The organism is Paenibacillus sp. J31TS4 (assembly GCF_018403265.1).
Lineage (GTDB): Bacteria > Bacillota > Bacilli > Paenibacillales > NBRC-103111 > J31TS4.
On the sequence record NZ_BOSI01000001.1, the window covers coordinates 1,261,610 to 1,319,280 of the forward strand.

Genomic DNA, 57,671 nt, shown 5'->3' on the forward strand with positions numbered 1-57,671 from the left:
GTTTTGCCCTCGAATTTTTCCTTCAGGTTGAAGTCGGAGAGCAAACGCAGCTTATCCCTTGCCGCTTGCGACATTAACGAATCCAAACCGGCTGCCTCCAGCATTTGGATAGAGCCTTCGAGCTCGGTCGCTCTTCTTACGGCGTGGACCGAGGTTCCCGTCACCAGACGGTTCATGCTTTGCTCGAAGCTTTTGCCGTCCATCGTTTCGCTGATCGAGCCAACTACCAAGTCCTCGACCTGGAAACGGTGGGCTGCCTCCAGCATTTCGATCAGAAGAGCCGCGGTGCCTTTCATGTAAATGCTGCGGATTAACTTTACCGCGGAGGCGTCCCCCGGATTTTCACTCACTTTGCTGATTTCCATTCCGTAAGACGACATGTGCCGGATCAGGGCGTCTGTTCCGTCACCGCTTGCAAGGATGGGAACTTTATGCCTGTAGACCGGCAAAGGCCCCATCATGGCCGCATCGACAAAGGAAACTTCCTTCTTTTTGACATTGCCGCTTATTTTGCGTTTTATTTCAGGGTTGGAAGCGGATACATCAACATAAATGCAGCCCTTTTTTAAATGAGGTGTTAATGTACCGCTCACTTCATATGCTTTGTCTGCGGGTACGGCGACGATGAGAATGTCCGCCTGGTCCAGGACCCCCTCCGATTCGGTTTTCAGTTCCACTTTAGCCTTAGACGCTCTCTCTTTTACGAGCGAGCCGAATACAGGATGATTCCACATGGAGTCATAGGCAAGAATGGTTCCAAAACCTTGCTCTTTTAGGCCTGACGACATCTCAAAAGCAGCTTCTCCAAAGCCGATAAATCCCAGTTGCATGTTCACTTATCCTTTCTATCGCTCTCTTCTAGGCTGCTGCACATGGACTACAAGCCGAAAGGCTCCATCTTGTCTTTGAGCCACGCGGGCTCGACATTCCCGCTTCGTATCGCTTGCTTGCGTTTCTCCTCATAGTCCGCTTTTTTCTCGGCCAAGCCCAGCACGTTTTTAATCATGTCTCTCGGTACGACAACAACGCCATCGTCATCGCCGACGATTAAATCGCCCGGCTGTACGGCAACTCCCCCGCACGAGACCGGTGTATTCAGCGTGCCCGGACCGTCCTTATGCGGCCCGTTAGGAACAAAACCTTTGCAAAAAATCGGGAGATTCAATTCGCAAAGCGCCTCACGATCGCGCGCCGCCCCGTCTATAACAATACCTTCCAGCCCTAACGTCTTCGCTGCTTCAGCCATTAGCTCCCCAAGGTAAGCGTTTGCAACATGTCCCTTGCCGTCAGCAACCAATACGAATCCTTTTCCCCCGATGCTAATCGCCTTATGTAGAAAAAGGTTGTCGCCGGGTCTTAAGCTGACGGTCATCGCGGTGCCGAACACTTTCATTCCGGAAGCGGCGGGTTTGATCGCATAATCCATGGCGCCGGCGCAGCCCATTACATCACTGAGCAGGGTCGTATTTAGCAGCTTGGCCCGCTTGATGATGTCATCAGACAATAAAGGTGGCTTAGTCCCGGAGTACAAACTAGTCATTTATGAATCCCCATCTTCCTGTCATAAGTTTCGTGAGTAGTAAATATAACGACATCGATATCGTTATGTAATATTTATTACTCTTTACTTCGTTATAGTAACATCGATTTTTTTTCATGTAAACCCTTTTATTTAGATGTGCCGAACGAAACGAAAAAAACGTCAGGAAACAGGTCCGCTAGGAAGGAACGGCCTTAATTCGCTGACGCGCGATAGTATATAAGGGAGGAATGAACGCCGGACAAATCCATTCAAGTTAAATGATAATTCGTTTCCTTAAGAATCGAATCCAGCTTATCCAGACGCTGTTTTGTTTTCTCCGGGACGTTAATGGCGACTGCGCTTATGATGTAATCGGCGACAAACATCGGGGCGATCACTGAATTATGAAATGCGACGCTGCCCACATTGCAGGGCAGGATAATATCCGAATATTCGGCTAAGGGGGATGAGTAGCTGTCGGTAATCGTTATCACCTGCGCGTTGTTTTCTCTGGCATTTTTTACATATTCGAACACTTTTCTGGCGTATCTGGGAAATGATGTGGCGATCACCAGATCCGAAGAGGTGTAATTGTGGACTCTTTCCGTCCATTCAAAATGATCCGCATGAACCAGATCGCAGTTGCCAAGCAGCCGGTTCAGCCCGTAGGTTAAGCATTGCGCGACCGGAAGACCACTTCTAACGCCGGTGCAATGGATGTGGCCTGCCGAAACGATCATGCTTAACGCTTTGCTTAACGTTTCCCCGGAAACCATTTCCACGGTCGATTGAATGTTGTTAATATGGTTTTCGGCGCAGCGGATCCATAGATCGCTTCTATTTACGTCTTTTAGATTAGCCGCCAGCCGGGTATTCGGATCCGCCCGATTCCGCAAAATTTCCTGAAGCCCTTTTTGAAATTCGGTATAACCCGAATAACCGAGACTGAACGTTAATCTCATAATGGTCGTCGTGCTCGTTCCAACGATACCGGCAAGCTGATCGACCGTCAGGAAAGCGACGTCCACCGGATTTTTAATAATGTAGTCGGCCACTTTGCGCTGCGTTGTCGTCAGCTCGGAAATTTTATTTTTTAACTGAAGGATAGGATTGTCCATAGATTTGCTCCATTTTGTTGTAATTTTTATTACTTTCCAATGAATGCATTGTAACATTTTTATTTTCCCAATAAAAGGGGCTCCCCCACCTGCTCATGCCTATTATGGAAAAACCGGTGATGAGGACATGTAGCATCGAAATATACTAGGCACAAACGTGATTAGGCAGGTGCTTACAAATGACAATCTCCAAGGATACTTTTGTGCCTGGTTTTGTTCCGGAACATAACCATGGGTCTGTTGATTACACTTCCGTCGTCCAAGGTCACGTTCATCAATGTTTGGATGTGACCTCCCCGCCCATTCGGACGGCGGACGGCGGACATATTCATTACACCGAGGGTTATGTCCTGTTTGAAAATGGACACAAGCATTATTACAAAGCATACTCCGGACCTGCCATTCCAGTAGGAAATGGTATGCATGTCCATTACTATGATTTTTATACGTCAACGGATGACGGGCATAATCATCATGTTCAAGGAGTGGATATGCCAGCGCCGGGAACCAAGTAGAGTTTCCAAATAATAATGGCCGAGCAAAAAATGGGTAGGCAATGGTTATCATTGCCTACCCCAATGTATTTTGTGATATTCCATAATTATTGGGATAATGAGGTTGAAAAGCCGCATTGTTCCGTTTGTATTAAATTTATAAGCACTAAGCACTTGGGTTTCAGATTCCCTGTAGAGCCATACGGGAAGCGACAAGTTAATACAGCGTTTAGGGAACTTTGTGCCTTTAAGCAGGTTCGGATCGCTCTCCTGTCCTTAAAAAAGCTTAAAATCCGCTTGTTGAAATGCCAAATTAAGAATAAGTGTGAGATTTCAGATATAAGAAAACGAATCCCACAAAGCTGGGGCGCTCCGTTTTTATTGTTCTAGAAATTATTTAAATCATAAGCCGGTAAAAGCTTAAATTACCGTTTGATGTACGCGTAAAAAGACCACCTACAAACGTAGGTGATCTCTCAGTAATCTGAGTCGATTAGTTCAGTTACCACTAAAACAAATCCATCTGCTCGATCTTCTCTACCATACCCAATCGATCCAGCACCATTGGTTCTTTGTCTTCGAAGTAGGCATGTCTAATTTCTTGATCATGCTTAAGTATCGCCGTCCCTCCGCTCTTCGCATTTCGCAAACGACAACTGTATATGATAGGGAAGTAGTCTCTCAGGAACTTGCCCTCTGTATGGGCTGTCAAGGCAATAATCTGGTAACCAAGCTGATTTGCGATAAAAAAGACTGGCTCTAACACATGGTCACTTGAGGCTTTCCCGAATGGATTATCAAGAATGGCTGATCGATTGTTCGCTTTGGACTTGGCAACATGCTGACGTTTCTCCGAAAGATAACTTTGAATGCCCAGGAACAACGCCATATTCTTGCTCCATTTCTCTCCCCCTGACCATAGGTTGGAAGAAGACCAATCTTCTAAGGCATGACTGACCCTATTATCATTAGAGACCTTTCGAACCTGGACCTTAATGGGAAGATCGCTGATTTTCATGAGCAATTGCTTAGGGTGCAGCCATCGCTCGATATCCCGTCTCACCTTTGCCGTGTCTTCTGTACCATCATCCGTCGTATATTCATTCCCGGCCAACCTCTCACTCATCCACTCTACATGCCTAAATAATCTCTCCTTCGCCTGCTCTTCTTCCCAGACAGGCGCAGAGATAACGATGATAGACTTATACGTATCATCAACACGAACTCGGGTCATCTTCTCTATATTGCTAAGTTCATCACACAGGGTCTTCATATAGACGGTTAATTGCCGTATGAAATGCTTCAAGTCCTTGCTGAATTCCTGCATACCTTGTTCAGCAATCATGGTAGCTCGAGAGATGCCCTCCTTCAACGCGTGTTCCCACTCTCTCATCTCTGGGTAGGTTTTACGCTGATGGATTCCATTTAATGCTGCTTGCCTCAGCTTCTCATTCTTAACCTTCGCTTCTACGAACCTTTCGAAGTTGCGTCTCGCGTGCTGAACGCTGTTCAACTCTATCTCGGCTCTCTTATGAACACGCTCCAACGTTTGAAGAGACTGGGTGAGAAGTCGGTCTTTATCGATCATTTCTAATATCTCTTGACCACTTAGATCTCGTTGCGCAATACGATCAGACAGGAAGTCATATTTTATATTATGTTTATCTAAAGTATTCAGCCACTTCCCCAGCATCGACAACTCAGTGCTGAGTCGCTGCTCCTGCTGCTGGAAAGCTTCCCGTTCTAATCCAAGACGCTCTTCCTTATCTTGCAGATGCTGACGAACAAGATCCAGCGGCATTTCGAAAGGGTGAATCGGAACCCCATATGCTGTGTAAGCATCGATAGCTGTGCTTAACTTCGTCTCCGCCGTATTTTGGTGTAATTGGGCTTCATTTAGTGAAATCTGCTTAACATTCTCGATTCCCTGTAATTCGTTCAACTTGGCCATAGCTTGCTGGATTCGCACAGGACCATCTGGTGGGAACTTACCCTCCGGGTGCGGCAATGGATATTCCCTCAGCTTTATTTGTAGCTGATCAGCTTCCCCTTGATACTGTCGGATCAGCCGTTCGACTGCCTGTCTATCCTTCTCCACCTTCAACAATTGATCTTTGATGAACATTCTTTGTTGAATAAGTGTTTCTTCTGAATCTACAGCTTGGATATATCCATTGAAGGCTTTCAGTTCTCGATAAAGTTCCTCCCCCCTCAGCTCACTGAGCAGCTCGGACATTGCTACTCGTTCTCCCTCTAATTCCTCCAGTATTCGAGCTAAGGATTGTTTTTCATTCTTCAGCCGATCTTCATCCCGCTGCAGAGCATGCAGTTCTTTCCGGCATCCATCCAGTTGGGGAACAATTGTCTTCCATTCCACATCACAGACTTCCCACTCAGCAGCTCGATTGATTTTATCTTTCAACTTTTGTGTCTCTGCTCGCAAGGTGTTCTTCGTATCCGCTAAGGTTTGGATGCGCTTCTCAGTCTCTTTTAAGCTACCAGATAAGCTTTCATGATCATCTCTATAACGAAGAAGCGCTTCTTCACTTTTCTTGTGTTCATTTACATTGCGGGTAAATTCCTCAGATGGATAACGTTCAAGATATTGAGCCAGATGGTTTATCAGCTGGACTACACGATTACGCTCACTTTCGCGCTGCCGAACTGCTTCTACCGCGCTTTGCGCCTCCAGTCCAATTTGGTGCTTCCATTTTGCGAATCCTTCAACTTCTAGCACTTCTGACCAATAACTGGGGATCACTGTGCTGAGTACATAAGGTTCTTCGACGAACATCCTCGCTTCATGTGTCGAAAGAACGATCAATGGGAAGGTACTGTCACTTGAAGATTCTTGTATTTTTTGTTCGACCCAAATTTTATCCTCGGGTTGCACCACAAGGGTCATGGGCCAGAATGGGAAGCGCGCAAAGAGCTCATCCTTAGCAATAATCCCTTCTTCGACTAACCTTCTAGCGAAATCGCTTCCGCTTTCCACTGGCCGGTCACTCGCTTGAATCCACTGGCAAATCCACGGGTCAGCCACGAATGTTTCTAATCCCCCATAGGTGTCCTGCAACCGACTGGAAATTCGTTCCTTCAGCTTCGCTGCTTCCAAGGTTTTTATCTTTTTATCATCCTCTAATTCGAGAACGGATTCGATCTTGCCCTGCTCCAAGTATACATTGGAGCAATTCCTTAACGCATACAAGCTTCGCAGCTCATCAAGCAACCTTTGCTGCTCTTCCATCGCAAGTTTCACAAAATCTGCAGATCGTTGCTGTGAGAGCTCCGTTGTTCGGATGTCTTCCCGCAGCACCTCCAAGAGCTGGAGGATCTCGTCTTTTTCCTTCGTTTTTTGCTGCTCCAGTGCTTCTTGCTCTGCTATACACTGCTCTGTCCCAAGCAGCCGTTGTTTCCATTTTACAACTTCACTATCAACCTGCTGTTCACTGGGTAAGTCCAGTATGTCTAGAGCGATGCGTTCCTTCTGCTTGGTCAGGGATTGAGAGAGGGTCGTCAGTCTAACTATCTGCTTATCTATACTGGCTAGCTCAGCACGTTTATTATCCAATGCTGTCTGCAGCTTACAGTTTTGATCGTTTGTGTTATCGATTTGCCGTTTGACTGCTTCGTACTCCCGAGTAAGGTAACGCTCCTTTCCCTCATATAGATGCTTAAGCTGCCCCATGACTTGTTGGAGCTTCTCTTTCCAGCCTTCCGCGTCATCCTCTTCATCCATGCTTTGAAGCTTATCTTGTTCGGCTTGTAGTTGCGCAGTCTTGCGGTCGTAATCCTGCCTGTCCCTCATGTATCTTAGTTCCAACAGAGTCTGCTCCTGCTCAACCCTCTCACTATGAACTGTATCATATGCTGTCCTCGCGTTCCGAAGCTGGAGAGTTCGAAGCTTATTTTGCTCCGTGTATTCAGCAATGTTGAGTGAGTCCTTCTCCTGCTTTAGCACCAACTCAGAATCCGCAATTTGATTGAGTCTCAATTGCGCATCATTCCAAGCTTGTTCAACCTCTGATCTTTGTGTGGATAATGCTTGGTAATGAGCTTTAACCGTTTGCTTATGCAATGCCAGTTCTCGCTCGACTTGATCCATCCGTTCCATTTGTGACATCATACCTGCAAGCTCAGACTCAATGGCTTTGTTTTCCTCGATTTGCACCTTCAGCTGTTTGTTTTTGCGAAATTGATCTCGATTTTTCTCGAAGGATTCGGCGAATCCTCCCGCCTCGCCGCCAATGGCCTTTTGAACTGTTGGAATAAGCAAGCGATTTACAAGATCGGACGTAGTTTTACAATGCTCGAAGAATGACTCTACATCTCCCTCTCCGCTGTTAATTACAGCCAAAGAATCCCATTCATCGGCCACAATCTTCAGCCTCTGCTCAAGGAAATCACGATAATCTGTAATTGTTGGGAACGTACGAGCCATCAAATTCTTGCGGCTCATTGCTACATAATAATCGTTCATTTCTGAAGCTGATGCTGGACGCGCTTTCTGGTTCGCGTCTAATACGGAAAATGGAATCTTCTCGAGGGAACCCGCATCGTTGGGAGGATACATATATACATATTTATGGGAATCCAGCTTATCGTTTCGAAGGAACAAGGTAACTGCGGTCACAGCATATTGTCTAGGTTTATCTTGGATAATCCACTCAATCGCGATATGGGCATGCGCACTTCCCAAGGATAGTGTTTGCAGTAATTTCCGATCTGCCAGGTTCGTATGCGGAATGACGGCTTGAAGCGCAGTTTGGATAAACACGGTTTTGCCCCCGCCGTTTTCTAACAGGATTGCTGCGTTGTGACCGTCGAAGTAGAACACCTCATCATTATATCGCTTTGCGCCATTCTCATAGACCACATTGGCAAATCTGATTTTAGATATGGCTGGCATTCTGCTCCTCCTCCCGTCGTTCATACTGATACATGAATTGCAGTATGCCGCGGTTATACTCGGATTCCATGAAATAACGTTGGACGATCATCTGTGTCTTCTCCGTTAATTCGTATTCATCTTCTCCGATCTCATGGATAATCCCCTGTTTCTTCATGAAATCGCAAGTTTTATACAAAAAGTTGAAGCGGCTAATGGTACGGCCCGATTGCCTGACAGCTGCTTCCCTAACATCGTTCATCGCATCCCACTTATCTATGATAACAGTCCAATTTACATCGAAGTCTCTCCCATATCGTTGAAGTGCCTCTTCCCCGTGTTCGCTGAGCGTTTCAACCCGTTCACCTACCTTCACCATCCATTCACTGATTGTCAGGAAATCCCGTTGAATCTGAGAAGACTGAAAGCTGCAATAGAACTCACCAATAAACACCAATATGCATAAGTACATCATGTAAACATCAGCATTATTGAACTGGGAACCGAGTTCACGTCTAACTTCTTCTGTGCGAATATGAAAAGGCGAAAATCCTGTCTTAGGAACCAGGTACAGCACTTCACCCGCCTGTACGATTACACAGTCTACCCTCCACGCGAACTTCTCCGTTAAGCTACGTACATCATCATTCATCAAATAAGCTTCAATATCTTTGCCCGCCTGCTTCCCTTCGCTCATCAAACCTGCAAAAAGCTCAAATGCTTGCATGACCGCCTGTTCGCTATAACTCATGCTCCTTCTCCCTTCGGATGATAAGCATATTCTGAATCGTGAATCGCGCCGAAGCCTGTATCGTATCCTCACATTCGGTTACGATCATCAAGTCCCCTTGCACCTGCGACAATGCCCCGTCCAACAGATCTCCCTCACGATCGGCTTCCCAAGCCGCCGGGGAACGTTGGTGCAGCACTAGCCAAAAATCGTAATACGACCTGTGATTTACAATGAATGCGGGCAGCTTCTTCTGAAGCTCTTTCAATTGAATCTCGCGTTCATTGCCCATCGCCTCAAGCACATGTCTCATAATCAGCGAGAAATTACGCTGTTGTGTCAATCGATTCTGCTCCTCTTGCTCATCGTCCTCTTCAGGATAAGCATGACTGGTCGATTCCTGATTCACACTCACACTTCGCTGTCTGTCGAACAACGATAACAGCGACCAGCTTTGATGGCATGCCAATGAAGTGAAGGCACTCGCAAGTCCCTGCGCAGCTACGGGTGGCAAGGGAGACGATACAAGCCGAGAGACAATCTCCTGATCGAAATGGAAGGTCTGCAAGCCAACGCTATATAGTGCCTGTTTCGCAGCATCGATCGCTTTATTTTTTAGAATAATGGATTCGTTCAACAACTGTTGGTGCATATGATGCGCCTCTCCAAGTTCCTTAGAGATCTGAAGGAGCTGTTCGTATGCTCTCAAGTCCTTCTGTGTTTGAAGGTCTCCACTTTGCTTCCTCGTTGTATCCACAACGAAACTATAGAGCTCCCTAAACTCTTCATCCTCACGTTCTAAGCGTTCATGAGTAGCCTTTACTACTTGCAAATACTTCTGGTACGTCTCATCTGAGATAATATTGCGAACAACCTCCAAACCCAAACGCCACATCTGCTCTCGGATCGTCTCCACCGCGATGCGCATTTCGTGAATTTCCGTCAACGCATTGGCAAATTCCCCCTTCTCCAGTTGCTTGCGGATCAACAGTTGGTTTATTGAAATACGAAACTCACTGAAATACTCTTTTGTAGCGAAGACTAGTTCAATTCCTGCTTCATCTAGCGTGTAATACTGCCTTTTTGCGGTCTTGTCAAATCCAGCCGTCTTCAATATGGAATAATGATACACTTCCGTTGCATTCGATTCCCAATCATGATAGACCTCTTCACGCCGTTTACCAGTAGGATCACGATAGGCTTGAATGATCGTTTCTGCAATATCAACAAAGCGATCCCGGCTCAGCTGTAATTGGTTGCCACAGACTTCAAACAAGAAGTCGGCAAGCTCGGGCACGCCTTTCTTCTTCTGACGCTGCAGCATGCACTCGAAGAAGAACAAAAGGGTTAATAAGCCCATGGAAAACCAATCAACATCATCGTCTTCTCCGTTACGCTTACGATATTTTAATCGAAACAGAGGATCCATGATCGCTAGTCTCTTAATTCGCTCCCCATATCCTTTGACCGCATCCTCTACAAGTCGTCCCATGTTTGCCTCCATAGGTGACGAAGTTCCTCCCCTTGCAACGCTTCCTGCGGATAATATCCACCTTCCTCAAGCATACAGCGGATCTTGACCTGCTCTTTTTCAGAAAAGTAATTCATAAATGCGTCTTCTGCTAGCTTGTTCTGCTTCTGATACTGCTTGCCGTAAGTGTAATCCTGATGGAGCAAAGCTTGGTAAAAGGCGACAGCTGGCACTGTTTGTCGTCTCTGATACAGCGTGTACCAGATGGATAACCCTTCACGATCCAGATCACCGAAATAGTACAATTTATGGTCATGATTCGGAAGGTTCAGTTGCTGCTCAAGCTGCAAAATGCTTGCCAGGAATCCCTTCCCCGAGCCATAGATTAATGTAGTAAACGGGGAATCTGCAAGGCAACCAGACAGAGCTGCATAGGCAGACTTATTCTCAACGATCAGGTGAAGATGATGGCTTGAAGCAGCTATTCGTCCCGGATTCACGGCAAGCTTCAACGGTTCCGCTGCTGGCACAACTTGCAGCAATTCATATACTCGGATTCGTTCCAGGAATGCCCGTCCCCCACCCTCATCAATCCATTTTTCATCTTGCACCAATTCGTAGGATCTTTCTGGTGAAAATGCTTCACTTTCTGGAATCCCCTTGTGCTTCAAGTACTCGTGTAATCGATGAATGTATTCCTGGTCTTGCTTCCACACTTCCTCGGACATCGCGAAGTAGCCGGACAGCTGTATCATAGGATGAACATGAACCTGCTTCTGACGAATCTGTTCGTAATAATCCTTCGTTAACCCATGCTTTACCACCCGAAAAGCATATGGCAAATCAAAGGGATTTTTACCATGAGATAGAATCGGCTCGAGGAGCCCCTCTTCTAAGAGCCGATGAATACCCTCTAGAAATTCATCAACCCCCATAGAACCATCTACCATTGCTTCAAGCTCACGCAGCTTCACCGTTTTTTTCTTATATTTAGACAAGTATTTTTTTAATGAGCCGACTAACTCACTCTCTTTATCCATACACCCTCCACCTAACCTACATTACAAAGTGCTGCTGTTTGATTAATTACACCGGCACTATTAATTTATCTATCATTTGAAGCACATCTTCTTTTGTCGGTTCAAACACAGCAACTAGACGGCGAATAACAATCATTGGCGATTTACATCTCTGTATTTACTTCAAACAACTACATCATACAGACTTGTTAATCTAATCTAATTGTTATCGTTTGAGTATATACTTTAAATCCACCTTATTATACAGGTTTCCCTAAGACACTTATTTGTCAGGAAATACATGTTCTCCTACAAAATTTTCCCTCGATACATATTCGTTTGGTTACATTTAATCACCTGCTTCTTCCATATGAAAAAAGCATCATAGAATTGGTGTTAGGAATTTCACTACAAAAAGAGAGACGTCTCATTAATTTGAAACACCTCTTAATTTCATACTTAAATATTCATATTTTATATTGTAGTTGTCCATTGTTACTCCAAATCTTCTTTCAATTTTTTAATAAATTGCTCAGATGTAGAGGAGGTGGCCAATTTTATCCCATAATTTATTTCAGGAAATAACATATGGCCGATTACATAAACCATACCCAACTTTTTTAACTTTTCATTCAGATAATCACCTCGTAAAGAACGCACACAAATACTTGAAATAAAACCTGCAAGTAAATCAGACACTTGTATGGCTGGCTCCTCTAGCGATTTAGCAAATCTTAAAGTTTTTATTCGGTCAAAATGTGTGTACGAGTATGTGCCATCTTGATACTGAAAAATTGCCTTACCCGCATTACGGTGAATATTAAATGTTTCAAGATAAGCTTTCTCTAATTGAGCGATTTCATCATGAAATATTCTAATTTTGTGGATGTTTTGCTGTCTTGCAAAATGCTCCAATAAATTACATAATGCCTCAAAGACCGGATAATTAACCGTTTTTGAGGCTTTCTTTGGGAGGGAAGTCAACCCATATTCTTCTTCCCAAAGTATAGTATCAAGGTGGGGAATCGCACCCCTAACAACATTTGCCAATTCACTTTCTTCTTTTAATTCTAACTCTCTCACAAAAGTTTCGTGTAACCCGTGTAACAAATCCAAGGACGGTCTTTTATATAGTTCTGCATAAGCATCTATAGTACTGTAGCACTTATCATATATTTTTTGAGCAATTTCCTTTTTAACTTTATTTAACCAAGTAAAGTCATCACTTAATTGCTCATTATGTGCCGGGTCAAAAAAAGCCTCGACTAACTTTGCTGCAACTAGATACCGTTTTTCGGCTAAGTAAAAGAATGGAGTAGCATATTGACCTACATGTGTAAAGATTTCTACTAAGAATATTGCCCCCTTGTCAGTTTCAATAATATCTTTAGCCTTTAATTCTTTATTGTAAGGGTAGTATTTCTCCTTGTATTTGTTTACAATTCCATCAACTTTAAAACGCTCTTCTTTTTTAATTAGCCATCCTGCCAATACATAAACCGGCTGATCCTTGTTCCAAAAATCCCCTCCACTATTCCCTGACTCGTCACAATAAAAATCAAATGCGTGCCCCATACTTGCCCACCATTCCATTGTTTAAGTTTGGATAACGAGAAAAATATTGGGAGTTAACGTTTCCTTCTTCTCTTGCTTTTAAACACATTTCTTCCAATTTTGAGTATTAACTTTTTTGCATTTTCATCATCTTGAGAAATTTTATCATCAAATTTTGTAGTGTAATCAAAGATCTTCACATTAAAATTGCCATACTTTATGCCTTTACTGATTTGTTTCCTTCTCTTTTTTTCAAACTCAACTTGTACTGGTTTTTTTAGAAACTTTATAAACTTTTCGGTTGTAATTTCCCCATTGAACTCTGGAAAGACGTTAAATTCAATATGTAATCGTTTAGATATAGCAGTTAAACCCGGTTTTGTTCTTGTAATGAACATACTAAAAGCTGAATAGTCAATAATGAATGTATCATTAACTTTCCTACTTACACCCACAGGGGTTGTAACTATTAATAATTTATAAATCTTCCTAGGAGACCATGAATCTAAAACCCCAAGTTGGGATCTTACTAAATTTAAGTTTTCGCTATAGAATTTTGAAATGGATTGAAGTTGAAGAGTAGCTTCCTCCTTCTTTCCCAAGAGTTCATAAAACCCTCTATGAGTTGTTGGCTGCGAAAAGGCTTTTAACTCGCATAAAAAGAGTTCATTACCTAAGATAAATGCCAAATCACACTGAAAGTCACGTTCTGACCCTTTGTTTATTGATCCGCTTGCAAACAAACTCCCCACGACAATATTTCGCTCCTTTAAATCACTAATTATTCTATCTTCAAACCTTGGACCTTTGAAATCCATATTAGAGTCTTTTTTCAAAAAGTTACACATCAAAACCCTTACTTACATCCATGTTAGCCATGATGGATGGAACAATTAACAATTGATCATCAGTAACATTAAGAAGTGGGGTGTCAAACAGATCAGTATCACCTGGTGAAAACACAAGTCTTTCTATTATCTTAGAAACACTATTTTTATTTATTCCATAATTAATAAATTGTCTTTTTAAATCTTCCTTGCAAACAACCAAACATAAGTTTTGTAATGTGATTAAATCTTCTAGTATTCTATTCTTTAAATGCTCGTTGCTCATAATTTTAAGAACAGTAAATGCCCTAATCCATTCATTAAATGCTACCCCCAAAACCTTATGACCCGTATTGTCCAAAAAGAAATATTCTCTACATGAATGAAAAGTAATTATCTCATCTTTATTAATAAATTTCTCTGGTGCCAGTCTGTTACTTCCGCATGATTCAACTTTATCATTCTCATGATGATGAGCAATCTCAATATTTAACTTTTCACGCCTTGATTCGAATCTAGAACGCGATATTTCATTTTCCATATAATCGGCTTTATTTTTTGGTCTTAGATCTAGAGTTCCACCGGTGCTTTTTATAACGTATGGATGATACCTCCAAAAATCTACAATATCTTTCAAAATGAAGATCTTATCATAAGAGGTAAAGTGTTTTAACGATTCTTTGATATCAGCTTCATTCAAAGAGTAATTAGAATGTAATTGCACTAAACCTCTTAATAAAGCCCATAAGGCTCTCATCACTTTTAGGTACCGGGACAACCAGAAACTTATCAAGCACGCTTTCACCATCCTAACCTTGCTGTTAAGAAGTAATGTAAAGAAATAATACCAAAACAACTTTTTAGATAGATATACCAAACAAACAAAAAAATGGTCAGGCATTAATTATGCCTGACCAACTTGTATGGATATTCTTACTTATGAATAAATATTCAAATCTAAATGATTTTGCAACAAACTGTCTAATGAATTTGGAGTCGATTCTAAAGAATTTCACATTTTTTTGAATTCTATCCAGTCCTTCTTATCTTACGAGCACTTGCTATAGCCGCAGTTCGTGCAGTTTTTGCAGCCTTCCATGTTCACGAGGCTGATCGAGCCGCAGGACGGGCAGATGTCCTTGCTGCTGACGCCGTCAATCTCATGGTGCGAAGCCGCCGGGTATTCCGTCGTAGCGGCGATCGGGGCCTCCGGCTCTTCTACGGGAGCCGAAGCCGCCGCTGCGTGGGCGTCCGCCGCCTGGAGGTGGATCTCCAGCGCTTTGGCGACCGCATCCGCGATCGATTCGACGCGGTTGACGCCGAAGCCGATGGCGCCGGAGCCGCCGATGCCCTTCAGATGCTTGATGAGCAGCTCCACTTTGTTGCCGTGGTCGCCGTAGCGGAGGAACAGCGAGCAGACGCGGCCGAGCGCTTCGGACATCGCGAAGACATCGGAGCCGGCTTTGCCTACGTTCAGGAAGATCTCGCCCGGTGTGCCGTTCAGGTCGTTGATCGTGATGTACGCCATACCGAACGGCGTATTCACTTTATAGGTAGCGCCGCGCAGTACCTGCGGGCGGCTCTTGTATTGCTTGTCGACGACGTTAGTCTTCGGAGCCGCGGTCGCAAGAGCGTTCAGCGAGGCGGATTCCGATGCGCTGCCGGCGGCTACCGCTTCCTCGGCGGATGCGGGCTTCTCGGCTTCTGCCGCTGGAGCAGCGTCGTCTTTCTTCTTCTCCGTGCTCAGTACCTGGACGTCACGGCTGCCGTCGCGGTAGATCGTAACGCCTTTGCAGCCAAGGTCGAACGCCAGCTCGTACAGCTCCTTGGTCTCTTCCACGGTGAAGTCGGACGGGCAGTTCGCCGTCTTGGAGATCGAGCTGTCTACCCAGCGCTGGATCGCGGCCTGCACGCGGATGTGATCCTTCGCAGACAGATCCATCGATGTTACGAAGTGTTCCGGCAGCTCTTGGCCCGGGTTAGCGTCCTTCCACTCCTGGGCGATCGGCACGTATTGCTTGTCGAAGCCAAGACGGCTCTGCCGGAAGAATTCGAAGGCAAAGTAAGGCTCGATCCCAGTCGATGTACCGACCATCGTCCCCGTGCTGCCGGTCGGCGCCTGGGTGATGACGGTGACGTTGCGCATGCCGTTCTTCTGGATCGCCGCGCCCACTTCCGGATACTCGCTCACCATGTTCTTCATGAAGCCGCTCTGCAGGAATTTGTCCGCCTCGAAGTGCGGGAACGCACCCTTCTCTGCTGCGATCTCGGAGGAGGCCAGGTACGATTCTTTAGCGATGAAGCCGTACAGCTTATCCAGGAATTCGAGCGATTCCGGGCTGCCGTAACGGATACGCAGCTTGATCATCAGCTCGGCCAGACCCATGGAACCGAGACCGACACGGCGCTCGCCCTGCTGGTTCTTCTCGTTTTCCGGGAAGTGGTAAGGCGTCTTGTCGATGACGTTGTCCAGGAAACGGGTCGAGTAGCGGACCACGGTACCGAGCTCGTCCCAAGCGACGTCGTCGTTCTCCTCGTCGTAGAACTTGGACAGGTTGAGCGCGGACAGGTTGCAGACGCCCCATGCCGGGAGGCCCTGCTCGCCGCAAGGATTCGTACAGATGATCGGGTTGAAGTACCAGCTGTTGGACATCTGGTTGTAGTATTCCATGAAGACGACACCCGGCTCCGCGGATTTCCAGGCGGATTCGATGATCGTATGCCAGACGTCACGGGCACGAACGGTCCGATACGTCTTCACCGGACGGCCGTCGGCCTTCCACTTGGCGAGATCGCCGTCCCATACGTCGTTGTAATCGTCCATCGTCGTATCCGGGAAGACGAGTTCCCATTCCAGATCTTCCTTGACCGCCTTCATGAAGTCGTTGCTGACGCAGACGGACAGGTTGGCGTTGGTAATCTGGCCCATCGTCGACTTGACGGTGATGAAGTCGAGCAGGTCCGGATGCCAGTCGTTGATCATGAGCATGAGCGCACCGCGGCGGCTGCCGCCCTGCTCGATCAGGCCGGTCGTGTAGCTGAACAGGCCGCCCCACGATACGGCACCGCTCGAAGAGCCGTTGACGCCCTTGACGACCGCGCGCCGCGGACGGAGCGAGGACAGGTTGATGCCGACGCCGCCTCCGCGGGACATGATCTCGGTCATTTCGGACAGCGTCTCCATGATGCCTCCGCGGCTGTCATGCGGCGACGGAACGACGTAGCAGTTGAAAAGCGTCAGCTCATCGCTCGCGTCGGCGCCTGCCGCGATCCGGCCGCCCGGGACGAGCTTCCAGTCGTCGAGAATGTAGCGGAACTTCTCTTTCCACTCTGCTTGCTTGTCCGCGCTCTTCTCAACGGACGCCATTGCGCCGGCGAGACGGTCCCACAGCTGATCAGGCGTCTTCTCCTTCGTCAGCGTCAGCTTCTCGATCGTCGACTCGTGAATCTCGCCGCTGCGCAGCTTGATCGTCACGTTCCGTCCGTCGCGCGCGATAACCTCGCCGACTTCCTTCGCCGGGAATTTGGGGTCGTCCTTGGTCAGGACGAGAACCGTGTCGCCTACCTGGGTGTTGCTTGTATCGGCATCTTTCATTGCATATCGATCAAGAAAAATCTTCTCGCTTAAACCTTCCAAACGCTTGCCTTGTACTGTTTCCATTGGGCACAACCTCCTATGAAAGATGAATCCATATAACCAACCGCAATCGCTGCCACCTGAAATTGTATGTACAATTTTACAAGATGTTGTGTGCGAAATCCATTATACAGCACTAGATCTAGTATATCTAATAAACAGACTGCCATTCTGCCGCGCTCGCGCCGACACGTTCCCCGTTTTTCTTCCGTTTTCTCTAGCAATCTCTCTTTTTGTTTTTTGGGAAGCTTTTCCATGAAGAGTCATGCCCGAACGCGCCGAAAAAAAGGGCCGGCGCCCTGTCTTGACAGCGGGCAAACGCCCATGTCATTTTAAACATAAACCCGCCTGCAAGAAACAGGGCAAACATTCCCATACTAGTTGGAACGAGGAAACACCGCGCGGGCGGCCCGCCTACACAGGACCGACACGCGGCCCCACCAAAAGGAGGCATGCTCCGTGATTTTATTCAACGGTCGGATCGTGGAGGACGATCAAGTCGCCATCTCCCCTACGGATCGAGGCTACAATTTCGGCGACGGGATCTACGAAGTATTCCGGATCTACGGCGGCCAGCTGTTCGAGCGCGAGGCGCACATGGCTCGTTTGTCCCGTAGCGCGGCCGCCATCCGGCTGCGGCTCCCCTGGACGATCGACGAGCTGGACCGCCAGCTGCGCCAGCTGATGGAGGCGCAGCCTGTCGATAACGGTACGCTGTACATCCAGATCACCCGCTGCGCCGCCCCGCGCAATCATGCGTTCCCGGCTCAGGGAGAGGCGGTTGTTGTCGCGTTCATCCGTGAGCTGCCGCGCCCCGTGGCCGCCCTAGAGAACGGCATACAGGCTGTCACGATGGAGGACATCCGCTGGCTGCGCTGCGACATCAAATCGCTGAACCTGCTGCCGAACGTGCTGGCGAAGCAGGAAGCGCTCGACCGCGGCGCGGGAGAGGCGATCTTTCACCGCGGCGCGACGGTCACCGAGTGCAGCTCTTCGAACTTCATGGCCGTCAAGGACGGCATCGTCTACACGCATCCCGCGACGAACCTGATTCTGCACGGCGTGACGCGCGGGGTACTGCTCCAGCTCGCGGCGCAGCAGGGCATCGCCGTCGTTGAGCGGCCGTTCGACCTCGCGTTCCTGGCGCAGGCCGACGAGGCGTTCCTGTCCGGCACGACGTCGGAGATTACGCCGATTGTCGGCATCGACGGCCGCCCGGTCGGGGACGGAGCGCCCGGCCCGGTCACGCGGCGGCTGCAGCAGGCGTTCGAGCGCCGCGTGCAGGCGTGCGCGGACGGCAAGCCGGAGTAGCGTCCCTTGCGCGTGCGAAGCGGTCTGGTGGTCCGGCGGCATCTCCGGCCGGACCCACAAGGCCGCTTCCCCGCCGCTCGCCGGACGCATAAGGCCGTGTCCCCTTAGCACCCAGCCGCCCGCTTTGCCGGGCCTGTCTTCTCCGCCGCACCGTCCGAAGCTAATCGGCATCCGATACCATCAGGCCAAGCTAACGGCCTTCCGCCAATCCGGAAGGCCGTTTTTTAATTCCAAGAGGCTTAGTCGCCTGCTGCTGCGGGACGAGCTCTACGCCCCTGAACAGTTCCCCCGCCTTTCGGCAGTCCGGGACGGCCGCTTGTCCGATGCATTAGGCTCCCGCCGCTAGCGTTCGTCATCGGCGAAGCCCTTAACGGACTCCGAGAGGCTGCCGGCGCCTTACCGGCGGGCGTTCCACGCGTCCGTGGCGTACTTCTCCTCCGCCAAGGTCGCGGCGAGCTCCCGCTCGTAAGGAGTCAGCTCCTCCTCGACGAGACGGATGCCCATCCCCTCCTCGATGCCGCGGGCGAACGCCTCCTCCACCTGCGCCAGCCCGACCGATGGCCGGCCGGTCGCCTGCAGCAGCTCGTTGATCGCCACAGCCTTGCGGCTGAAGCTCTCCTCGAGCCGGGCACGCAGCGCGTCCGTTCGGAACGTCAGCAGCGAGAACAGCCGCGGGATGTCGAGGTCGAGCAGGATCGAGCCGTGCTGGAGCACGACGCCCCGCTGGCGCATCTGTGCGCTGCCGGCAACCTTGCGCCCCTCGACGACTAGCTCGTACCACGACGGTGAGTCGAAGCAGGCAGCCGAGCCCATCGCGTCGTACTTCGCCTTCTCTTCCTCGCTCGCCAGGTTGACCATATGTGCGTCGAGGCCGAGGTTCAGGAAGCCGTTGAGCAGTCCCTGGCTGAGTACCCGGTACGCCTCCGTGACGCGCTTGGGCAGGCCCGGATACTCCTCGTTCACGATCATGCTATACGTGAGCTCGCTGTCGTGAAGCACGGCGCGTCCGCCGGTCGGCCGCCGGACGAAGCCGAGCCCCTGACGGCCGATCTCCTCCGTCTTGACGTCGCTGCCCTTTTGAAAGTAGCCGATGCTGACCGCCGCCGGCTCCCAGCCGTAGAAACGGAGCGTCGGACCAACTCTTCCTTCGCTGTGGGCGATCAAAATCGCCTCGTCTATCGCCATATTGTCCGCGGGCGAGCCGGAGCCCGACCGGATGAATCGCCATGTTGTTGTTTCCATCAAAACCCAAATCCTTTCCTATGTCCCTCTCGCGGAAAGCCGATTCTTCCATCATAGCGAATTCCTTGCCGATTTTCCACAGGAAATCCTGCCTGTTGTAGCCGTGGACCCCTTCCTCCTTTCCTGGCTCTAAGCACGCGGGCTAGTCAGGCTGCCTCCTTTCGATCTGCGCGGTTTCGGTGGACTCCGCCTCACCCCTTCCGCGACTGCCCGCCCCACCTCTCCCGGTATGTCCCGCCGCTCCCGGCCCGTTCGTTATGAAAACCCAGCTTTTGGTTCATACTAAGCAAAAGATTGTGCCCGGCGAACGAGAATGAGAGGGCACCAGGGAGGACTCTTATGCGCAAACCCGATCAGACGGACCCGGTAAGACCTCTCCATGACCGGCTGCAGCTGCATTTTGACCGCTCGTGGCAGGAAGAGTGGGAGGCGCGTCTCGACAAGAACGGACCATGGGACGACTGGACGCTCTACCAGCTCGCTTATGAGGCCGAGCGGGCGAGCCTCGTCTCGAGCTTTGACGAGCTCCAGTGCCTGGCCCACCTCGGGCAGCTGAAGCCGATGGGCCACCAGATCGACACGGCCCGCAAGGTGCTGCACGAGATGAGAGGCCGCGCCATCCTGGCCGACGAGGTCGGCCTCGGCAAGACGATCGAAGCAGGCCTCATTCTGAAGGAATACATGGTGCGCGGCCTCGTCCGCAAAGCGCTCATCCTCGTGCCCGCCTCCCTCGTGCTCCAGTGGGTCCGCGAGCTGAACCAGAAGTTCGGCATCCCGGCGGCGGCACAGAAAAAAGAGTATATGTGGCGGCAGTGCGACGTCATCGTCGCTTCCATCGATACCGCCAAGCGCGATCCTCACCGCGACATCGTCATGGGCATGGAGTACGACATGCTTATCGTGGACGAGGCGCACAAGCTCAAGAACAAGAAGACGACCAATTACAAATTTATCAACGAGCTGCGCAAAAAATACTGCCTCCTCCTGACGGCAACGCCCATCCAGAACGATCTCGGCGAGCTGTATAACCTCATTACCTTGCTCAAGCCCGGTCAGCTCGGCGGTCAAGGCAGCTTTCAGAGCAATTTTGTCGTGGACAAACGCATCCCCAAAAACGAGGACCAGCTCCAGCAGGAGCTATCCAAGGTGATGATCCGTAACCGGCGCGGCGACGGCGGCATCTCGTTCACGAAGCGGCACGTCAACAATTTTCTCCTCACGCTCTCGCCCGAGGAGCAGAAGCTCTATGACGGCGTGACCAATTTTGTCAAAGGGCGGTACGAGGAGTCCCAGGGGCAGCTCAGCTCCATCCTGTCGCTCGTGACGCTGCAGCGCGAGGTGTGCAGCAGCCGTGACGCCGTGTTCGTATCGCTCGTCAATCTGTTCAAGAAGACGGCGGAGGATTCGCCATTGCGTCCGCGTATCTGGGAGCTCGTCGAGATGATCCGGGGCATTGAGGCGAATACCAAGGGCGAGAAGGTCATCGAGCTGATCGGAGACATCAAGGAAAAGGTCATCATCTTCACCGAATACCGGGCGTCCCAGGAATACCTCCTCAACTTTTTGAAGTCGCACGGACTGACGGCGGTTCCTTACCGGGGCGGCATGAATCGGGGCAAAAAGGACTGGATGATGGACCTGTTCCGCAACCGGGCCCAGGTGCTGGTTGCCACCGAGGCGGGCGGCGAGGGAATCAACCTCCAGTTCTGCAACCATATCGTCAATTTCGACCTGCCCTGGAACCCGATGCGGGTGGAGCAGCGGATCGGCCGCGTCCATCGGCTCGGCCAGGAGAAGGACGTCCACATTTACAATCTGTCGACCAAAGGGACGATCGAGGAGCATATCCTCTCCCTGCTGCACGAGAAAATCAACATGTTCGAGCTCGTCATCGGCGAGCTGGACGTTATTTTGGAGCGGATGGGCAAGAAAGCGACCTTGGAGAGCGATCTGCTCAAGGTGCTGCTCGAGTCGGGCAACGACGACGAGATCCGCCTCAAGCTGGACGACATCGGGCGCAGCTTTCGCGGAGCGATGGAGGAGGCGGACGAGCAGGCCGCACCGCTCAAGAAGGTCATGGACCGGATGGCCGACAAGACCCAGAAGAAAGCAGGGAGCCGATCGTGAATACGAAGCAGATTCAGAGGTTCGTGCTCAAGTATCTCGAGGCGACCGGCAGCCAGATCATCGAGAAAGGACATGCCCACGTCACCGTCAAGCTGTCGCCCGAGGCGGACCGGGAGCTCACCAACCGCTCGTATTACTGGAACTTTGTGGAGCGCACCGGCGTGGAGCCCGAGACGATGACCTTTACCTTCATCTTCGACCCGGAGGCGCATCAGGCGGCGCAGACCGGGATCGGGGGCGGGCAGCCGGCCGGCCTGCCTCCTTCCGGGGCACCGACACTTGGCGGTGGGGCCGCGCCCCCGACGCCGGGAGCGGCAGGCGCCGGTCCGACAGGCCCGCGGGGCGCCCATACGGGAGTCGGTCCGACGGGCGGTTCGGCTGGTGCCGCTGGACCCGGAGCGGCAGGCGGTTCGGCGCCCGGTTCCACTGGCGCTGCTGCGCTCGGACCCGCGTCCGCTCCCGCCGGGGCGCCGGCGGCTGGGACGGCAGGCACCGGCCAGCCGTCGGAGAGCATCCTCGGCCGCTATTTCGGCTTCGTGCCGACGTCGCCGGTCAGCCGCGTCCCGCAGGACGTGCTCACCTACGGCAGCCGCCGGCTCGAACAGATATTTGCCGTCGTGCGCGGCAAGGGCCGGTTCATTCGCCTTTTCGAGGACCTGAAGGCGGCGCGCAGCGTCCCGCTTTCCCAAGGCTATTCCTCCTGGTTCGGCGTCAACTTCAAGGTCCAGCTCGCCTGTGACATGAAACGGGATGAGCTGCACTCACTCGGGTTCGATCTAGCGACCGGCGAGATCGTCGAGCAGTTCCACGACTCCTTGACCGGCCGGAGGCTGACGCCCAAGCTTCCGGTCAACGTTCACGTGCTGCCGACCCGATTCACCCCCGCCAAGGCGATGATCCTGCTGGAGAATTATCTGGAGAAGGTGCTGCGGCGTTACGACCATACGTGGGCGGAGCAGGCCGCGGAGCGGCTGGAGGACGAGCTGAGGCGCATCGATGAGTATTATCTCGATCTGCTCAAGGCGGCGGACGAGTCCCTCCGACCGGACATCGAGCAGCAGTACCGCAACCGCCAGCAGGAGATCGACTGGCAGTACCGGCCTCGGGTGACCGCATCCGTCATAAACTGCGGGATCTTTCATCTCCAGGGAAGACCGGGCCCAGCAATTGACGAAAATCGCTAAAAGCCTTCAGAAATAGAAGCGCCCGCGCCTAGACGGACGAACACGTTTAAACAAACTTCTCCCGGTGGCTCTAGTAAACTGGTAACAGCTCTAGCAATCTCCCGAAAAAGGCAGGTGTCGCATGCGTACCAAACTGCTGTCAACCGCCCTTGTCTTCGCTCTTGCCGGCTCTTACCTCGTCCTGGCGGAGCACGCCGACTCGCGGAATCCCTCGGTGCTGGCCGCCGGCATGACGAGCCAGCTGGCAGCCGAAGCCCAGGCCCAATGGGCCGAACAAAGAGCGGAGCCGTCCCAATATATCAAGGAAGAATTCATCAAGGCCGGCGGCCAAGTCCAGCCCGGCCTGCACGATTCGATCGCCCGCTGGGTAAGCGAGCTGGCCGCCCAGCCAGGCTTCGAAGCCTGGCGGGACGCGGACTGGGAACTGCTGCCCCTCGGTCCCGGTCTGCACGGATGGTCCGCCATTGTGAAGAGCGGCGGCCGGGAAGTCGGCTACCTGATCGTCAGCGCGAACCAGGACGCTTCCGGCGGCTTCCGGCTGCTGGAATACGGAACCGGAACCAAACCGCTCTACAGTCTGGCGACGCTGTACCAGGCACTGGTGCAGCACGAACTTATCGATCCCCTCCTTCCCTACGACATGTTCCAGGCCGATCTGGCCATCCGCCGCGAGCCGATCTATTATCATGCGCTGCTTGCGGTCTGGAAGGTGACGGCCGGCGATCACGTCTATTATCTCGACGCCAAGTCCGGCGATCTGCTCCCGGATCTGACCGAGGCACTCCGGTCGCTGAACGTCCCGTTTAATGCCGCTGAGCTTCCCGCCCTGAGCGAGTTTGGAGAAGTGGCGGAGACGAGGCTATTAGACGTATTCGATCCACTCGGCGGAGCGGGATGGGTGAAGGGCCCCTCCCTGCCCGACAAAGGCGCTACGGGCTTCATGCGGTCGCTGGAGGGTTCCCGTAGGCTGACCTACACCGCGAGGCTGCTTGAGGACAAGCTGCTCTACCCATTCGCCGTGACTGGCTATCAGCTGTGGAAAAACGGCGAGACGTTCTTCTCGCTCGATCACGACGGAAGCCGCTTCATCCCGTATGAGCTGCTTCAGCAGAACGGCGGGTTCAGCTCCTCCGAAGGAGGCAGATGAGGGACGCCCTTGTCACTCGTAAAGCATCTCCGATCCGACAAAAGGCCCCTTCCCGAACGTACGGGATGGGGCCTTCCTCTTGCCCTTAGCCGTCTGGCGTCCTGCCTTTCCCTTACCGTCTAACCGGCGACCGCTAGCTCCGGCCGCGGGACCGGCGCTTCCTTTGGCTGATCCACATGGACAGCGCATAAGGGAGCAGACCGAACCAGCGGAGCGGCCAAGGCTCCTTGTACCGCGACCGGCGCTCCTGCCGGAGCTGGCGCCGAACCTCCCGCGGGGTGTCGATGTACACCACGACCCGCTCGGTTAAATATTGCACGAATTCATCGGTTTTCTTGCCCATGCTTTCCTCCGCTTCCTGCCGGTCGTATTGCCGTTCTTCCTTCCAGTATCGCCAGCAGCGGAAGCGCTTAACCGCCCGGAAACCGCAAAAAAACCGTCCGGCTGGTTTCTCCGCCGAACGGGCTAGTCTTTCCTCTTTTGTTCTTCTCGTTTCTCTCACTGCGGGCTATTGGCCCGACCGGTAACCAGCGGCTTTCGTCAGACTTCCGTCAGGCTTCTCCTCCGGCGGAGTTTGCCCTGCGAGCTGCGCGCCGTGGGATCCGCGGACGGTTCGACCTTTCGAAATCCCTTCGTCTTAAATTTGCTTCGGGGATTCCAGGCCGATCAGGCGGAGTCCGTTCTGCAGCGTCAGCTGAACGGTCTTTACAAGGGCGAGACGGGCTTTGCGGGTCTCCGCGTCGTCGACGAGAATCGGACATTCATGGTAGAACCGGTTGAAGCTTTGCGCGAGATCGACGAGGTAACGGCTGATGAGCGACGGCTCCAGCTTGTTCATCGCCTGCACGACCTTCTCGGGGAACAGGGCCGCTTCCTTGGCCGCCTGGTAAGCCGAATCGTTCAGCAGCAGCGATGCATCGAACGATTCTCCGCCTGCCGGCAGCTCGGTGCTCTCACTGCCGTTTGCCTTGCGCAGCAGACTGCAGCAGCGGGCGTGCGTATATTGGACGTAAGGACCGGTCTCGCCGTCGAAGTTAAGCGCCTCTTCCCAAGAGAACACGATGTCCTTGATCCGGTTCGTGCTCAAATCGTTGAAAATGATGGCGCCTACGCCGACCTGGCGGGCGACCTCGTCCTTGTTTGGCATGTCGGGATTCTTGGCGTCGATAATTTCGCGGATCTTGCTGATCGACTGAGTCAGCAGATCCTCCAGCATGACGACGTTGCCTTTGCGCGTGGAGAGCTTGGCACCCTCGAGGCTGACCTTGCCGAACGGCACGTGCACGAGCTTGTCCGCCCAGTCGTAGCCCATCAGCTCGATGACCTTGAACCACTGCTGGAAGTGCAGGCTCTGGCCCGCGTCGACGACATAGATGCACTTGTCGAAGTCGTAGGTCTTCTTGCGGTAGAGAGCCGCCGTAATATCGCGGGTGTGGTACAGGGAGCTGCCGTCCTTTTTGAGAATCAGGGCAGGAGCCATGTTGTACTCGTCGAGCCGTACGAGCATCGCGCCTTCGTCCTCTTCGAGCAGGTTCTTCTCCTTCAGCTCTTCGATGACCGGGCCCATCTTGTCGTTATAGAAGCTCTCTCCTGCATAGGAATCGAATTCTACGCCGAGAAGCTTGTAAATTCGGCTGAATTCCTTGAGGCTGATGTCGACGAACCACTTCCACAGCTTGCCAGCTTCCGAATCGCCCTGCTCCAGCTTGACGAACCAGGCGCGCGCCTCGTCCTCGAGCTCGGGCGCATGGTCGGCTTCGTCGTGGAACTTGACGTACAGGCGCAGCAGCTCGCTGATGCCTTCCGCTTCGACCTGCTCCTTGCTTCCCCACTTCTGGTAGGCCACGATCAGCTTGCCGAACTGGGTGCCCCAATCGCCGAGATGATTGACCCGAACGGTATCGTAGCCGAGGAAGTCGAACAGCTTGTACAGCGCGTTGCCGATGATCGTCGTGCGCAGATGGCCAACGTGGAAAGGCTTGGCGATGTTCGGAGACGAGAAGTCGAGCACGATCGTCTTGCCCTCGCCCATCGTCGAGGAGCCGTAAGCTTCGCGGCGCGTCAGCACATCCTGGAGAAGCGTGGAGACGAACTGAGCCTTATCCAGATAGATATTCAGATAGCCGGAGACCGCCTCTACTCGCTCCACATAGGCAATCCCGTCCAGCTTTGCCTTCAGCTCCTCGGCAATCGCCTGGGGTGCCTTGCGCAGCACTTTGCTCAGCTTGAAGCACGGCATGGAGAGATCCCCCATGTCGGGATTCGGCGGGTATTCGAGCAGCTCCATTATTTGCGATTCGTCCATGCCCTCCAGCTGCGAAGCCAGACTGCCCGCTAATTGCTTCTTGTATTCGATCATGTCCAGTAACTCCCTTTCCTGCTCGTCTGACGAGAATCCTCGTCGTATGCAACAAAGCACCCCGGACGGGGTGCTCTAGTGTTATGTAACGGAACGGTCGAGAGGACCCGAGCCTCCACGGTGGTATACCCACTAGAATGAGAAGAAGTGAGGTGCCGGGAGGTACCCTCTATACCCGATAACGCCTATTATATCGGGCTTTTCGCCAAAAAGCAAACGCTTCGGAACGGTTTATTGCTCCTCGTTTTCCTCCCTGCTTTTGAGCAAGGAGCGGGGCTGTTCCTACTTTTTTCGCGAAGACTCCCCTCGTTTTTCGAGGAGACACCCGCAAGTTTGTACGGGAAGGAAAATGCACCTCTTCGTGCATCCCCATCGTGGGGAGCTGCTGAAGAGGTGCATTCTATGTAAACCGTATGGTGCTTGTACAAGGTTGGTGCGGTCGAGAGGACTCGAACCTCCACGGCTGTTACACCACTAGAACCTGAATCTAGCGCGTCTGCCAATTCCGCCACGACCGCATATCTTGTGTCCCGTTCATCCGACTCGCTTGCTTTATCAGTGCGGCGACAAGATGTAATATACCATGCAGGAAAACCGGATGTCAAACATTTTTTCGATTTTCTTTTTCGCATCTTTTATGCGAACATATGTTGCTTTATGCGAACATTTCCAATATAATGAAAACAAGAAACGATTCGAACGGAGGTTCGCTCCCATGACAACGAAACCGTTGACCCGCAAACCGCCGCAAACAACCGAGCAAGAAACCGAATTGGTAAAGGAAGCCGTCCTGCTGCCCGTCCTCCTGGCCATGGTCCAGCGGGATGTTAATCGTCTGCAGGAACAATCGCTTAAGCTCTCCCTGCCAAACGTGGTCGTTCTCCAGCGGATGCTGGAGGCCGTTCATGAGGATCTCCTCCTCGTCAAGCGGAAGCTCAAGATGTCCGGCATCCGGATCTTCAGCGAAGTGAAGGACGCGAACGGGATCCGCTGCGGCTACCTGTGCCGGGAGAACCGTGGCACCTTCACCATGTCCCGCAGTATGGTTAAAGCCGAGGTCAGCATTCTAGCCGGCAAGTATGTAGGAACACGGACGGTCTCTTGACCTCTTACTCATAGAACAGGAATATTTTCCTCCCACTTGTGGAATACAATCTAGTATTCGACCAAGCGGGAGGGGATCTCTCTGCACATCAGCCAGCCTCAGACGCTCCGTCACGATGTCGACTTCGACAACGCCATTCTATTCCAGCGCCGGGTTTCCGTCTGGAAGAGCGGCGAGTGTATCGAACGATGCGGAACGATCCGCTCGTTCTCCCCGGGCACCGTCATCGTAGACAAAGCCAAAGAGAACAGCACCTGCGCATCCTTATATTTGCGCAAGGTCTGCGAATTTCGAATCGAATAAGCCTGTGCCCGTCAAAAAGCCGGTCCCGCGAGGGGCCGGCTTTTTGACGGCAAGAGGCCTATTGCGTGTAACGGCTCAACGCCTGAGGGCAGGCTGTCAGTCCGTTAGGCGGAACCGGCTCTTAATTCGCCGGGTGCTCGCGTCGGTAGTCTAGATAACGCTTGACCGCCGTGCGCAGCGCCTCCGCTACGCTCCTCCCGACGAGGTAGCCGAGCCGCGTGGCGGTTCCTGCGTATTCGTACGTCCGGCCGTCCCGGTCCGTCGCCGCCAGGAGCACCGCGTCGGTCGTCGTCCCTGTCGCGATCGGCGGCTCCGCGTTCGTCTCGTCGCCCCCCGGCTTGTCCTCCGGTCCGCCTGCGGCCGCCCGAATGCCCATTTCCTGCAGGACGGCGGCCTTGGCTTCCGTAGCGGTGAGAACGGCGCCTACCATGGCGGCGTCCGACAGCCGGCCGTCGATCAGGAGGATGATGTTGATCGTCCCGGGATAGATACGCTCGAGCGGCTGCTGGGCACCTGCCCGTGCAGCGTTCCCCAGCCCGGCGGTCACCCACGCGCAGACGGCCAATTCGTCGTCGGGATCGTATGTCTCGCCGGTGCGTCCGCCTTCCGCGGCTCCATTGCCGGCGCCAGACTGACCGGACTCCGCTTCCCGACAATCGCGCCAGCGCAAGGATGCGAAGCCGGCTCCCTCTACTAGCGCAGCCGTCAGCATGGCGCAGCACCCGTCCGCCTCCACTCCCTCCTGTCGCAAGAACCGCTCCATCTCCTGCACGGGATCTTCGCACGAATACCGCTTGTTCACCTGCCGGTTAATGAGCGTCTTGGCGGCCCCGTAGCCCCCGTTCCAAATGGACGAGTGGAGCGTCCGAAGCGGGGAACCCGCGTCGATCTGCAGATAGGGCTCACCGTCCCGCCCCCGGCGAAAGAAGGCCGACACGCCCGCAGGAAGCCGTCCTTCCCAGGAGGAGCGCTCCCCCGTCCATACGCCCGGGGCCGTCGAGACGATGCCGGATCCGCCGCTACTCAACCCAGGGCCCGGCCTTTCTCTCTTCGCTGAGCGGCTGATAGAGATAATTCCTGTCCAGCTTGAGCACCCGCCGGTTTTGCTTCTTGATCATGACGGTCGTGTCGTTCCACGCCATCACATAACCTTTGACGTCGTTGGCTTCCTCCGAGTCGCGGATGACCCGGAGCTTCGTTCCTTCCAGTCTATATTTATCCAGCTGTTCGTCGCTGATCATCTGGTTGCCTCCTTCATCGAAAGTGGTACTAGTACGCCTTGCTATCAGAATAGCATGGGAGGGCGACTCCCGGAACCCCCCCGCACTTCATACACTTCAAACGTTCCCAGCGTTCCTGACGCATCCGGCGCCCTCCGTTGCTCCCGCATAAGATCGCCTTTCCGGGGAATGGTAATCGGTAGATGCCACTGGCTACTATCTGCGCAGGAGAGGAAGGATGCGTAATGGATAAGAAACCTTACTATATCTCCGTCAACACGAATGAAATCATGGACGACCCGACGGCGTTCACCTACCAGTTCGAAATTCTGGCGTCGCAGGACGACATCGACAAGCTGCAGGAGCTGTTTGAGGATACGGCCGAGGCCGAGCAGGCCTCCGCTTGGGGCGCCCTGACATTGACCTCCAACCTGGAGGAAGAATACGAGCGGGATTACGATTACAACCTGCAGCAGGTCTATGCTATGCTGCACGAGCTCGGCACGCCGGAGACGCGCCGCCACATCGAGAGCATGAACATCCTGCCTCCGGACAGCGTAACGGAGGCGGAACCGCATCAGGACGCGCCCCTCTCTTCCGAGCAAGCGAGGCCTCATCGGGATGCCGCCCTCCTTCCGGAGTATGCGCAGCCGCATCGGGACGCTATCGTCTCTTCCGAGCATGCAGAGCCACATCGCGACGCACCTGTCTCCTCCGAGCACGCAAAGCCCCATCCGGATGCATTCACCATTCCGAAGCAGGCGGAGCCGCATCGCGACGCCGCCGCCTCTTCCGAGTAGGCGAAGTCTCATCAAGGTACCGCCGTCTCTTCCGGAGCATGCGGAACCGCATTCGGACGAGACCGCTATCTGACTGCCCTGGCATGCGCATACCGAGCCATCAAAAAAAAGACCTAGTTCCCGCCGGCATCCGGAGGAGCTAGGTCTATTCTGCATATAAAAGGGACGCTGGCCGTTTGCTCTGGCGCAGCTTAACCGACGTGCTCGCGGGAATCGTTTTTCTCGAACCAGTAATCCAGAACGGTAGCGGACATGACGCGCTTGCGAATATAGTCCCGCTGATTGTCCGTAAACTGGGACTGCCAGTCGATAGCGAGCTCTTCGCACAGCCGGACGATCGTGAGCAGCTCGGACCAGGCTACATAACGTTTGTACCAAAAGAATTGAGGATGTTCGATCATATAGGGATACAAATCGTCGAATTCGGTATGCTTACAATCCAGCGCCCGCTCAAAATGAATCTTGGCTTCCTCGAGCTTCTTGGCGTAAAACTCCGCCGGAATCATGTTTTCGTTCCCCATTGGCCATGCCTCCTCTCTCTCATCCTTACCCCACATTATATAAAAAAAATCATCCGATGGGAAGAAGCGGGAGCCGGGAAATGCTTCCCTCTCCCGCCCTCTTCCCGGACGGACGATTAGTCGAAATGGATTTGGTTGTCGGAGAGGCCGGTAATGCGGACGAGCGATTCGAGCCGGATGCCCTGCTCACGGATGGTATCGGCGCCCCGCTGGAATTTCTTCTCGACGACGACGCCCATCCCGACAAGCTCGCTGCCCGCCCGCTGGATGATGCGGATAAGCCCGCGCGCGGCATCCCCGTTCGCAATGATGTCGTCTATGAACAAGAGCCTGTCCTCCGGCGAAAGGAACGACTTGGCCACCATAATGTCCGTCACGATCCCTTTAGTAAACGACGGCACGCGTTCCGTGTAGCTGTCCTGGTCTGAGGTCAACGTTTTCTTCCGTTTGCCGAACACCATCGGCACCTTGAGCTCCAGCGCGGTCGCAAAGGCGACGGGGATGCCCGAGGTCTCCACCGTAATCACCTTCGTAATCCGCTCTCCCTCGAAGCGCCTCGCGAATTCCCTGCCCATCTTCATAATGAGAAGCGGGTCCACCTGGTGGTTCAGAATCGCGTCCAGTTTGAGCACCTGGTCGGATAGGATTACGCCCTGCTCGAGGATCCTCTGCTTTAATTCTTCCATTTGTCATCAACCTCCGCGTTCGCGTGGCGGAGCCGCCTGCCCCTCAGGCCGGCCTTGCAGCAGCCGAGCCGTGCGGTTCCTCGGCATTCCGCCATTCTTGTCTACAACGTAACACAGCCGCCGAGCCCGCTTCAAGCACGAGGAAGCGGCATGTCAGCTATTCCGGTTGAAGCCGCAGCTCTTCCCTCTCCAGCGACGGGACACAGCCATTTTTTTAACCGGAATGAAACTTTTTGCTTTCCTGATCTGTCTATATTAGTATATAGGAGTTTCCGAGACAATCCAGCCGAAGGGAGAGAAGCCAATGACCGCCGCCAGACGCATCATGTCCCTAACCTTGACCTTAGCCGTGGTCGTGCTTGTCTCCGTCTACGGCTATCACTATTGGAAGTCCGGCAAGCTGGAAGCCGGCAGCGCCCAACCGCCCGTGCAGACGGCCCCGCCGCAGCAGACGCCGACCCCGGACGAGACGGGCCCGGCCAGGCCCGACAAGACGCATGTAGCGGTAGAGGCCTACAGCAGCCAGCGGCCCGTTCTTATGGGCCTGTCTATCTCGGATGACCAGTCCAAGGTTATCGGCCTGTTCGGCAAGCCGGACGAGCGCTACGTCATGACGGATCCGTCCGACCCGATCGAGGTGCTCGTCTACGACAGCTTCTCTGTCGGGATCGACAACACAAACAAAGTCCGGTTCGTCAGTATCGATTCGCCTGATATCGATCCCGGCCTGAACGGCCTCCGCCTCGATTCCACATCGAAGGACGCCATCAAGATGCTCGGCCAGCCGGATACGAACACGAGCTATGTGCTCGCCTACTATAACAAGAACACGGTGCTGAAGCTCGACGTCGATCCGAAGACGTCGGTTGTGCAGTCGATCAAATTGTTCGCCGACGCCAAGTAGCGCGGCTGCCCCAAGCGCTGCGCTTCTCAGCCGGCCGCCGCGGCTGGCATGCGAGAACCCTCCGGAACATACCTTGTACTATGCAAGGTGGACAGGGGGTTTTTTTGTTATGCGTACCGTATGGCAGGTGCTCCAGGTGGCGTTTACGTATATCGGCACGGTGGTTGGGGCCGGTTTTGCCACCGGTCAGGAAATTTTGCAGTTTTTCACCCGCTACGGGTGGCTGGCCGCTCTCACGATCGGTGTCTCCTGCGCTCTCTTCACATGGCTCGGCATCAAGCTCATGCTGATGGCCCACGACGGCAAGGCCCGCTCTTACGAAGACCTGAACCGGATGCTGTTCGGCCGGCGGTTCGGCAGCGGACTGAGCCTCTTCACAATGGTCGTTCTGTTCGGCGTGACGACGATCATGCTGGCGGGCGGCGGGTCTCTGTTCGAAGAACAGCTGCATCTATCCTACCAGACGGGACTGCTCATCACGCTGGCCGCCGCCTACCTCGTGCTGACGCGCGGCATGAAGGCGATCCTAGCGGTCAATACGCTGGTCGTGCCGTTCATGATCCTGCTGTCCGTCACCATCGTCCTGATCAGCCGCGACCTGCCCGGGGCGTCCAACTGGCTCCGGCTGACGAGCGACTACCCCACGCTGCGGATCTGGTTGTCCCCGCTGCTCTACACCGCCTTCAACCTCGCCATGGCCCAGGCGGTGCTCGTGCCGCTCGGGGCTTCGATCCGGGACAGGCGGGTGCTCTATTGGGGCGGGCTTGTCGGAGGGGTGGGCATCGGCCTCATGCTGCTCGCCGCGCATTTTGCGCTGTCCGCCCAGATGCCCGGCATCCGTCAGTTTGAGATTCCGATGGGCCATATTATCCGGACGTTTGGAGGCTCTCTTCATCTCCTGTACACGCTGGTCATCTACGGGGAAATCTTCACGACGTTCATCGCCGACGCTTACGGGCTGGCTCTGCAGCTCGAGCAGCGGCTCAAGCTGAACCGGCGCCTCCTCATCGCCTTGATCCTGATCCTCAGCTACTTCGTCAGCCAGATCGGCTTCAGCCATCTGCTCGCTACGCTGTATCCGCTGTTCGGGCTGGTCAGCCTGCTCTGGTTCGGCATGATCATCGCCCGGAGGAGAGGCACGGCCCAGCCGCCGAGCGAGCATTGACGGCTCGGGCCGTTCGGAAGGCATACGGCGTGCAGCTGACTATCTATCGTCTGAATAGAGATTTGCGGTTCGGGCTGTTCGGAAGGCACATTTTCGTGAAGCTGACCATCGTCCGAATAGAATAGGAGGTAATGCGGACCAAGTCTGCGGCACACTTCCCCACTCGGCATCCCTCCCATCTCACATAGCGCCCAGAGGCCTGGTTGACGCAGCCTGGCCGGACTCGCAGGGCCGGGGGTTATTCGTTATAATAGGAGCTATCAAATGGTTAGCAAAAGATGCCAAGGGAGGGACCGCTCGTGCCTCAGGTTGCTTTGATTACAGGTGGTGCACAAGGAATCGGCAAAGGAATCGCCATGAACTTCGCTTCCCAGGGGTACGCTGTCTCTCTGGCCGATCCGGACAAGGAAGCCGGCTTCGAGACGATCAAGCAGTTGCGCCGGATGGGCGCCCAGGCGATGTTCATGTGCGTGGACGTCGCGGACGCCTCCGCAGTCGCCCGGTGGGTGAAGCTGACCGAGGAGGATTTGGGCCGCGTCGACGTCCTCATCAACAACGCCGGCATCGCACACAACGCTCCCTTCCTCGAACTGGCGGCCGAGGACTTCGACCGGGTGCTCGCCGTCAATCTGCGCGGTACGTTCCTCTGCTCGCAGGAAGCCGCCCGCGCCATGAGCCGCAGAGGCGGTGGAGCCATCGTCAATATCGCCTCGACGCGCGGCCTCATGTCCGAGGCGCATACCGAAGCGTATTCGGCCTCCAAGGGAGGCATTCTCGCTCTGACGCACGCCATGGCGGTCAGCCTGGGCCCTCTCGGCATCCGCGTGAATGCGGTCAGTCCCGGCTGGATCGAAGTGCGCGACTGGCAGAAGGCCGCGAACGCCGAGGTACCCAGCCATTCGGAGCGGGACAAGCTCCAGCACCCGGTCGGCCGGGTAGGCAAGCCGCAGGACATCGCAGACGCCTGCCTCTACCTCGCCGGGCCCAAGTCAGGCTTCATCACCGGCCAGAACCTCGTCGTCGACGGAGGGATGACCGTCAAGATGATCTACGAAGACTGAACGGAACGAACCGCCGCTCCCCTCTCGGGGAAGCGGCGGTTCGTATGATGGGTGCGAATTCTTTCCCGTCCGGCATCTATTTGTTCAGCATGTGAAACACCTGTTCGACGTCCTTGTCCCCGCGGCCGGAGATGTTAATGAGCAGAATCCGGTCATGCTCCATCGTAGGAGCCAGCTTGAGGGCGTAGGCGACGGCGTGGGCACTCTCAAGCGCCGGGATGATCCCCTCCGTCCGGGACAGCTCCTGGAACGCCTCCAGCACTTCCTCGTTCGTAACGGTTACGTACTCGGCTCTGCCGCTTTCCTTCAGATGGCTGTGCTCGGGTCCGATGCCGGGATAATCGAGACCCGCGGCGATGGAGTACGTTTTGCGCGGTTCCCCTTCCTCATCCAGCAGAACGAGGCACTTGAATCCATGAATCACGCCGGGCACGCCCTCGGTCAGCGTCGGCGCCTGATCCGGCTCCACGCCGATCAGCCGGACCGACGGTTCGTCTATGTAATGGGCGAACGAGCCGATGGCGTTGCTGCCGCCGCCTACGCAGGCGATGACCGCGTCGGGCAGCCGCCCTTCTCTGGCGAGAATCTGCTGCTTGGACTCCTCGCTGATGATGGATTGAAAATGCTTGACCATCGTCGGAAACGGATGCGGGCCGACCGCAGAACCGAGGAGATAGAACGTCGTCCGGTAATTGGCGACCAGGTCGTTCAGCGCCTCGTCTACGGCGTCCTTCAGTCGTCCCTGTCCCTTGGAGACCGGCACGACCTTGGCACCTAGAAGCTCCATCCGGAAGACATTGAGCGCCTGCCGGCGCGTATCCTCTTCCCCCATGTAGATGACGCATTCCATCCCGAACATCGCACAGACGGTAGCGGTTGCGACGCCGTGCTGCCCCGCGCCCGTCTCGGCGATGACGCGGCGGGCTCCCATCCGCTTCGCAAGCAGAATCTGGCCGAGCACGTTGTTGATCTTGTGGGAGCCGGTGTGGTTCAGGTCCTCCCGCTTCAGATAGATCTTGGCCCCTCCCAGCTTGTCCGTCAGGTGCTTGGCGAACGTGAGCGGGTTCTCCCTGCCGACGTATTCACGGTAGTAATACGCGAGCTCCTCCCGGAAGACCGGGTCGTCCTTGTACCGCTCGAACTGCTCGGTCAAATAATCCATCGCTTCCTGAAGCTCCGGCGGAATGAAGCTGCCTCCGAATGATCCGAAAAAACCCTTTTTCTCCGTTTCTTGCATAACTGGTAACCCTCCCGACTCATGGAATAGTTCTAGTTTACCGGAAGCGTTCTCCTCTGTACATTGACCTTTTGGCTGATCGTGCCTATACTGCCTATAGCTAAGCGCCTGGAGAGCACTCCATGGCGCATTTCGCAAGGAAGGAGGCCCTCTCATGTGGCTGGCATTCGCGGGAGCGGCCGCCGTCTGCTTCGGACTGCGCGGCATCCTGTACCAATTGACTTCCCGAAGACCGCTCGACCGCAATGTGCTGCTGCTCGGCGTCTATCTGTGCGGCACCTTCATCGCCCTCCTGTTCAGCCTGCTGACCCGGCCGTCCTGGACGCCCGAGGTGCTGACCGGCCTCGCCATGGGCATCTTCTCGTTCGTCGCCAACGCGTCCATGTTCCGCGCTTTCGCCGTCGGTAAGGCGTCTCTCGTCGCCGTGCTCACCTCCCTGCCGGCCGTCGTGGTCATCGCCCTCTCTTACCTGCTGTGGGGCGAGACGCTGACGCCCGGCCAGGGGGTCGCTTTCGTCGTCCTCGTCTCCGGCGTCGTGCTCATCCGCTACGCAAGCGATCTCTCGCTTCAGGATCGCAAAGGGGCCGGCTGGGCGCTGGCCGCCATGCTTGCCTTCGGGCTGACCGACGTCTCCTCGAAGCAGGCGATGCTGTGGGGTGCGGACACCCTTCCGACGCTCGTCGTCATGTACGCAACGGGCGCCCTCCTATTCGCAGGCAGCTGGTACCGCGGCCGGCTGGCGGACGCCAAGGCCCGCAAGGCCGTGGTGAGCGCGCTTGGCACAGTCAACGCCGGACACTCGGAGCAGGCGGCGGCTCGAACAGAAGCGGACGAATCGCCAACACGCTCGGCTGCCGCCGGCCGGCAGGAGCGGACGGCGGCAGCCGAACAGAGCCCGGAACCCGAGTTCGAGCCGGCGGCCGCTGCCCTTGCGTCCGCGGCCGCCTGGCCGTTCGGACGGACGCTCGCGTGGGGGCTCGTCGTCGGCCTGTCGAACATCTCAGGGATGCTGTTCATCCTGCCGGCGTTCCGCCTCGGCGTCACGGGACTCGTCTCGGCGGTTGTGGCGATGAACGTGCTGCTCGTACTGCTGTACGCCAGATTCTTCCTGAACGAATCGTTCAGCCGCAAGGAAGCCGCCGGCATGACGCTTGCAGTGGGCGGTATGCTGCTGCTCCGGCTGATCGGCTGAAGGACGCCTACGGGCGTCTTTTTTTTTACCGGAAACTACCGGATTGGCGTGACGATAGCGCAGCCGGAGCTGTCTATAGTAACAGAGAAACGGGCTTGTCTGGAAACAGTCCCCAGCAAATCCCCTGTTTGAGCGCAATAACGGGATGGGTAAGAACAGAGCAGAACGAAGTACCTGGTCAACTATTCTGGAGGAGGGAACAAGGATGGTTAACGCGACGAACCTGCAGCAGTGCATCGACGAATGCCTGAAGTGCATGCAGGCCTGCAATCATTGCTACGACGCTTGTCTCAAGGAAAAGGATCTCGCCATGATGAAGGAGTGCATCCGGCTCGACCGCGAATGCGCCGAATTCTGCAGCTTTACGGCCAACGCCCTCTCCCGGAGCTCCATGTTCGCCGCCATCATCTGCCGCGTTTGCGCGGAAATATGCGATGCTTGTGCGGAGGAATGCGCGAAGCATGAGCACGAGCACTGCCAGCGCTGCGCCGAAGCCTGCCGGTCCTGCGCGGAAGCTTGCCGCGCCATGGCGGCGGCATAATTCACGTTACGAACGGCTGCCTGTTAGGATTGGAATAAGAAATAGCCCGGATCGAACCGTTCCGGGCTTGGAAGCCTCGCTGTTACGCTCAGCGGAGGCTCTTTTTTTTGTGTGGGGACGAGCGTACGGGCAGAACGTTACTCATCCTCACGGATGGGCTGCACCTTGAAGGGGATTCAATTCGGCATTTCCCTTTGTCGGGGTTCCTGCCGATAGGACCGAACCAACCGAATGATTTCCATGATGCCCTTCAGTGCCAGAAGGAAAGCCATGATCTGCAGCCAAAGGTAGACGTCCGGCTGAAAGATGATCGCCATATGCCATAGCGGCACTAGTTGAGTCGTACTCAGCAGCAGGATCATAAACAGAATGGCAAAATGCAGAGCAATCTTGAACAGAACTCGAATCGATCGTCCCCTATGAATCGAATGGTCAGGACGCTGCGGCCCCAAGCAGCGCTTTGCCGTTCGCATAGTCGCGTAGACCAACCATGCGCTGAGGACGAGGATGAGTCCATTCACAAACAGGTATTTTTGCGAGATGCTTAGCCACGCTCCCCCGGCAGGTTGGCCATTCAGCAAATTAAGGATGCCGGAAGCGATGTAAGTCGTCGTGATGACGTGGGTGTCGGGAAATTCGGCATCGATCGCGTCCAGTACGTTCGCGAACACGATTACGCCGAGCTGTCGTTCCGGAACCATAAAAGCTTGGGCCTGGAAGCCCAACGAGCCGCCCGGCGAACCAAAAACCTCCAGCCCGTTAAGTTGCTCGGTCGACCAGCCCATCCCATACGTTCCCGGAACAGGCTCGGTCCGCATTAGGCGTATGCCTTCCGAGGAGAGCACGGCATTCCCCGCATAGCGGCCGCCGTTCAACTGGGCGATCATGTAACGGCTCATATCTTCAGCCGTGGTGTAATGGTAGCCCGCCGGCAAATCCCCTGCAATATAAACATAAGGGCCATCGTAAGGTGCGTTGTAGCCGAAGATCCGGCGGTGGGGCTCAGCCAGTCCGTGCGCCGCCGCTTCCTCATGCGTAAGGAAGCTATCCCGCATGGACAGAGGTCCGAAAATATGCTCCTTCACATAGTCGCCGTAGGACTGGCCGGATACTTGCTGCACAATATAGCCGAGCAGCACATAATTTGCGTTCGAATATCGGTACGGATGTTCCGTTTTGGTATTGGGCTCGTTTAAAAACCTTTCCGCATAAGACATGGCGTTTTTCTCAAGTGCATCCTGCTCTTGACCGCCTGCACTGGACAGCGAGCTGCTAAACGTTGCAATTTGAGAGAACCCGCTTGTTTGGTTAAGCAGCTGACGGACCGTAATGGACGCTGCACCGCTAAATTCGGTAGGGAGATAGCGCTGGATAGGCGCATCCAAGTCAATGTTTCCCGCTTCGGCCAGCTGCAGAACGGCGATAGCCGTAATCGACTTGCCGATGGAACCTAATCCGAACGGGGTTTGCGGGGTGACTGGTCGCCCCGATGAATCGGCTTGCCCATATCCCTTCAGATAAAGAACGCGATCCCCCTGGACAATCGCCAGAGCCAGCCCCGGAAGACGCTGCCGCTTCATCTCACGAGCAATATACGCATCCACGTCGGAGAAATCCGAAGGTCCGGATCGCTCCGCTTGCATGCTTAGATCCCTTTGCGCCGAACTGAATAGGGGGAGAATGAACAGACCGCACAAAATGATTGCTATCATTCTCATCGTTCTCATCGTCCCACCCCTTTTCTCGTTAGTTTTCCGGGAAGCTGTCCATCCGAACACGCTCAGGAAGGACAGGAACCGCAACACATGTCACATGGCCGGGTCACCCGGCGCGGCGGCGGGAGCGGCTCAGCGTGATCCCCGCGAGGACCATGCTGGTCAGCCCAAGCACAACGGCTAAGTAGGCCCCGACCCGCCCGTCACCGGTTCCGGGACCACCGGGAAATATGGTCACATGCACCCCGGCGTAGACGATGACGATCAGCCCCACCACCATGGCCACAACGGCCCCGCGTCTCCCGCTGCCGGTACCGAACCGACCTGCGGAGCGGGATAGAGACAGCCAGGCGAGAATCGCGCTGAGCAGCCCCACCCCCGCGTCTATCGTGGACCAGCTTCGCCCGGGGGTAAATCCGTATCCGACCGTCCCGTCGGCCGCTTCTGCATAGGCTATAACCGGCAGAAGCAGACATGCACAAAGAATGAAGAAGGAAATCAGCTTCGTTCTCATCTGTTCATCACTCCGTTTTGTTGGTTTTGTTCTCATTTGTTTGGCGGCTCATTGGTTGCTATTGGTTATTCGTTTGGAAGAAACAAAAGGAGGGCAAGAATGCCGGACATCCCATACAGAACAAGGACAAGGATGCGAAACCAATCCGATCTGTTCTCATAATCATGCGCAACCAGATGCAGCGATACGCCAGACACGATTAGGAATAGCAAGACAAGTAGATAGACCGCTAGAATAGAGTGACCTCTTTCCATACCATCCACGTGGAAGATGGGAGTCACACGCAAACCAGCCTCCATGCTCAGCAAATGATTACTAGTTTCCTTTGTCGAGGGCATCGGTCTTCCGGGCGAGAGACACCGTTCCCATAAACAACAGCAGAGCGAATACCGGATGAAGAGCAGATACGTATCCCATTCCGGACGGGAATTTGACGCTGACCGCCAGCAATACGATGATCCCGAGCAACCCCGCACTTCGCATTCGAACAGAACGCGGCAGCCGGGCGATGAACGAAAGCACGAGAATCAGGATGGAAACAAGAACCAGCAGCCTGGCAAAGCCAGTATGGCTGGCCCACTGGGCCGAATTCCAAAACAGGGCGAGACCGGCAAGAAACACCTGGATGAAAATGCCGATCGCAAAGATCCTTACGGCCGCCTTAAACACCAAGCGCGCTCTAACCACGAGCGGTGAAAATTGGGGGGCTCCCCCTGCGCGATCCCCGGCTTCCGGTTCGCTGCGGTTTACGGAAAGATTGCTCATCTTTGTATCCTCCTTGTTCTTCACGGCTATATTCTCGTTTCACCGTCAGTTTAATGGATAAATGTCGAGAACTTATGCAGATCTCTCTCTTTTTGTGTGAATGGGTTCAAGAACCAGTTCCATCACGGTATACTTCTCGGTAAGTGGTGGATTCTCGCACCCGAAGCAGACATATCGGAAAAGAGGGATCGAATGGAACCGAAATTGCTGCTTGTAGAGGACGAGCCGGACATGCTGGAGGAGATGCAAACCTATCTGCAGCGTGAAGGGTTTCGGGTATTGACCGCCCGTACCGGCATGGAAGCTCTCGCGATCGCCCGGTCGGAACGGCCCGATCTCGTTGTGCTCGATTGGATGCTCCCCGGGAAGAGCGGCATCGACGTATGCCGTGAAATCAGGCAAACTTCGAATTGCGGGATTATTATGGTCACGGCTCGGTCGGAGGAGTCGGATAAAATCGTCGGTCTGGAAATCGGTGCGGACGATTATTTGACAAAGCCGTTCAGCTTGCGTGAGCTCTCCTCGCGCATCCGGGCTTTGCTTCGCCGCCTGCGTGGTCCGGAAGAGAAACTGTTATTGCTGGAGAGAGACAACCTGACCATTTCCGAAGCCAAATGCCAGGTATTCAAGGACGGCCAGGAGATCCAGCTGACCCCGACGGAATTCAAACTATTGTACACATTGGCGGCGCGTCCCGGAATCGTATTCAGCCGCCTGCAGTTATTGAGGGCCGCCCTTGAGGACGGCTACATGGGGTACGAAAGAACGATGGATTCCCATATCCGGAATCTTCGCCGCAAGCTGGAAGACGATCCGGCCACCCCTCGGTATATTCAAACGGTATACGGGTTCGGTTACCGATTCGGTGAACCATCATGACATGGACGGTACGCCACAAGATATTTGTCTTCATGGGACTACTCGTTCTGATCATCGGCGGCGCTCACACCGTAACCAAACAGGTTTACATGGAGTCTCTATTCGATCAATTTAGCAGGGAAGAACTAAGTGCGTCGTATTTGAACGCATCGCCCGGAGAACAAATCGAGATTTTGAAGAGTTACGTTTCAAGCAGGATGCAAACATTCGGGCTTGAAAATTTGTTTTTTTTCATAGTCATCGGACTTGGCGTCAGCTTATGGATTTCGCGGATGCTGACAGTCCCGTTAAGAAAGCTCGTCGCCGCTATCGAGCGCGTCGGACAGGGGGATCTGGACGTGAACGTACCCGTGCCGTCCAAAGACGAATACGGCAGAGTCATCCAGACGTTCAACGATATGACGCTTCGCCTCCGGGAAGCGGAGGACGCCCGCAAACGGTTGGTGGCCGATGTCGCGCATGAGCTTCGAACGCCGCTGTCCATCATGCAGCTTAAATTGGAAAATGCTCAGCAGGCCGGCTCGTACGCCTCTCCGGAGTTGCTGCTTCGCCTCCATGACGAAGTGATTCGCTTAGGCCTGCTGGTGGAAGATCTTCATGTCTTGTCGCTCGCGGAATCGGGTCGTTTGGCAATGGACTGCAAGCATCTCGATCTGTCGGCAAGACTGGAACAAGTCGTGGAAGATGGGAAAATGGAGGCGGAGGAGAAGCGGCTGGACATCAGCTTTCATTCAAACACGAGGCCCGTCATGATAATCGCCGACGCGAGACGGATCACGCAGGTGTTTATCAATTTGCTGACGAATGCCATCCGCTACACGCCGGAAGGCGGAAAGATAGCGGTAGTGATGGAAGACAAGGTGCTCGAGCGGAATGAAGCCTATACCTGCGTCTCCGTCATAGACACCGGCATCGGGATTCCGGCCGAAGAGCTAACCCACCTATTCGACCGGTTTTATCGGGTGGAAAAGGCCGTTCGAGGCACTCAGGCGGAACGGGGCTTGGTTTATCGATCGCGCATCATCTGGTTAGAGCCCATGGCGGGTTCATCCGTGTCAAGAGCGAGCCGGATCAAGGGACGACATTTGCCGTGTATTTGCCTGCGGGGAAAGGATAGGATGTGTATGAGAAAGAGGGAGTCTTGGCACCGCCATTTCGGTGCTTATGGAATCTGTGCCGAGGAGGAGAAGCTTCTTGTCATCGAGAAGGGAAACGGCCCCTACATCGGGCGATATGACCTTCCGGGTGGAACGGTGGAAGCCGATGAATCCTTAATCCAAACGATTGAGCGAGAATTTCTGGAGGAAACGGGGCTTCAGGTGGAGGTTAAGCGGAATATCGGGGTTTGTGATTATCTCATTCCCTATGAGCTGCCGCAGAGAGGCACCTCCCATATCCATCATGTCGCTGTTTTTTATTCGGTCCATCCACTGCCCGGAATGACCATCAAGCCTCCCCATGTCTTCGAAAGGCAGGATTCGTTAGGGGCAAGATGGGTATCCATCTATGACCTCCAGGAAGAGAACGCCTCTCCTCTAGTCGTTCAAGCCGTAGAGTGGCTAAAGACCGGACAGCTATCGCTCGAAACCAAACGGCTCGACGACTGGACGGTACTAGAGAAGCGAGGGAGATAGATGAGGGATGAGATAAGCTTGGAAAGCTTACAGGAGCGGATCCCTTCCCTCAGGACGGCCCATGCAAGTACAGAAGTGAAGAAGGGATTGTCTCCCATAGACAAGAAGTACATCATCGACCAAGGCCATGGAATCCGCTATTTGCTGCGAACGGCCCCTATCGGTCAGTATGAAAGAAAAAACTCTCTCCATCGCATTCTCATGGATCTTCAGCAATACCAAGTCCGTTCCCCTCTACCGATCGAAGTAGGAAAAGTGGAGGAGCTGGGCATTTGCTACCAGCTGCTGTCTTACATAGATGGAGAAGATGCCGAGGAGGCGATCGGACGTTATCCCGAACAAACTCAATTCCAAATTGGTGTTGATGCAGGGAGAGACCTTGCCAGAATGCACAGGCTGCAGGCGCCCTCTTCGGTTGCGCCATGGCACATAAGAGCAAGCAGCAAGCATACTCGTTATCTCGAGGCTTACAAAGATTGTGGAATAAGACTAGAAGATGACCATAAAATTCTAGCCTTTATTGAGGAAAACCAGAAGTGGATGGCCGACCGCCCCAATCTGTTTCAGCACGACGACTTCCATCTAGCGAATCTAATCCTAAAGGACGGAAGCTACAGCGGGGTCATTGATTTCAACAATGCGGACTGGGGAGACCCCCTTCACGATTTTCACAAGTTAACGCTGCTTAACAAGGAAGCAAGCGTCCCCTTCTCGGCCGGTCAGCTTGCCGGCTATTTCGAGAACGGCCAGCTAACGGACCTCTTTTGGAGACTCTACTCCCTTTATGCCGCCATGGGCGTCTTCTCCGTTCTCGTCTGGTCGATTCGGCATACTCCCGACCGAGTGGAGTTAGAAGTGGAACGCCTCATGACCATCTTGGAGGAACACGCCTATTTTGAGCGGCTGGAGCCAAGCTGGTACCGCGACTTTCACTCTTCCTGAAGGGGTTCTGCCGAACCGGGAATAAACGGTCCTCTAGAGGAATAAAGGAATGGAAGGCCGTAAGACCGCTTCAAATCGTTTGAAACCAGGAGGGATGATCGTGGGCTCCAGAATTATGCATTACTGCATTGCTTCCCAATTAGCCGATCGGCTCGGAATCGACAACAAACCCGCCTTTCTGCTAGGCGGGATCGCTCCCGATATCCATGGCCTGATGAATGTCCCAAAAGGCGTCACCCATTTCAAGGACCGGGACGCAGCCGGCAATGGATACATCAACTATAACCGGTTCTACGATACATACAAAGAAGTGATCCAGGAGCCCTTCTATCTCGGGTACTTGTGCCATTTGCTGTCGGATGTCGTTTGGCTGGAGCTTTACTACGAGATCGTAGAGCCCGGACCGCCGGAGCAAATGAAGGAGTACCTACAGACCGCCTATCGGGATTTCCGGAGACTAAACGGACGGCTCATCAAGCAATATGAGCTGAAGCTTCTTTCCCACGAGCTGCCTGAGGTAAATCTGGAAGGCTATGACGCTGACTACTTGCCTGCCCTGCTTACTTGCCTGCAGCAGGACTTTGTCATGGATGAAGAGCTCATGAATGAGGAGCTGGAGCTCTTCCGCAACGATAACAGCGAAATTGCGGAATACATCGACCGGTCCACGGAGAAGTGCCTGCTGTTTTTATCCAGCAAGGGCATTGAGAGTTGAGGGACGCCAAACTAGATGGAGGTGACGAGTGAGCGAGTATGTGCAGCAACTGCGTGCGTTAGTTGGAACAAGACCTCTGATTCTCGTTGGGGCTGTGGCGATCCTCCAGAATGAGAAGCGCCAAATCCTGCTGCAGCACCGCAAGGACGGAAACTGGGGATTGCCCGGCGGGCTCATGGAGCCGGGGGAAACACTGGAGGAAACGGCGGCCAGAGAAGTATACGAGGAAACCGGACTAACCTTAAAACAGATGACCTTGCTGGAGCTCTTTTCCGGTCCGGAGCTGTATGTGAAGCTCAGAAACGGCGACGAGCTCTACTCGGTGACGGCTCTTTATTATGCCAAGGACTATGAAGGAGAATTGGTTAACGATCAGACGGAAGCGCACGAGCTTCGGTTTTTCGACTGGGACAAGCTCCCGAGTCTGAATCCGGCCAATGCCCTTTATCTTGCCAATTATCTCGATTCCACTTTCCTGCGGAAGAACTAACTACACGCCAACAAGGAGGCTTCCTACAAGCATGAACGTTCCTCAATCCGATTCCCCATGGCGCATCGTCCCCGCCGGTGCCACCCAGCTGCCGCTGCTCACCGAGCTGTACGAGGAAGCCGCCCGCTGGCAGGCTTCGCGCTCTCCGGTCCATTGGCCGCTCGAGTGCCGGGAGAACTGGACGCCCGACGTCGAGCGCGGCTATGTCCATCTGCTCGAAGAGAAGGCGACGGGCGCCGTCGCCGGGATGGTGATCCTGTATCCCGACCCCGAGCCGTTCGACCGGTCGATCTGGCCCGACCCCGAAGCGTCCGCCGCTTATCTGCACAAGCTCATCGTCCGCCGGACATGGGAGGGCCAAGGCTTGGGAGAGCTGCTGCTCGATTGGGCCGAGGCGGAATGCCGCCGGATGGGAAAGCGGCTGCTCAGGCTCGATTGCATGGGTGACAACGAAGGCCTTAACCGCTACTATCCGCGTGCCGGCTTCACCTATCGCGGCCAAACGATCGGGAAAGGCTGGAAGGCGAACCGGTACGAGCGAGAGGTCCGGGAACACCTCGTTTCCTCCCCTGTCTGATCCCTCTTGGCCGGGCCGCCTTCCGGCCGCCAAGGGCCGGCCCCGCAAACGGGGCATTTTTCCCATGACTATATTAAATCTGATGTTGATTTTTACGATAAGAAAACCGCCTCGTTGAAGAGGCGGCTTATTGAGATTAAGTCTTCTTTTAAACGTCACTTATTTATTACCGAGTTGTTCCGCCAAACCGATTAGAAGTCCTTCATGTCCACGAATATAGCAGAGTCGATACGAGTCCTCGTACTGAACCACTTCGCCAACGAGCTGAGCACCATGCTTAGTGAGTCTGGATACCAGTTCGTCAATGTCTTCCACGGTGAACATGACACGTAGATAACCGAGGGCATTTACAGGAGCAGTTCGATGATCTGATATAGGTTGTGGGGTGAGAAATCGCGAAAGTTCGAGTCGGCTGTGGCCATCTGGGGTAACCATCATAGCAATCTCTACGCATTGTGAACCCAGCCCGGTTACGCGACCAGCCCATTCCCCTTCGACAGTAGCTCGCCCTTCGAGCTTCAAGCCAATCTCCTCGAAGAAGGAGATTGCGTCATCAAGGGATTCTACAACGATGCCCACATTGTCCATTCTTAGCAATTTGTTTTTTGCCATAGTTTTATCTCCTTATGTGTACAACTTTAATATCTGATCCTCTTCATCTTTATTCTATCAATGATTACCAATCCCTTCCAAACTATTAACATCTTGTCAACGTTCATGATAACTAAGATAAGTCACACCGCGCCGGGCGACGCTCCCTAGCGTGCGGTGCTCCGCGTCATGTGACGGTGATCAACCACACAACAAATAGACGGCTTCTTCTCCGATCGGAGTAGAAGCCGTCTGTAGTTTCCAAGCCGCACCCGGCTACAGGGTCAGAACCCGGCTGTCCGGGACCAGCTCCCGCGCCGCCTCGGCCATATGGGCATGGCAGGTGAACAGCAGAATTTGGTGGCGGGATGCCAGCTCCCCGAGCATCGCCATCGTGCGGCGCATCCGCAGCGCATCGAAGTTGACGAGGATGTCGTCCATGATAAGCGGCAGCGGAGCCTTGCGGGCGTATTCCTCCGCGAGCGCGAACCGCATCGCCAGGTACAGCTGCTCGGCCGTCCCCCTGCTCAGCCGGGACGAATCCAGCCACCGGCCGTCCGAGGCGCGCTCCGCCTGCAGCCTCTTTTCGCCAAGCGGCGCGGACACGCTCCGGTAGCGGCCGTCCGTCATCCTTTCAAAATAGACCGAGGCTCGGCGAAGAACGCCTGGCTGCCGTTCCTTCTCGTACCGCTCCCGCGTTTCCTTAAACAGGCGGGAGCAGAGGGCGAGGGTCGCCCAGCGCCCGATCAGCTCCTTGAGCTCGGCCCGCTGCTCCTCGAGCCGGAACAGCCGGTCCGCGTGCTCCGCGCCGTCCTCCAGCTTGTCCAGCTCGTGGCCGAGCCGGCCACGCACGTCGCGGAGCCGGTCAGCCTCGCGCTCGCTCTCCTCCACGGTCCGGCGCAGCGCGTCCAGCTCCGCCTCGAGCTCCTCCGGCGCGGCGGCCGCGAGCCGCTGCTCGCACCGCTCCCGCTCGGTCTCCCCGGCCGCCGCGAAAGCGAGCGCCAGCCGGTCGTCGAGCTCGCGGAGCATGCGCTGCAGCTCCTCCCGCCGCTCGTGGGCGCGCAGCCGCTCGCGGAAGGCCGCCTCGTCGGGCGCATCCGCGGACGCCCACAGCGCCTCGAGCTCCCGCTCCGTCGCGGTCCGCTCCGCCTCGGCCGCCCGGGCCGCCTGCTCCGTCTCGGCGCGCTCCGCGAGCAGACGCTCGCGCTCCGCCAGCTGCCGCTCGGCGTGCGTCTGCCGCTCACGCCAATCGGCGAGCGCCCGCTCCGGCTCACGGCCCGCCGCCTCGCCGAGCAGCCGCTCCGCTGCCGCCTCGAACCGGCGGAGGCGGTCCCGCTCCCCCTCGCGCCGCCGCTGCAGCTCGCGGCCATCCTGCAGCCGCTGGGCGGTCTGCTCCGCGAGTGCGAGCAGCTCCGCCGCCGTCTCCGGCGACAGCCCGGCCGGCAGTTCGCCCGCCGCCAGCCAGCGCTCCCACGCCGACCGGTCCTCGGCGGCCGCCTCCTGCGCGCGCCGGAGCCGCTCCTCGCCTTCGCGAAGCCGCGCGGCCCGCCGCAGCGCCTCCGCGTCGGCCTCGGCGGCCGCCTCGCGCCGACGGCTCAGCTCGCGCTCGGCTTCGTGGCGCTCGCCGGCCCATCGCTCGAGCTGCACGAGCAGCTCCGCGGCCTCGGTGCCGAGCGCGGCGGCGGAACGGTCCGCGCCGCCGGCGTCCGCCCGGAGCGCCATCTCCGCGAGCGGCGGGTGCCCAGCGCCGGCGGCTGCGGCCTCGGGCGCCGCCGCAAGCGCCGAGCCGAGCCTCGCGCGGAGGTCATCCGCGAGCGCCGCCTCGTGCCGCTCGAGCCGCTCGCGCTCGCCGCGCAGCGCGGCCAGGCCTTCGCTGGCCGGCCGGGCTCGGGCCAGCGTAGGCGGTACCGGCGCGAGCCGGTGCCGCAGCGCGAAGGCGTACGCGCTGAAGGCGCCGGTCGCGACCAGGCCGCCGAGCGCGAGCCACGGCCGGCCCGCGGCGGCGAGCAGCGCGGGCACCGCCACGGCGAGGCACGCGGACAGCCACGCGAGCGGGCCGAGGGCGCCGGCGGAAGCAGCGGCGGGCGGAGCCGCCGCGGCGTCGCGGTCGAGCTGGAGCAGGTGGTCCTGCTCGCGGCGCTCCGCGTGCCGCCTCTCGACCTCCAGCTGCTCCAGCTGCCGCAGGCCGCGGCGCAGCCCGGCGAGCGCCTCGGCGTGGAGCGAAGCGGGAGCGGGGCTGTCCGGCTCGCCGAAGCGGAGCCGGAAGGCGGCGGCGAACGCGTCGCACTCGCTCTCGCGCTGGCCCAGCCGCTCGCGGGCCTCCGCTTCCGCCTGCCGGAGCAGGGCCAGCTCGGCTTCCGCCTGCTGGACGGTGCGCACCGCCAGGTCAAGCCGCTCGCGTCGCCCGCGCAGCTCCTCCTTGCGGGCGACGGTGACCGGCTGGCGGTCCAGCACGGCGTCCGTCCAGGCCGGCCCGATCCGCCGCAGCTCGGCGTCGATCCGCCGGCGCAACTGGCCGAGCTCGGCATCCAGCTCGGCCAGAGCCCGTCTCCCCGCCCGGTAGCCGGGCAGCTCCTCCGTCAGGGCGGCCAGCTCCTCCCGATCCTCGGGTGTCCCCAGCTCGGGACGAAGCCGATCCAGCTCCTCGTCCAGCTGCTCCAGCCGGGACTTCAGACGGGCGGCGGCGGCATTCTCGTGCCGGCGGGCCTCAAGCAGCCGCTCCAGCCGTTCTGCCGCACCGTACGGCACGGCAGAAGCCGGCGCAAGCGACTCCAGCTCGTCCCGGATCGTCCTCCGCTGCAGCCAGGCCTCCCGCGCCTGGAGCGCTCCGCTCAGCAGTGCCGCTTCGCGCCGGGCTTGCCGGAGCCGCTCGTCGAGCCGGGCAATCTCGGCTTCCGTCTCGCGCCGCTCGGCCGCGATCCGATTATACCGTCCGGCCTGCTCCTTGCTGCGCCTAAGCTCCGCCTCCGCCTGTTCCAGCTCACGGAGCCGCCGGGCCATCTCCTGGTTTTTGCCCCGGGGCTTGTACAGCGCGTCCGCTTCCTGAGCGGCCCGGCGCTCCGCCTCCGCGATGAGCCGTGCCTGAGCGCCGAATCCCGCGCCGTACAGATAGCCGCTCAGCTCGTCAGCCTGCAGCGTGCGGATCTCCTGCAGCTCCGTCAGGCTGAACGCGAACAGGCTGCGAAACAGCTCTCCGGACATGCCGCCGAGGAGCCGGACGAGCTCTTCCTCACCCGCGCGGGAGCCGTCCTCCCGCGTTACGGCCAGCCGGCCTCCGCTTGGGCCCCGTCCGTCGTCCGTCCGCTCGATGCGGACCCGGCTGCCGTCACTCGTCCGAATAAGCAGGCTGCCGCCGTGAAGGCCTCCCTTCTCCGGCTCGTAGCGAGACTCCGTCTGGGCCCGGGACGGAAATCCGAAGAGGACGGCGCGCACGAACGCCATCAGCGTGCTTTTGCCCGCCTCGTTGGCGCCGTACAGCACCGTTAGGCCGGCTGCGGGCGCCAGTGTCCGGCCAGCGTGGATTCCGAAGCCGTCGATTCGGATTTCTTCGATTCTCATGCCGTCCCCTCCTCGTCCAGCAGACTGTCCAGCGCCATCTCCCGCGCCGCGCGAAGCCAGCCCGCCCTCTCTTCTCCCGGAAGCTCGCCGAGCAGCCCCGCCAGCTTGCTTTGCTGCCCGAGCGGAGCGAGCGCCTCGCGGCAGAACGCCTCGAACGCTTCCTCGTCATCCAGCAGCGAATCGGCCAGCCGGACGAGGTCCCCCGCAAAGCTGTCTTCCGCAGCCAGCCGGGCAAGATCGGCCGGCACGCCCGTCCGTACCCGAACGGATTCCAGCCAGACGAACGGTCCCGCCGGGCCCTCTTCCGTCCAGCCGTCGCCCGCGGCAGACGGCACCTCGCCTTCACGGAGCTCCTCCAGCAGCTCCTTAAGAGCATGGCCCCGCTGCAGCACCGGATGCAGCGGACCACGTCCCGTCAGCTCGAGCCGGACGACGACAGGGCGGCCATCCGCAGCGGCCCGCGCCTGCTCCATCGCCTGCCGGACCGCTTCCCGGAGCTCCTCCTCCGTTTGCAGCCGTTCGATGTCGACCGCGAGCCGTTCCCAGCGGACCGCGTCCACGGCATGGAAGGTGAGTGCGGCCTGGCCGTCTTCGGCCACCTCCACGACATAGCAGCCCTTGGCCCCCGTCTCGCGGATACTCCTGCCCTGTGCGTTGCCCGGATAGACGATCCAGGGCGCTTCCCCGAGCGTCCGCCTCGTATGGACGTGGCCAAGCGCCCAGTAGTTCATCCCGGCCCGCTCAAGATCCTGCCGGGTGCAGGGCGCATAATTGGCGTGGCCTTCTTCGCCTTCCACGTTCGTATGCAGCAGCCCGATCTGGTAGCAGCTGCGGTCCGCCGGAACCGGGAAGCGCTTGGCATAATTGTCCGTAACCGCGGCAGTTGGATACGAAATGCCGTGCAGCTGCGCAGCGCGCCGGCCATCCCTCAGCAGGACGTTCACTGTCTCCACTCGGTCGGTTCCGAACACGGTTACATTGTCTGGCCACTGCAGCCGGGCCGCCCGTCCGTCGGCCGGATCGTGGTTCCCGTGCACGAGATAGAGCGCAATGCCTGCCTCCTGCAGCCGCAGCGCCGCTTTTTGGAACCGGAGCTGCGCGCGCAGCGAGCGGTCTGCCAGATCGTAGACATCCCCCGCCACGAGAACGAAGTCGACGCGTTCCCGAATCGCCAGCTCGACCAGGTTGCCGAGCGCCTCGAATGTGGACTGCTTGAGACACGCCCGCACGGCGGCCGGCAGTCCCGCCAGTCCCTGGAACGGGCTGTCCAGATGCAGGTCCGCCGCATGCACGAATTTAAACGGCACCATCCGTCTTCCTCCTCTCCTATTCTTCCCTCCTGCTCTTCCTGGGCATGGCAAAAGAAGCCCGGTCCGCCCTCTTCCGGACAGGCTGCGGGCTTTCTCCTGCCGGCGGACAGGACGGGTCCCCCGCCGGGTCCGCCGCTATTTGATCCGACGTTCGCCGCCCTCCATCCGGGCGTAGCTCTCGTACAATTGGGTCAGCTGGACGATGACCCGGTTGAGCGAATACGTCTTCTTCGCCTTCTCCCTCGCGGAGCGGGCAAGCTGGTACCGGTACGTCGGATCGGCGATCAGCTTCTCAAGCGCCGCGGCGAGTGCCGCCGCGTCGTCCGGCGGGACGAGCAGGCCGTTGCGGCCGTTCTCGATCTGCTCCGAGATGCCGCCGACATTCGTGCCGACAAGCGCCAGCTGGCAGAGAGCCGCCTCGGCGAATACCGAGCCGAACGCTTCGGCGCGGGAAGGCAGCACGAACACGTCGAAGAACGGCATGAACTCCTCGGGATGCAGCATGTAGCCGTAGAAGATCGTTTCCTCGTAAATGCCGAGCTGGACGGCCAGCTCCTCCAGCTCCGTGCGCGTCGGCCCGTCGCCGATCATATGGAGCACGAAGGGAAGCCCTTTCTCCTTGAGCTGGGCGCAGGCGCGAAGCAGTGTATCCAGTCCTTTGGCCGGCACCAGACGGCAGACGGTAATGAGCTGCGTCGTCTCGTTCTCGTGAGGAGAAGGCCGGAACCGCTTCTCGTCGAACCCGTTCGGCATGACGCCGATCCGCTCGGGGTCCTGCACGTATTCGCTCAAGTAGGACTTGAACGAGCGGGATACCGTCAGGATCTGGTTGACTCTGTCCTCAAGCTCCCGGTAGATCGAGGTAAGGAACCGGTGCTCGGGTCCGTCCTCCCGAATCCGGCCGTTCAAGATAAGCTCACGCTCGTAGCTCGAGTGCACGGTCAGGACGACCGGCGTGTCCGGGAACAGCTGCTTCATGACAAGCGCCGGAATCGGGTGATGGGCATGGATAAGATCGTAGGACCGCCGTTTGAGGCGCATGCGCGTCCACCAGACGTAGTCCCGGTAGGTTTGGATATATTTATCGACGACGGCGTGGCCCGCGTAGGCTTCCCAATCGAAGGTGGAGAATGAGACCGGCTCCTCGCCTTTGCCGCGGACTCGCTTGGGCAGCGAGAACAGCTCCATCTCCCAGCCCTTCTTGACGAACCGCTCGGTCATGTACGGAACCATGGACGAGACGCCGCCGGGCTGCTCCGGGGGAAAAAACAATGCTTGCAGTATCTTCATAGGGGCCTCCTGAGACAAACACCAGTTTGGGTTCTTCGTCTTCTATTGTAACGTTTGCGGAGAGCAGTGAAAAGGGAACACAGGCACAGACCTTTATCCCTTTCTTTGGCAAGGGCAGCCGTCCGGCCCGGAGAGCCGCTTCCTCTCCCTCGCAAAAAGACGCCGCCGTCCGCGCATGCGGCCGGGGCGTCCCTGCTTCCAATTGAGGATTGTTATTTGTTGTGTCCTGGCGGCGCTTTGGTTACGACGAGCTTCTCGCTGTCGTCCCGCAGACCGAATGAGGCGGTAATCGTCGTACTGCCTTTTTCAACGGCCGTCACTTTGCCCGTTGCGTCCACAGTGGCCGCTTCCGGGTTGGAGCTGACGTAGGTCGCCAGTGAAGTGACGTCCGCTTTGGTCCCGTCGGAATACTCCGCCGTCACCTTCACCTGCGTCGTATCGCCCGCCCACATCGGCTTCAGCTTCTCGAGCTGGAGCTTAGTGACGGAGGCGGTTACCTTCACCTCATAGTTGGCCGTGAAGCCGTTGTAGCTCGCCACGATAACTGCATCGCCCTTGCTGAGCGCCGTTACCTGACCGTTCGGTCCCACACTCGCCACAAGCGGGTTCTGACTTACGTACTGGACGCCGCTTGTCACCTGCTGCGAAGAGCCGTCCGAATACAGCGCCGTGGCGGTCAGCTGCCGCCGATCGCCGGCCTTCATCGGTCCTGGTCCGGTCAGCTGGAGGCCGGTCATCACTTTGGGTTGAGCCGTAACCTCAAGCGTGTAGGTCGCCGTCATGCCCTGCCACGAAGCGGTTATGACGGTTTGGCCAGGCGCCAGCGCCTGCACGAGTCCGGTCTCGCTGACGGTCGCCACTTGCGGATTGCTGCTGGCAAATGCACTCCGGTCCGTCACCGGAACACGCGAACCGTCGGCATAGACCGCCGAGACGACCGTCTGCCGGCTCTCGCCCGGCTTCATCGGCTCAAGGCCGGACAGCTCGAGGCCGTTCGATTGGGCGTTGACAGCAAGCGTGTAGGAGGCCGTCAAGCCGCTCCATGCCGCTGTGATTACCGTCTGTCCAGGCTTGATCGCCCGGACGGCCCCATCCGCCGATACCTCGGCAACTTGCGAATCGCTGCTGACGAACACGATTCCCTGGGTAACCGGCTTCCTGGTGCCATCGGAGTAAACCGCCGTCACCATTGCCTGCCGGGTCTCTCCAGGCGCCATAGGCGACAGTCCACCGAGCTCGAGTGCAGTCGCGTCGGAGCCTACCTGGAGCCGATACACGGCCACATGGGGACCGTAAGCCGCGGTAATCTCGGCTTCGCCGAATCCCACCGCCGTCACCTTGCCGCCCGGCGTCACGCTCGCAACCGCCGGATTGCTGCTGGCGTAAGAGACGCCCGCCGTCCAGACGACGCTCGTTCCGTCGTTGTACCGCGCCGTTACCTGTGCCTGCTGGGTTTCTCCCGGCTTCATCGAGCTGAGCCCGCCGAGTTCAAGCGCCACGATCTCGTACGGCTGGCCCGCCAGAGACGTCAGCTGCATCCCGCTGTAATAGGCGTTCAGAATCTGGTCGAACTTCCAGCCCTCGCCTCCGAGCGCGGAAGCGCCGTATTGGCTCATGCCGACGCCGTGTCCGTTGCCGCCGCCGTAAAACGTAACGCCTGTCAGCGCCCCGCTCTCGTCCTTGGCCAGATCGAACGTAAAGAAAGCGGAGTAGAGAATGCTCGGATTCTTCAGCGTGCCTGCCGGATCGTAAGTCGTGCTGCCGCCCTTCGCCCGGTAGGCAAGAATGTCCCCTCCGCCCGTGTAAGTGCTGCTCGGCCGGATGGTGAACCGAATGTTGTATTCCTTGATGATTTTGTAGGTGCCGCTCGTGCCCTCGACCACGAGCTCCATGATGTTGCCTCCGGCTCCGCGTTTGGCCACCGACAGATTAAGCAGCGTGCCGATGCCTTCCGCCGGAATCGGCTTGCTGGCGTAGCTGCCGTCCGGCTGCTTCGTCAGGATGAAGGCCGGATCGGATTTGTACCGGTCGCCGAGGTTTTTGTTGATCGTTGTCTCCAGCTCCTGGCGGGTGAGGCCCACCTTCCACCGGAAGTAGAGCGACTCCGAATCGTAGCCCGTATAGGACAATGTTTTGTAGAAAGCATTCAGCGCCTGCTCATCATGCGGATCGACCTCGAACATCCGGTTCCGATCCGCCGGATCGTACGTATAGCTGCGTGCCGTCAGATACGGCAGAGGCGTGCCCGGGAAAGTCGTCGCGTTCGCGTCGGACCAGACCTCGTGTTTGGAGGCCCCGTAGCCGCCCGACGTCGAGTAATAGCGCGCGTCGACCAGCTGGCCGCCGCTCTTCATGATCAGGCCGGCCGTTTCGTTCACCGCCTGCGTCGTCAGCTCGTTCTCGGCGCTGTTGTTGTACACCTGGCTGGCGGTGCTGTCGTCGATATGGAAGCCGCGTTCCGCGTACCGGCCGCTGAAATAATCCGCCAGCGCGTAGGTACGCGCCGCGACCGCCTGCGCCTTGAGCGCTTCCTTGCCGAAGCTAGCCGGCATCTCGCTCGGCACCACCTGGTACAGATATTGCTCAAGCGTTACGTCATTAATGACCTTCAGCTGCCCGGGCGTCTCGCTGAGCGTCAGCTCAAGCGACCCGCGGTAGGAAGGAATGCCCTGCGCCCGCTTGATGGTGGAAATCTGGAGAAGCGAGCCGTCCGGCGATGTCTGCTCCGCGTACAGCCGGTTGGCGGTGCGGTACAGCTCCGTCCCCGCTTCCGCGACGACGATCTGTCCGCCGCTCGGCGTGAAGGTCACCAGCTTGCCTGCGGCGATGTCGAACGACCGGCCGGCCTTCTTGTCGAGCACGCGGAAGCCGCGGGCGGACTGAACGCCTACGGACGGATGGCCGAACGTCGTTTCGTCCGCGATGTTGCCGATGTCGCGGCGGATGCCGACACGCATCCGGTCGGACGGCGTCTCTCCGTTCAGGACGATCTTGGCAACCTGGCCGGCTGCGTTCGGATAGAAGGTGGCGTTAGACGCCCCTACGTGCACGTCCGCCAGCGTCTTCTGGATCGTCCGTCCGCCGTCCGTCTGCTCAACGACGACGCCGTCCGCCAGCTTGAGCGCGCCGGCGAGCTCAAGCTCGATCGTACCGGCCGCCGTATTCTTCGCCATCACCTTCTCCTGCACGGGAGAGGTAAAGCCCGGCTTGACCTGCAGGAGATACGAGGCGGTAAGCCCTTCATAAGCGGCGGTTATAGTCGCCTGTCCCGCTTTCTTGGCCGTAACGAGGCCGGAGGGGCTCACTTCGGCGATAGCCGGATCGCTGCTCGCGAACTGGACTCCGGACGCAACCTTGGCGCGCGTTCCGTCCGCGAACACCTGGACGGCCTCCGCCTGCAGCGTGCTTCCGACGGTCATCTCGGACAGCCCGCTGAGCTCGAGCGCCACGGCGGTGCTGCCGCTATTAATCGTGAAGCTCCAGCGGCCGAGCGGCTGCGCCGGGTTGCCCGACGTATCAAGCGCTTCGATGGCGACCTGATGGGTGCCCTCCGCAAGCGGCTGGGCCGGCGTGTAGCGCAGCTGCCCCGTGGCCGCGTCGTACTGGTGGGCAACCGGTACGTTGTCGAGCCTCATCTCGATCGTGCTCGCGTCGACGGCCACATTGTCCTTGACGACCGCGCCGATCACCGGAGTCGTTTCCCGGATCCGCGAGTTCGGCTCCGGTGTCATCGCGGAGAAGACCGGCCCTGTCAGATCCTCGGTGATCGTGCCGTAAAACGAGCGCAGCTCGTCGAAGATCACGGCGCCCGCGTTCTTGTTCGCGTTGCTCGTCTCCACGACATAAATCTGATTCACCTGCAGAGGAAGCGTCAGACCGGACGGAATATCCGCCGTCACATGCTTCCAGCCGGTCCAGTTCAGTCCTCCGCTCGCCGTGAAGTCGATCGGGGTTTTCCCTCCCTTACCGTCCTGAATCTGACCGCGCAGCCAATGCTTCTGGCCGTCGCCGTAGACCCAGAGGCCGATCTTGGTCGGATAGCCGTCCATCAGGCGGCCTGCCTTTCCGTTCTCGCTGAAGTTCAAGTAGGCGGCCGAGGTGCCGCTCGTGCCGGTGAAGTCATAGCTCAGCCTGACGGCCTTGCCTCCGATGCGCACCGGGTTCGGCCGGCTCATCAGGTCAAGCTTGACCGAGCCGGGTACGACGACGATGGAACTCGCGGACAGATCCGTCAAATCCTCAAAATCCTCGATCACGACCGGAGGCTTGCCGACATTGACGCTCGCTTCGGCTTGCACACCGTTATATGCCGCGATTACCTTCCCGGAAGCGGATGTGCCTGCGGCCGTCAGCTTGCCGTCTGCCGCGATCGTGCCGATGCCGCCTTCCGCAGACCAGACGACCTTGTCGGAAGACAGATAAATCTCTCCTCCACCTGCGTCATAGCCCCGGACCCGGAACTGCTGCGTCTGGCCGGGATTGACGACCGCGACGGTCGGCGAGAGCTCGAGGCGGGCGACGCTGTCTACCACGGTGACCTCGACCGAGGCCGTCACCGTGCCGCTTGCAACCGTCACCTGCCCGCTGCCCGGGGAGGCCGAAGCGGTGAACGTTCCGTTCGGCTGCATCGTGCCGGCTCCCGCGGTCGCCTGCCAGACGAGCGACGCCGGATCGACCGGCACACCGTTATAGGAAACGTCCTGCCCCTTGGCCGTGAAGACGACCGAGCTTCCCGCCGCTATCTTGAACGGTCCCTTCGGACTCGGCACGAGCGAGTGAAGCGCGGTGACCGGAGCCGTCGAGACGACGACGAGCGAGTTCGAGTTCGAGCGCTCATAGCCGTCGGAGGGCGAGTTGAGCACCGTCAGCGACTGGTCGCCCGGCTGGCGCGCCGCATAGGTGGTCGAGCCGCCGCCGTCGACGTTGATCGCCGCCTCCATGCCCTGCTCCTGCAGGTAGATGGCGCCCTCGCGCAGCGTCACGCCGTCGGAGTAGGACGGCTGGCGCCCGTCAAAGGTGTAGACGTACAGCTTGCCCGCCTTGGAGGCCACGAACGTGCGGGGATGCCGGTCGTTGTCGGCGAGTGCTTCCGCCGTCGCCGCACCGTCCTTCAACATCACGACGCCTCCCGAGACGGCCTGGTACGCATCGCCGACTCCTTTGTCGAACTGGACGTCGAACGTCACCTTCTTGCCGGCGGTTAGCTGGGCTCTCGCCCAATCCGCCTGGGCGCCGGATGCCGCGAGCACCCATTTGCCGGCCGGGATCGCGGAATTGCCGCCCTGGTTAACCGCCTCGACCGTTCCGGTCGCCGGAACGCCCGGCC

Annotated in this window: 45 protein-coding genes and 1 tRNA gene (2 of these 46 running past the window's edge); 18 read left to right on the forward strand and 28 right to left on the reverse strand. The window is 56.5% G+C overall.

The genetic code is table 11. The features are described from left to right. From KJS47_RS05785 to KJS47_RS05795, 3 genes are all read right to left on the reverse strand, one after another. Positions 1 to 830, reverse strand: the 5' portion of a protein-coding gene (locus tag KJS47_RS05785; RefSeq protein WP_213523581.1) for a prephenate dehydrogenase/arogenate dehydrogenase family protein. The gene continues 46 nt to the left of window position 1, outside the view; the window shows 830 of its 876 coding nt (coding positions 1-830); the start codon lies at positions 828 to 830; the stop codon falls past the left edge of the window. Positions 831 to 877: 47 nt separating this feature from the next. After that, positions 878 to 1,540, reverse strand: a complete 663-nt coding sequence (locus KJS47_RS05790; protein WP_213523583.1) for an RraA family protein — start codon at positions 1,538 to 1,540, stop codon at positions 878 to 880. Positions 1,541 to 1,791: 251 nt separating this feature from the next. Continuing rightward, positions 1,792 to 2,640: a MurR/RpiR family transcriptional regulator gene (locus KJS47_RS05795; protein WP_213523585.1), complete on the reverse strand. Its 849-nt coding sequence runs from the start codon at positions 2,638 to 2,640 to the stop codon at positions 1,792 to 1,794. Between the two features lie 179 nt (positions 2,641 to 2,819). Here KJS47_RS05795 and KJS47_RS05800 point away from each other — a divergent pair, with 179 nt between their 5' ends. Next, positions 2,820 to 3,155 carry a YmaF family protein gene (locus KJS47_RS05800; protein WP_213523586.1) on the forward strand — a complete coding sequence of 112 codons (336 nt, stop codon included), beginning with the start codon at positions 2,820 to 2,822 and terminating at the stop codon, positions 3,153 to 3,155. Positions 3,156 to 3,642: 487 nt separating this feature from the next. Here the strand turns inward: KJS47_RS05800 and KJS47_RS05805 are convergent, their stop codons facing one another. The 8 genes from KJS47_RS05805 to KJS47_RS05840 all read right to left on the reverse strand — a co-directional run bounded on the left by KJS47_RS05805 (position 3,643) and on the right by KJS47_RS05840 (position 17,284). Beyond that, entirely contained in the window at positions 3,643 to 8,043 is a 4,401-nt protein-coding gene (locus KJS47_RS05805; protein ID WP_213523588.1) for a coiled-coil domain-containing protein, read from the reverse strand. After that, positions 8,027 to 8,773 carry a DUF6063 family protein gene (locus KJS47_RS05810; RefSeq protein ID WP_213523590.1) on the reverse strand — a complete coding sequence of 249 codons (747 nt, stop codon included), beginning with the start codon at positions 8,771 to 8,773 and terminating at the stop codon, positions 8,027 to 8,029. Before KJS47_RS05810 ends, KJS47_RS05805 begins: the two co-directional genes overlap by 17 nt. Continuing rightward, complete coding sequence (locus tag KJS47_RS05815) at positions 8,763 to 10,256, reverse strand: replicative DNA helicase (protein ID WP_213523592.1); 1,494 nt, start codon at positions 10,254 to 10,256, stop codon at positions 8,763 to 8,765. The genes KJS47_RS05810 and KJS47_RS05815 overlap by 11 nt, the downstream gene beginning before the upstream one ends. After that, positions 10,229 to 11,263, reverse strand: coding sequence for a Wadjet anti-phage system protein JetD domain-containing protein (locus tag KJS47_RS05820; RefSeq protein WP_213523594.1), 1,035 nt, complete (start codon positions 11,261 to 11,263; stop codon positions 10,229 to 10,231). The genes KJS47_RS05815 and KJS47_RS05820 overlap by 28 nt, the downstream gene beginning before the upstream one ends. Positions 11,264 to 11,737: 474 nt before the next feature. Next, positions 11,738 to 12,817 (reverse strand): DUF3800 domain-containing protein, encoded by a 1,080-nt coding sequence (locus KJS47_RS05825; protein ID WP_213523596.1) that lies wholly within the window; start codon positions 12,815 to 12,817, stop codon positions 11,738 to 11,740. Positions 12,818 to 12,870: 53 nt separating this feature from the next. Continuing rightward, a complete protein-coding gene (locus KJS47_RS05830) occupies positions 12,871 to 13,614 on the reverse strand; it encodes a hypothetical protein (protein WP_213523597.1) in 744 nt (247 codons plus the stop codon). Positions 13,615 to 13,636: 22 nt separating this feature from the next. After that, the gene (locus KJS47_RS05835; protein ID WP_213523599.1) at positions 13,637 to 14,416 is read right to left on the reverse strand and encodes a hypothetical protein; all 780 of its coding nucleotides are present in this window, start codon (positions 14,414 to 14,416) and stop codon (positions 13,637 to 13,639) included. Positions 14,417 to 14,671: 255 nt separating this feature from the next. After that, positions 14,672 to 17,284 (reverse strand): adenosylcobalamin-dependent ribonucleoside-diphosphate reductase, encoded by a 2,613-nt coding sequence (locus KJS47_RS05840; protein WP_213523602.1) that lies wholly within the window; start codon positions 17,282 to 17,284, stop codon positions 14,672 to 14,674. Between the two features lie 435 nt (positions 17,285 to 17,719). Between KJS47_RS05840 and dat the strand changes: the two genes are divergently transcribed. Next, positions 17,720 to 18,571 carry a D-amino-acid transaminase gene (gene dat / locus KJS47_RS05845; protein ID WP_213523604.1) on the forward strand — a complete coding sequence of 284 codons (852 nt, stop codon included), beginning with the start codon at positions 17,720 to 17,722 and terminating at the stop codon, positions 18,569 to 18,571. Positions 18,572 to 18,967: 396 nt separating this feature from the next. On the opposite strand, the gene KJS47_RS05850 is transcribed toward dat, so the two are convergent. After that, positions 18,968 to 19,813 carry a lipoate--protein ligase family protein gene (locus KJS47_RS05850; protein WP_213523606.1) on the reverse strand — a complete coding sequence of 282 codons (846 nt, stop codon included), beginning with the start codon at positions 19,811 to 19,813 and terminating at the stop codon, positions 18,968 to 18,970. Between the two features lie 339 nt (positions 19,814 to 20,152). On the opposite strand from KJS47_RS05850, the gene KJS47_RS05855 reads away from it, so the two are divergent. From KJS47_RS05855 to KJS47_RS05865, 3 genes are all read left to right on the forward strand, one after another. Further along, a complete protein-coding gene (locus KJS47_RS05855) occupies positions 20,153 to 21,940 on the forward strand; it encodes a DEAD/DEAH box helicase (protein WP_213523608.1) in 1,788 nt (595 codons plus the stop codon). Continuing rightward, positions 21,937 to 23,124, forward strand: a complete 1,188-nt coding sequence (locus KJS47_RS05860) for a YqhG family protein (RefSeq protein ID WP_306433010.1) — start codon at positions 21,937 to 21,939, stop codon at positions 23,122 to 23,124. Before KJS47_RS05855 ends, KJS47_RS05860 begins: the two co-directional genes overlap by 4 nt. 121 nt (positions 23,125 to 23,245) lie before the next feature. Further along, entirely contained in the window at positions 23,246 to 24,271 is a 1,026-nt protein-coding gene (locus tag KJS47_RS05865; RefSeq protein ID WP_213523610.1) for a hypothetical protein, read from the forward strand. Positions 24,272 to 24,404: 133 nt separating this feature from the next. Here the strand turns inward: KJS47_RS05865 and KJS47_RS05870 are convergent, their stop codons facing one another. The 3 genes from KJS47_RS05870 to KJS47_RS05880 all read right to left on the reverse strand — a co-directional run bounded on the left by KJS47_RS05870 (position 24,405) and on the right by KJS47_RS05880 (position 27,148). After that, the gene (locus KJS47_RS05870; protein WP_213523612.1) at positions 24,405 to 24,614 is read right to left on the reverse strand and encodes a YqzE family protein; all 210 of its coding nucleotides are present in this window, start codon (positions 24,612 to 24,614) and stop codon (positions 24,405 to 24,407) included. Positions 24,615 to 24,908: 294 nt separating this feature from the next. Continuing rightward, positions 24,909 to 26,627 carry an arginine--tRNA ligase gene (argS, locus tag KJS47_RS05875; protein ID WP_213524984.1) on the reverse strand — a complete coding sequence of 573 codons (1,719 nt, stop codon included), beginning with the start codon at positions 26,625 to 26,627 and terminating at the stop codon, positions 24,909 to 24,911. A 434-nt stretch (positions 26,628 to 27,061) separates the two neighbouring features. Then, positions 27,062 to 27,148: transfer RNA gene (locus tag KJS47_RS05880), tRNA-Leu, on the reverse strand. Between the two features lie 197 nt (positions 27,149 to 27,345). Between KJS47_RS05880 and KJS47_RS05885 the strand changes: the two genes are divergently transcribed. After that, positions 27,346 to 27,735, forward strand: coding sequence for a YhjD family protein (locus tag KJS47_RS05885; protein WP_213523613.1), 390 nt, complete (start codon positions 27,346 to 27,348; stop codon positions 27,733 to 27,735). Positions 27,736 to 28,159: 424 nt separating this feature from the next. Here the strand turns inward: KJS47_RS05885 and KJS47_RS05890 are convergent, their stop codons facing one another. After that, the gene (locus KJS47_RS05890; RefSeq protein WP_213523614.1) at positions 28,160 to 29,065 is read right to left on the reverse strand and encodes an adenosylcobinamide amidohydrolase; all 906 of its coding nucleotides are present in this window, start codon (positions 29,063 to 29,065) and stop codon (positions 28,160 to 28,162) included. Continuing rightward, complete coding sequence (locus KJS47_RS05895) at positions 29,058 to 29,279, reverse strand: hypothetical protein (RefSeq protein WP_213523615.1); 222 nt, start codon at positions 29,277 to 29,279, stop codon at positions 29,058 to 29,060. Before KJS47_RS05895 ends, KJS47_RS05890 begins: the two co-directional genes overlap by 8 nt. Before the next feature lie 224 nt (positions 29,280 to 29,503). On the opposite strand from KJS47_RS05895, the gene KJS47_RS05900 reads away from it, so the two are divergent. Next, positions 29,504 to 30,058 carry a hypothetical protein gene (locus KJS47_RS05900; RefSeq protein WP_213523616.1) on the forward strand — a complete coding sequence of 185 codons (555 nt, stop codon included), beginning with the start codon at positions 29,504 to 29,506 and terminating at the stop codon, positions 30,056 to 30,058. A 191-nt stretch (positions 30,059 to 30,249) separates the two neighbouring features. On the opposite strand, the gene KJS47_RS05905 is transcribed toward KJS47_RS05900, so the two are convergent. Continuing rightward, complete coding sequence (locus KJS47_RS05905; protein WP_213523617.1) at positions 30,250 to 30,579, reverse strand: hypothetical protein; 330 nt, start codon at positions 30,577 to 30,579, stop codon at positions 30,250 to 30,252. 116 nt (positions 30,580 to 30,695) lie between these two features. Further along, positions 30,696 to 31,265 carry a xanthine phosphoribosyltransferase gene (locus KJS47_RS05910; protein WP_213523619.1) on the reverse strand — a complete coding sequence of 190 codons (570 nt, stop codon included), beginning with the start codon at positions 31,263 to 31,265 and terminating at the stop codon, positions 30,696 to 30,698. Positions 31,266 to 31,569: 304 nt separating this feature from the next. Here KJS47_RS05910 and KJS47_RS05915 point away from each other — a divergent pair, with 304 nt between their 5' ends. The 3 genes from KJS47_RS05915 to KJS47_RS05925 all read left to right on the forward strand — a co-directional run bounded on the left by KJS47_RS05915 (position 31,570) and on the right by KJS47_RS05925 (position 34,395). Then, positions 31,570 to 32,169 carry a hypothetical protein gene (locus tag KJS47_RS05915; protein WP_213523621.1) on the forward strand — a complete coding sequence of 200 codons (600 nt, stop codon included), beginning with the start codon at positions 31,570 to 31,572 and terminating at the stop codon, positions 32,167 to 32,169. Positions 32,170 to 32,278: 109 nt separating this feature from the next. Beyond that, positions 32,279 to 33,334: a YkvI family membrane protein gene (locus KJS47_RS05920; RefSeq protein WP_213523623.1), complete on the forward strand. Its 1,056-nt coding sequence runs from the start codon at positions 32,279 to 32,281 to the stop codon at positions 33,332 to 33,334. Between the two features lie 299 nt (positions 33,335 to 33,633). Beyond that, a complete protein-coding gene (locus KJS47_RS05925) occupies positions 33,634 to 34,395 on the forward strand; it encodes a glucose 1-dehydrogenase (protein WP_213523625.1) in 762 nt (253 codons plus the stop codon). Between the two features lie 76 nt (positions 34,396 to 34,471). On the opposite strand, the gene trpB is transcribed toward KJS47_RS05925, so the two are convergent. Beyond that, a complete protein-coding gene (trpB, locus tag KJS47_RS05930) occupies positions 34,472 to 35,632 on the reverse strand; it encodes a tryptophan synthase subunit beta (protein WP_213523627.1) in 1,161 nt (386 codons plus the stop codon). Positions 35,633 to 35,786: 154 nt separating this feature from the next. Here trpB and KJS47_RS05935 point away from each other — a divergent pair, with 154 nt between their 5' ends. Both KJS47_RS05935 and KJS47_RS05940 read left to right on the forward strand, forming a co-directional pair. Beyond that, on the forward strand, positions 35,787 to 36,824 hold the full coding sequence (locus KJS47_RS05935) for an EamA family transporter (protein ID WP_213523628.1): 1,038 nt from the start codon (positions 35,787 to 35,789) through the stop codon (positions 36,822 to 36,824). 205 nt (positions 36,825 to 37,029) lie between these two features. Then, positions 37,030 to 37,365, forward strand: coding sequence for a four-helix bundle copper-binding protein (locus KJS47_RS05940; protein ID WP_213523629.1), 336 nt, complete (start codon positions 37,030 to 37,032; stop codon positions 37,363 to 37,365). A 176-nt stretch (positions 37,366 to 37,541) separates the two neighbouring features. Here KJS47_RS05940 and KJS47_RS05945 read toward each other — a convergent pair whose 3' ends face one another. From KJS47_RS05945 to KJS47_RS05955, 3 genes are all read right to left on the reverse strand, one after another. Further along, entirely contained in the window at positions 37,542 to 39,077 is a 1,536-nt protein-coding gene (locus KJS47_RS05945) for a serine hydrolase domain-containing protein (protein ID WP_213523630.1), read from the reverse strand. Positions 39,078 to 39,186: 109 nt separating this feature from the next. Further along, positions 39,187 to 39,594, reverse strand: a complete 408-nt coding sequence (locus tag KJS47_RS05950) for a DUF6223 family protein (protein WP_213523631.1) — start codon at positions 39,592 to 39,594, stop codon at positions 39,187 to 39,189. 315 nt (positions 39,595 to 39,909) lie between these two features. Beyond that, positions 39,910 to 40,359: a DUF6220 domain-containing protein gene (locus KJS47_RS05955; RefSeq protein WP_213523633.1), complete on the reverse strand. Its 450-nt coding sequence runs from the start codon at positions 40,357 to 40,359 to the stop codon at positions 39,910 to 39,912. Between the two features lie 192 nt (positions 40,360 to 40,551). Here KJS47_RS05955 and KJS47_RS05960 point away from each other — a divergent pair, with 192 nt between their 5' ends. The 6 genes from KJS47_RS05960 to KJS47_RS05990 all read left to right on the forward strand — a co-directional run bounded on the left by KJS47_RS05960 (position 40,552) and on the right by KJS47_RS05990 (position 45,596). Then, complete coding sequence (locus tag KJS47_RS05960) at positions 40,552 to 41,238, forward strand: response regulator transcription factor (RefSeq protein ID WP_213523635.1); 687 nt, start codon at positions 40,552 to 40,554, stop codon at positions 41,236 to 41,238. Next, entirely contained in the window at positions 41,235 to 42,872 is a 1,638-nt protein-coding gene (locus tag KJS47_RS24440; RefSeq protein WP_483874599.1) for an NUDIX domain-containing protein, read from the forward strand. Before KJS47_RS05960 ends, KJS47_RS24440 begins: the two co-directional genes overlap by 4 nt. 18 nt (positions 42,873 to 42,890) lie before the next feature. Further along, positions 42,891 to 43,814 (forward strand): aminoglycoside phosphotransferase family protein, encoded by a 924-nt coding sequence (locus tag KJS47_RS05975; protein WP_213523639.1) that lies wholly within the window; start codon positions 42,891 to 42,893, stop codon positions 43,812 to 43,814. 100 nt (positions 43,815 to 43,914) lie between these two features. Further along, positions 43,915 to 44,529 (forward strand): zinc dependent phospholipase C family protein, encoded by a 615-nt coding sequence (locus tag KJS47_RS05980; protein ID WP_213523640.1) that lies wholly within the window; start codon positions 43,915 to 43,917, stop codon positions 44,527 to 44,529. Between the two features lie 28 nt (positions 44,530 to 44,557). After that, positions 44,558 to 45,019 carry an NUDIX hydrolase gene (locus tag KJS47_RS05985; RefSeq protein WP_213523641.1) on the forward strand — a complete coding sequence of 154 codons (462 nt, stop codon included), beginning with the start codon at positions 44,558 to 44,560 and terminating at the stop codon, positions 45,017 to 45,019. 31 nt (positions 45,020 to 45,050) lie between these two features. Then, entirely contained in the window at positions 45,051 to 45,596 is a 546-nt protein-coding gene (locus tag KJS47_RS05990; RefSeq protein ID WP_213523642.1) for a GNAT family N-acetyltransferase, read from the forward strand. Between the two features lie 159 nt (positions 45,597 to 45,755). On the opposite strand, the gene KJS47_RS05995 is transcribed toward KJS47_RS05990, so the two are convergent. From KJS47_RS05995 to KJS47_RS06015, 5 genes are all read right to left on the reverse strand, one after another. After that, positions 45,756 to 46,208: a VOC family protein gene (locus tag KJS47_RS05995; RefSeq protein WP_213523643.1), complete on the reverse strand. Its 453-nt coding sequence runs from the start codon at positions 46,206 to 46,208 to the stop codon at positions 45,756 to 45,758. A gap of 255 nt (positions 46,209 to 46,463) precedes the next feature. Further along, positions 46,464 to 49,745: an AAA family ATPase gene (locus tag KJS47_RS06000; protein WP_213523644.1), complete on the reverse strand. Its 3,282-nt coding sequence runs from the start codon at positions 49,743 to 49,745 to the stop codon at positions 46,464 to 46,466. Beyond that, entirely contained in the window at positions 49,742 to 51,055 is a 1,314-nt protein-coding gene (locus KJS47_RS06005) for a metallophosphoesterase family protein (RefSeq protein ID WP_213523645.1), read from the reverse strand. Before KJS47_RS06005 ends, KJS47_RS06000 begins: the two co-directional genes overlap by 4 nt. Positions 51,056 to 51,190: 135 nt before the next feature. Further along, on the reverse strand, positions 51,191 to 52,345 hold the full coding sequence (locus tag KJS47_RS06010; RefSeq protein WP_213523646.1) for a glycosyltransferase family 4 protein: 1,155 nt from the start codon (positions 52,343 to 52,345) through the stop codon (positions 51,191 to 51,193). A 212-nt stretch (positions 52,346 to 52,557) separates the two neighbouring features. Further along, positions 52,558 to 57,671: the 3' portion of a SpoIID/LytB domain-containing protein gene (locus KJS47_RS06015; RefSeq protein ID WP_213523648.1), read on the reverse strand. Its footprint extends 703 nt past the window's final position; only the last 5,114 of its 5,817 coding nucleotides appear in the window; its start codon lies off the right edge, out of view — the gene reads right to left on this strand; it ends in the stop codon at positions 52,558 to 52,560.

Coding starts and splice junctions, on each gene's coding strand:
- KJS47_RS05840 (WP_213523602.1), bottom strand. CDS start 17,284: ATGGAAACAGTACAAGGCAAGCGTTTGGAAGGTTTAAGCGAGAAGATT.
- KJS47_RS06010 (WP_213523646.1), bottom strand. CDS start 52,345: ATGAAGATACTGCAAGCATTGTTTTTTCCCCCGGAGCAGCCCGGCGGC.
- KJS47_RS05795 (WP_213523585.1), bottom strand. CDS start 2,640: ATGGACAATCCTATCCTTCAGTTAAAAAATAAAATTTCCGAGCTGACG.
- KJS47_RS05800 (WP_213523586.1), top strand. CDS start 2,820: ATGACAATCTCCAAGGATACTTTTGTGCCTGGTTTTGTTCCGGAACAT.
- KJS47_RS05805 (WP_213523588.1), bottom strand. CDS start 8,043: ATGCCAGCCATATCTAAAATCAGATTTGCCAATGTGGTCTATGAGAAT.
- KJS47_RS05885 (WP_213523613.1), top strand. CDS start 27,346: ATGACAACGAAACCGTTGACCCGCAAACCGCCGCAAACAACCGAGCAA.
- KJS47_RS05910 (WP_213523619.1), bottom strand. CDS start 31,265: ATGGAAGAATTAAAGCAGAGGATCCTCGAGCAGGGCGTAATCCTATCC.
- KJS47_RS24440 (WP_483874599.1), top strand. CDS start 41,235: ATGACATGGACGGTACGCCACAAGATATTTGTCTTCATGGGACTACTC.
- KJS47_RS05995 (WP_213523643.1), bottom strand. CDS start 46,208: ATGGCAAAAAACAAATTGCTAAGAATGGACAATGTGGGCATCGTTGTA.
- KJS47_RS05870 (WP_213523612.1), bottom strand. CDS start 24,614: ATGGGCAAGAAAACCGATGAATTCGTGCAATATTTAACCGAGCGGGTC.
- KJS47_RS05960 (WP_213523635.1), top strand. CDS start 40,552: ATGGAACCGAAATTGCTGCTTGTAGAGGACGAGCCGGACATGCTGGAG.
- KJS47_RS05820 (WP_213523594.1), bottom strand. CDS start 11,263: ATGGATAAAGAGAGTGAGTTAGTCGGCTCATTAAAAAAATACTTGTCT.
- KJS47_RS05855 (WP_213523608.1), top strand. CDS start 20,153: ATGCGCAAACCCGATCAGACGGACCCGGTAAGACCTCTCCATGACCGG.
- KJS47_RS06000 (WP_213523644.1), bottom strand. CDS start 49,745: ATGAGAATCGAAGAAATCCGAATCGACGGCTTCGGAATCCACGCTGGC.
- KJS47_RS05905 (WP_213523617.1), bottom strand. CDS start 30,579: ATGGGGAACGAAAACATGATTCCGGCGGAGTTTTACGCCAAGAAGCTC.
- KJS47_RS05810 (WP_213523590.1), bottom strand. CDS start 8,773: ATGAGTTATAGCGAACAGGCGGTCATGCAAGCATTTGAGCTTTTTGCA.
- KJS47_RS05920 (WP_213523623.1), top strand. CDS start 32,279: ATGCGTACCGTATGGCAGGTGCTCCAGGTGGCGTTTACGTATATCGGC.
- KJS47_RS05945 (WP_213523630.1), bottom strand. CDS start 39,077: ATGATAGCAATCATTTTGTGCGGTCTGTTCATTCTCCCCCTATTCAGT.
- KJS47_RS05830 (WP_213523597.1), bottom strand. CDS start 13,614: ATGGATTTCAAAGGTCCAAGGTTTGAAGATAGAATAATTAGTGATTTA.
- KJS47_RS05790 (WP_213523583.1), bottom strand. CDS start 1,540: ATGACTAGTTTGTACTCCGGGACTAAGCCACCTTTATTGTCTGATGAC.
- KJS47_RS05935 (WP_213523628.1), top strand. CDS start 35,787: ATGTGGCTGGCATTCGCGGGAGCGGCCGCCGTCTGCTTCGGACTGCGC.
- KJS47_RS05900 (WP_213523616.1), top strand. CDS start 29,504: ATGGATAAGAAACCTTACTATATCTCCGTCAACACGAATGAAATCATG.
- KJS47_RS06005 (WP_213523645.1), bottom strand. CDS start 51,055: ATGGTGCCGTTTAAATTCGTGCATGCGGCGGACCTGCATCTGGACAGC.
- KJS47_RS05955 (WP_213523633.1), bottom strand. CDS start 40,359: ATGAGCAATCTTTCCGTAAACCGCAGCGAACCGGAAGCCGGGGATCGC.
- KJS47_RS05850 (WP_213523606.1), bottom strand. CDS start 19,813: ATGGAAACAACAACATGGCGATTCATCCGGTCGGGCTCCGGCTCGCCC.
- KJS47_RS05940 (WP_213523629.1), top strand. CDS start 37,030: ATGGTTAACGCGACGAACCTGCAGCAGTGCATCGACGAATGCCTGAAG.
- KJS47_RS05825 (WP_213523596.1), bottom strand. CDS start 12,817: ATGGGGCACGCATTTGATTTTTATTGTGACGAGTCAGGGAATAGTGGA.
- KJS47_RS05815 (WP_213523592.1), bottom strand. CDS start 10,256: ATGGAGGCAAACATGGGACGACTTGTAGAGGATGCGGTCAAAGGATAT.
- KJS47_RS05895 (WP_213523615.1), bottom strand. CDS start 29,279: ATGATCAGCGACGAACAGCTGGATAAATATAGACTGGAAGGAACGAAG.
- trpB (WP_213523627.1), bottom strand. CDS start 35,632: ATGCAAGAAACGGAGAAAAAGGGTTTTTTCGGATCATTCGGAGGCAGC.
- KJS47_RS05865 (WP_213523610.1), top strand. CDS start 23,246: ATGCGTACCAAACTGCTGTCAACCGCCCTTGTCTTCGCTCTTGCCGGC.
- KJS47_RS05915 (WP_213523621.1), top strand. CDS start 31,570: ATGACCGCCGCCAGACGCATCATGTCCCTAACCTTGACCTTAGCCGTG.
- KJS47_RS05990 (WP_213523642.1), top strand. CDS start 45,051: ATGAACGTTCCTCAATCCGATTCCCCATGGCGCATCGTCCCCGCCGGT.
- KJS47_RS05950 (WP_213523631.1), bottom strand. CDS start 39,594: ATGAGAACGAAGCTGATTTCCTTCTTCATTCTTTGTGCATGTCTGCTT.